Source organism: Blastomonas sp., assembly GCF_030373265.1.
Taxonomy (GTDB): Bacteria; Pseudomonadota; Alphaproteobacteria; order Sphingomonadales; family Sphingomonadaceae; genus Blastomonas.
This window is the reverse complement of record NZ_JAUCZC010000020.1, coordinates 1-55777: the sequence shown is the minus strand read 5'-3', so window position 1 is coordinate 55777 and position 55777 is coordinate 1. Positions and strand designations below refer to the sequence as shown.

At 63.2% G+C, this 55777-nt stretch carries 57 protein-coding genes and 1 tRNA gene; 34 read left to right on the top strand and 24 right to left on the bottom strand.

The genetic code is table 11. From position 1 onward, the window contains the following. Positions 1-316: 316 nt before the first annotated feature. The 5 genes from QUV11_RS12625 to QUV11_RS12605 all read left to right on the top strand — a co-directional run bounded on the left by QUV11_RS12625 (position 317) and on the right by QUV11_RS12605 (position 5703). Positions 317-1498, top strand: a complete 1182-nt coding sequence (locus tag QUV11_RS12625) for an acyl-CoA dehydrogenase family protein (protein ID WP_289619563.1) — start codon at positions 317-319, stop codon at positions 1496-1498. Between the two features lie 137 nt (positions 1499-1635). Continuing rightward, complete coding sequence (locus tag QUV11_RS12620; protein ID WP_300883231.1) at positions 1636-2772, top strand: acyl-CoA dehydrogenase; 1137 nt, start codon at positions 1636-1638, stop codon at positions 2770-2772. A 154-nt stretch (positions 2773-2926) separates the two neighbouring features. Further along, complete coding sequence (locus QUV11_RS12615) at positions 2927-4069, top strand: acyl-CoA dehydrogenase family protein (RefSeq protein WP_300883229.1); 1143 nt, start codon at positions 2927-2929, stop codon at positions 4067-4069. A gap of 4 nt (positions 4070-4073) precedes the next feature. Then, positions 4074-4874, top strand: a complete 801-nt coding sequence (locus QUV11_RS12610; RefSeq protein ID WP_300883227.1) for an SDR family NAD(P)-dependent oxidoreductase — start codon at positions 4074-4076, stop codon at positions 4872-4874. 106 nt (positions 4875-4980) lie between these two features. Beyond that, positions 4981-5703 carry a DUF4197 domain-containing protein gene (locus QUV11_RS12605; RefSeq protein ID WP_300883225.1) on the top strand — a complete coding sequence of 241 codons (723 nt, stop codon included), beginning with the start codon at positions 4981-4983 and terminating at the stop codon, positions 5701-5703. Positions 5704-5716: 13 nt separating this feature from the next. Here the strand turns inward: QUV11_RS12605 and gmk are convergent, their stop codons facing one another. The 4 genes from gmk to QUV11_RS12585 all read right to left on the bottom strand — a co-directional run bounded on the left by gmk (position 5717) and on the right by QUV11_RS12585 (position 8812). After that, positions 5717-6376 carry a guanylate kinase gene (gmk, locus tag QUV11_RS12600; protein WP_300883222.1) on the bottom strand — a complete coding sequence of 220 codons (660 nt, stop codon included), beginning with the start codon at positions 6374-6376 and terminating at the stop codon, positions 5717-5719. Between the two features lie 71 nt (positions 6377-6447). Then, the gene (locus QUV11_RS12595; RefSeq protein WP_300883220.1) at positions 6448-6837 is read right to left on the bottom strand and encodes a hypothetical protein; all 390 of its coding nucleotides are present in this window, start codon (positions 6835-6837) and stop codon (positions 6448-6450) included. Positions 6838-6906: 69 nt separating this feature from the next. Then, positions 6907-8304 (bottom strand): class II fumarate hydratase, encoded by a 1398-nt coding sequence (gene fumC, locus QUV11_RS12590; RefSeq protein ID WP_300883218.1) that lies wholly within the window; start codon positions 8302-8304, stop codon positions 6907-6909. A gap of 34 nt (positions 8305-8338) precedes the next feature. After that, the gene (locus QUV11_RS12585; RefSeq protein WP_300883216.1) at positions 8339-8812 is read right to left on the bottom strand and encodes an SspB family protein; all 474 of its coding nucleotides are present in this window, start codon (positions 8810-8812) and stop codon (positions 8339-8341) included. 120 nt (positions 8813-8932) lie between these two features. Here QUV11_RS12585 and hisB point away from each other — a divergent pair, with 120 nt between their 5' ends. The 8 genes from hisB (at position 8933) to QUV11_RS12545 (ending at position 14519) form a co-directional block, all read left to right on the top strand. Beyond that, positions 8933-9526 carry an imidazoleglycerol-phosphate dehydratase HisB gene (gene hisB / locus QUV11_RS12580; protein ID WP_300883214.1) on the top strand — a complete coding sequence of 198 codons (594 nt, stop codon included), beginning with the start codon at positions 8933-8935 and terminating at the stop codon, positions 9524-9526. Continuing rightward, entirely contained in the window at positions 9519-10139 is a 621-nt protein-coding gene (gene hisH / locus QUV11_RS12575) for an imidazole glycerol phosphate synthase subunit HisH (RefSeq protein WP_300883212.1), read from the top strand. Before hisB ends, hisH begins: the two co-directional genes overlap by 8 nt. A gap of 2 nt (positions 10140-10141) precedes the next feature. Then, positions 10142-10870: a 1-(5-phosphoribosyl)-5-[(5-phosphoribosylamino)methylideneamino]imidazole-4-carboxamide isomerase gene (gene hisA / locus QUV11_RS12570; RefSeq protein WP_300883272.1), complete on the top strand. Its 729-nt coding sequence runs from the start codon at positions 10142-10144 to the stop codon at positions 10868-10870. Then, entirely contained in the window at positions 10867-11655 is a 789-nt protein-coding gene (gene hisF / locus QUV11_RS12565) for an imidazole glycerol phosphate synthase subunit HisF (protein ID WP_300883210.1), read from the top strand. The genes hisA and hisF overlap by 4 nt, the downstream gene beginning before the upstream one ends. Positions 11656-11796: 141 nt before the next feature. Beyond that, positions 11797-12057 carry a hypothetical protein gene (locus tag QUV11_RS12560; RefSeq protein ID WP_300883208.1) on the top strand — a complete coding sequence of 87 codons (261 nt, stop codon included), beginning with the start codon at positions 11797-11799 and terminating at the stop codon, positions 12055-12057. Positions 12058-12111: 54 nt separating this feature from the next. Beyond that, the gene (locus QUV11_RS12555) at positions 12112-12435 is read left to right on the top strand and encodes a phosphoribosyl-ATP diphosphatase (RefSeq protein ID WP_300883206.1); all 324 of its coding nucleotides are present in this window, start codon (positions 12112-12114) and stop codon (positions 12433-12435) included. A 5-nt stretch (positions 12436-12440) separates the two neighbouring features. Then, entirely contained in the window at positions 12441-12821 is a 381-nt protein-coding gene (locus tag QUV11_RS12550) for a histidine triad nucleotide-binding protein (protein ID WP_300883204.1), read from the top strand. A 150-nt stretch (positions 12822-12971) separates the two neighbouring features. Beyond that, on the top strand, positions 12972-14519 hold the full coding sequence (locus QUV11_RS12545; protein ID WP_300883202.1) for an amino acid permease: 1548 nt from the start codon (positions 12972-12974) through the stop codon (positions 14517-14519). Positions 14520-14590: 71 nt separating this feature from the next. Here QUV11_RS12545 and QUV11_RS12540 read toward each other — a convergent pair whose 3' ends face one another. Then, entirely contained in the window at positions 14591-15868 is a 1278-nt protein-coding gene (locus QUV11_RS12540) for a multidrug effflux MFS transporter (protein ID WP_300883200.1), read from the bottom strand. A 65-nt stretch (positions 15869-15933) separates the two neighbouring features. Between QUV11_RS12540 and dinB the strand changes: the two genes are divergently transcribed. Continuing rightward, positions 15934-17034 carry a DNA polymerase IV gene (gene dinB / locus QUV11_RS12535; RefSeq protein WP_300883198.1) on the top strand — a complete coding sequence of 367 codons (1101 nt, stop codon included), beginning with the start codon at positions 15934-15936 and terminating at the stop codon, positions 17032-17034. Here the strand turns inward: dinB and QUV11_RS12530 are convergent, their stop codons facing one another. Together QUV11_RS12530 and gyrB are read right to left on the bottom strand one after the other, a co-directional pair. Continuing rightward, entirely contained in the window at positions 17035-17502 is a 468-nt protein-coding gene (locus QUV11_RS12530) for an NUDIX domain-containing protein (RefSeq protein ID WP_300883196.1), read from the bottom strand. A gap of 13 nt (positions 17503-17515) precedes the next feature. Then, a complete protein-coding gene (gene gyrB / locus QUV11_RS12525; protein ID WP_300883194.1) occupies positions 17516-20038 on the bottom strand; it encodes a DNA topoisomerase (ATP-hydrolyzing) subunit B in 2523 nt (840 codons plus the stop codon). Positions 20039-20191: 153 nt separating this feature from the next. Between gyrB and QUV11_RS12520 the strand changes: the two genes are divergently transcribed. The 3 genes from QUV11_RS12520 (at position 20192) to guaA (ending at position 23981) form a co-directional block, all read left to right on the top strand. Beyond that, positions 20192-20719 carry a hypothetical protein gene (locus QUV11_RS12520; RefSeq protein WP_300883192.1) on the top strand — a complete coding sequence of 176 codons (528 nt, stop codon included), beginning with the start codon at positions 20192-20194 and terminating at the stop codon, positions 20717-20719. A 103-nt stretch (positions 20720-20822) separates the two neighbouring features. Further along, entirely contained in the window at positions 20823-22382 is a 1560-nt protein-coding gene (locus QUV11_RS12515) for a class I adenylate-forming enzyme family protein (RefSeq protein ID WP_300883190.1), read from the top strand. Positions 22383-22415: 33 nt separating this feature from the next. Further along, a complete protein-coding gene (gene guaA / locus QUV11_RS12510) occupies positions 22416-23981 on the top strand; it encodes a glutamine-hydrolyzing GMP synthase (protein ID WP_300883188.1) in 1566 nt (521 codons plus the stop codon). Between the two features lie 19 nt (positions 23982-24000). Here the strand turns inward: guaA and QUV11_RS12505 are convergent, their stop codons facing one another. Next, positions 24001-24900, bottom strand: coding sequence for a LysR family transcriptional regulator (locus QUV11_RS12505; RefSeq protein ID WP_300883185.1), 900 nt, complete (start codon positions 24898-24900; stop codon positions 24001-24003). A 122-nt stretch (positions 24901-25022) separates the two neighbouring features. Here QUV11_RS12505 and QUV11_RS12500 point away from each other — a divergent pair, with 122 nt between their 5' ends. Continuing rightward, positions 25023-25352, top strand: a complete 330-nt coding sequence (locus QUV11_RS12500; RefSeq protein WP_300883183.1) for a nuclear transport factor 2 family protein — start codon at positions 25023-25025, stop codon at positions 25350-25352. Then, positions 25349-26152: an SDR family oxidoreductase gene (locus tag QUV11_RS12495; RefSeq protein WP_300883181.1), complete on the top strand. Its 804-nt coding sequence runs from the start codon at positions 25349-25351 to the stop codon at positions 26150-26152. Before QUV11_RS12500 ends, QUV11_RS12495 begins: the two co-directional genes overlap by 4 nt. A 6-nt stretch (positions 26153-26158) precedes the next feature. Here the strand turns inward: QUV11_RS12495 and QUV11_RS12490 are convergent, their stop codons facing one another. Together QUV11_RS12490 and QUV11_RS12485 are read right to left on the bottom strand one after the other, a co-directional pair. Next, positions 26159-26917 (bottom strand): NYN domain-containing protein, encoded by a 759-nt coding sequence (locus QUV11_RS12490; RefSeq protein ID WP_300883180.1) that lies wholly within the window; start codon positions 26915-26917, stop codon positions 26159-26161. Positions 26918-26954: 37 nt separating this feature from the next. Then, complete coding sequence (locus QUV11_RS12485) at positions 26955-27581, bottom strand: pyridoxamine 5'-phosphate oxidase family protein (protein WP_300883178.1); 627 nt, start codon at positions 27579-27581, stop codon at positions 26955-26957. Between the two features lie 114 nt (positions 27582-27695). On the opposite strand from QUV11_RS12485, the gene lipA reads away from it, so the two are divergent. Both lipA and QUV11_RS12475 read left to right on the top strand, forming a co-directional pair. After that, positions 27696-28637 carry a lipoyl synthase gene (gene lipA / locus QUV11_RS12480; RefSeq protein WP_300883176.1) on the top strand — a complete coding sequence of 314 codons (942 nt, stop codon included), beginning with the start codon at positions 27696-27698 and terminating at the stop codon, positions 28635-28637. An 11-nt stretch (positions 28638-28648) separates the two neighbouring features. Further along, on the top strand, positions 28649-29113 hold the full coding sequence (locus QUV11_RS12475) for a type II toxin-antitoxin system RatA family toxin (RefSeq protein ID WP_300883174.1): 465 nt from the start codon (positions 28649-28651) through the stop codon (positions 29111-29113). Here the strand turns inward: QUV11_RS12475 and QUV11_RS12470 are convergent. From QUV11_RS12470 to QUV11_RS12460, 3 genes are read right to left on the bottom strand one after another with little or no spacing between them, the layout of a single operon-like run. Next, on the bottom strand, positions 29071-29574 hold the full coding sequence (locus QUV11_RS12470; RefSeq protein WP_300883172.1) for a CinA family protein: 504 nt from the start codon (positions 29572-29574) through the stop codon (positions 29071-29073). The genes QUV11_RS12475 and QUV11_RS12470 overlap by 43 nt on opposite strands. Further along, complete coding sequence (locus QUV11_RS12465) at positions 29571-30119, bottom strand: hypothetical protein (protein WP_300883170.1); 549 nt, start codon at positions 30117-30119, stop codon at positions 29571-29573. Before QUV11_RS12465 ends, QUV11_RS12470 begins: the two co-directional genes overlap by 4 nt. A gap of 12 nt (positions 30120-30131) precedes the next feature. After that, the gene (locus tag QUV11_RS12460) at positions 30132-31334 is read right to left on the bottom strand and encodes a bifunctional 2-C-methyl-D-erythritol 4-phosphate cytidylyltransferase/2-C-methyl-D-erythritol 2,4-cyclodiphosphate synthase (RefSeq protein WP_300883168.1); all 1203 of its coding nucleotides are present in this window, start codon (positions 31332-31334) and stop codon (positions 30132-30134) included. Positions 31335-31420: 86 nt separating this feature from the next. On the opposite strand from QUV11_RS12460, the gene dusB reads away from it, so the two are divergent. From dusB to hflX, 7 genes are all read left to right on the top strand, one after another. Then, positions 31421-32428, top strand: a complete 1008-nt coding sequence (dusB, locus tag QUV11_RS12455) for a tRNA dihydrouridine synthase DusB (RefSeq protein WP_300883166.1) — start codon at positions 31421-31423, stop codon at positions 32426-32428. Continuing rightward, positions 32428-33507: an ATP-binding protein gene (locus QUV11_RS12450; RefSeq protein ID WP_300883164.1), complete on the top strand. Its 1080-nt coding sequence runs from the start codon at positions 32428-32430 to the stop codon at positions 33505-33507. Before dusB ends, QUV11_RS12450 begins: the two co-directional genes overlap by 1 nt. 5 nt (positions 33508-33512) lie before the next feature. Then, positions 33513-34916, top strand: coding sequence for a sigma-54 dependent transcriptional regulator (locus tag QUV11_RS12445; RefSeq protein WP_300883162.1), 1404 nt, complete (start codon positions 33513-33515; stop codon positions 34914-34916). Positions 34917-35094: 178 nt separating this feature from the next. Next, positions 35095-37365 carry an ATP-binding protein gene (locus QUV11_RS12440; RefSeq protein ID WP_300883160.1) on the top strand — a complete coding sequence of 757 codons (2271 nt, stop codon included), beginning with the start codon at positions 35095-35097 and terminating at the stop codon, positions 37363-37365. Positions 37366-37368: 3 nt separating this feature from the next. Beyond that, the gene (locus tag QUV11_RS12435) at positions 37369-38733 is read left to right on the top strand and encodes a sigma-54 dependent transcriptional regulator (RefSeq protein WP_300883158.1); all 1365 of its coding nucleotides are present in this window, start codon (positions 37369-37371) and stop codon (positions 38731-38733) included. A gap of 153 nt (positions 38734-38886) precedes the next feature. Then, positions 38887-39390 carry an RNA chaperone Hfq gene (hfq, locus tag QUV11_RS12430; RefSeq protein WP_300883156.1) on the top strand — a complete coding sequence of 168 codons (504 nt, stop codon included), beginning with the start codon at positions 38887-38889 and terminating at the stop codon, positions 39388-39390. A gap of 88 nt (positions 39391-39478) precedes the next feature. Continuing rightward, positions 39479-40738 (top strand): GTPase HflX, encoded by a 1260-nt coding sequence (gene hflX / locus QUV11_RS12425; protein ID WP_300883271.1) that lies wholly within the window; start codon positions 39479-39481, stop codon positions 40736-40738. Here hflX and mazG read toward each other — a convergent pair. Genes mazG through QUV11_RS12375 form a run of 10 tightly spaced genes read right to left on the bottom strand, consistent with a single transcriptional unit; the run spans position 40733 to position 50503 of the window. After that, positions 40733-41545: a nucleoside triphosphate pyrophosphohydrolase gene (mazG, locus tag QUV11_RS12420; RefSeq protein ID WP_300883154.1), complete on the bottom strand. Its 813-nt coding sequence runs from the start codon at positions 41543-41545 to the stop codon at positions 40733-40735. The genes hflX and mazG overlap by 6 nt on opposite strands. A gap of 49 nt (positions 41546-41594) precedes the next feature. Beyond that, entirely contained in the window at positions 41595-42206 is a 612-nt protein-coding gene (locus QUV11_RS12415; RefSeq protein ID WP_300883152.1) for a TIGR02281 family clan AA aspartic protease, read from the bottom strand. After that, on the bottom strand, positions 42203-42979 hold the full coding sequence (locus tag QUV11_RS12410) for an MBL fold metallo-hydrolase (RefSeq protein WP_300883150.1): 777 nt from the start codon (positions 42977-42979) through the stop codon (positions 42203-42205). The genes QUV11_RS12415 and QUV11_RS12410 overlap by 4 nt, the downstream gene beginning before the upstream one ends. Next, complete coding sequence (locus QUV11_RS12405) at positions 42976-43755, bottom strand: TatD family hydrolase (RefSeq protein WP_300883148.1); 780 nt, start codon at positions 43753-43755, stop codon at positions 42976-42978. Before QUV11_RS12405 ends, QUV11_RS12410 begins: the two co-directional genes overlap by 4 nt. Continuing rightward, positions 43755-45317 carry a methionine--tRNA ligase gene (gene metG / locus QUV11_RS12400; RefSeq protein WP_300883146.1) on the bottom strand — a complete coding sequence of 521 codons (1563 nt, stop codon included), beginning with the start codon at positions 45315-45317 and terminating at the stop codon, positions 43755-43757. The genes QUV11_RS12405 and metG overlap by 1 nt, the downstream gene beginning before the upstream one ends. 53 nt (positions 45318-45370) lie before the next feature. After that, positions 45371-46327 carry a DNA polymerase III subunit delta' gene (locus tag QUV11_RS12395; RefSeq protein ID WP_300883144.1) on the bottom strand — a complete coding sequence of 319 codons (957 nt, stop codon included), beginning with the start codon at positions 46325-46327 and terminating at the stop codon, positions 45371-45373. Between the two features lie 58 nt (positions 46328-46385). Next, on the bottom strand, positions 46386-47012 hold the full coding sequence (gene tmk, locus QUV11_RS12390) for a dTMP kinase (protein ID WP_300883142.1): 627 nt from the start codon (positions 47010-47012) through the stop codon (positions 46386-46388). A 10-nt stretch (positions 47013-47022) separates the two neighbouring features. Beyond that, positions 47023-48198, bottom strand: a complete 1176-nt coding sequence (locus QUV11_RS12385; RefSeq protein ID WP_300883140.1) for a D-alanyl-D-alanine carboxypeptidase family protein — start codon at positions 48196-48198, stop codon at positions 47023-47025. A gap of 54 nt (positions 48199-48252) precedes the next feature. Continuing rightward, entirely contained in the window at positions 48253-49386 is a 1134-nt protein-coding gene (locus QUV11_RS12380) for a septal ring lytic transglycosylase RlpA family protein (protein ID WP_300883138.1), read from the bottom strand. A gap of 25 nt (positions 49387-49411) precedes the next feature. Further along, positions 49412-50503, bottom strand: a complete 1092-nt coding sequence (locus tag QUV11_RS12375) for a lytic transglycosylase domain-containing protein (RefSeq protein ID WP_300883136.1) — start codon at positions 50501-50503, stop codon at positions 49412-49414. Positions 50504-50735: 232 nt separating this feature from the next. On the opposite strand from QUV11_RS12375, the gene QUV11_RS12370 reads away from it, so the two are divergent. The 4 genes from QUV11_RS12370 to QUV11_RS12355 all read left to right on the top strand — a co-directional run bounded on the left by QUV11_RS12370 (position 50736) and on the right by QUV11_RS12355 (position 53352). After that, a tRNA-Ser gene (locus tag QUV11_RS12370) sits at positions 50736-50825 on the top strand. Between the two features lie 143 nt (positions 50826-50968). Beyond that, positions 50969-52120: a site-specific integrase gene (locus QUV11_RS12365; RefSeq protein ID WP_300883134.1), complete on the top strand. Its 1152-nt coding sequence runs from the start codon at positions 50969-50971 to the stop codon at positions 52118-52120. 1 nt (position 52121) lies between these two features. Continuing rightward, positions 52122-52370 (top strand): sigma-70 region 4 domain-containing protein, encoded by a 249-nt coding sequence (locus tag QUV11_RS12360; RefSeq protein ID WP_300883132.1) that lies wholly within the window; start codon positions 52122-52124, stop codon positions 52368-52370. A 52-nt stretch (positions 52371-52422) separates the two neighbouring features. After that, on the top strand, positions 52423-53352 hold the full coding sequence (locus tag QUV11_RS12355; RefSeq protein ID WP_300883130.1) for a HEPN domain-containing protein: 930 nt from the start codon (positions 52423-52425) through the stop codon (positions 53350-53352). A 65-nt stretch (positions 53353-53417) separates the two neighbouring features. On the opposite strand, the gene QUV11_RS12350 is transcribed toward QUV11_RS12355, so the two are convergent. Further along, a complete protein-coding gene (locus tag QUV11_RS12350; RefSeq protein WP_300883128.1) occupies positions 53418-54782 on the bottom strand; it encodes a PIN domain-containing protein in 1365 nt (454 codons plus the stop codon). Between the two features lie 209 nt (positions 54783-54991). Between QUV11_RS12350 and QUV11_RS12345 the strand changes: the two genes are divergently transcribed. Together QUV11_RS12345 and tnpB are read left to right on the top strand one after the other, a co-directional pair. Continuing rightward, positions 54992-55435 (top strand): transposase, encoded by a 444-nt coding sequence (locus QUV11_RS12345; protein WP_367279859.1) that lies wholly within the window; start codon positions 54992-54994, stop codon positions 55433-55435. A gap of 44 nt (positions 55436-55479) precedes the next feature. After that, positions 55480-55777 (top strand): IS66 family insertion sequence element accessory protein TnpB (gene tnpB / locus QUV11_RS12340; protein ID WP_300883126.1); only part of this gene is annotated, 298 nt, incomplete at its 3' end.

The window sequence follows — 55777 nt, the reverse complement described above, 5'->3', positions numbered from 1 at the left end:
GATCGCCTTGTCCGACGGCGGGTTGCCAACGGTCGGGCCGGGGCACCGCCGCACCTTGTGGCGCTGGCGATGCGATGGACCAGGTGGCCCGCTGCATTGATTCTCTCCCGCTTGCTTTGCTTGGCCGCACCATATGATGCCTGCCGTAAACGTCAACTCCGCTGGCGATGACGTTACGGCATTCGGCGTAGGATTCAACAGGCTTGCAGCCCGGTTCGCTCCACCATAGACTGAGTCGCGAAGCGCAGTTTTGACCGCAGAAAAATCTTTCCGGCCAGAGCGCGCACAGGATTTAACCATGCGGGAGAGGATGACGATGAGCGATCTCGATCAGTTCAGGCTGGACGTGCGCGAGTGGCTGGAGGCGAACTGCCCGGCCGAGATGCGCGAACCGGTACGCGGCGAGGATGACGTCTGCTGGGGCGGGCGCAACTGGACCTTCAAGAACGAAGCGCAGAAGCTGTGGCTCGAGCGTTGCGTGGCCAAGGGCTACACCGTTCCCGACTGGCCCAAGGCCTATGGCGGCGCCGGGCTTTCGGCTGGCGAGGCCAAAATTTTGCGGCAGGAAATGGCGCGGATCAATGCCCGGCCGCCGCTGTCGAGCTTCGGCATCTGGATGCTCGGCCCTGCGTTGCTGCACTTCGGAACCGAAGAACAGAAAGTGCATTATCTTGGCCAGATCGCCCGCGGCGAAATCCGCTGGTGCCAGGGCTATTCGGAGCCGGGTTCGGGTTCGGACCTCGTCAGCCTGCAGACGTTCGGCGAAGACAAAGGCGATCACTGGAACGTCAATGGCAGCAAGATCTGGACCAGCTATGCCGACAAGTGCGACTGGATTTTCTGTCTGGTCCGCACCGACAAGACCAACAAATATCAGGGCATCTCTTTCCTGCTGTTCGATATGGAAACGCCGGGCGTCTCGACCAAGCCGATCAAGCTGATCAGTGGCAACTCGCCGTTTTGCGAGACCTTCTTCGACGATGTCGTGGTGCCCAAGGAGCAGATGGTCGGTCCGCTGAACCGCGGTTGGGATGTCGCCAAATACCTGCTCGGCCATGAGCGCGAGATGATCTCGGGCGGCGGTCTGGGCGATGGCGCGCCGTCGCTGGGCGCACAGATGCTCGCCTCGATTGGTGCCAATGGACTCGGCCAGCTCGACGATGGTCTGCTGCGTGCAGAGCTGGCGCAGTTCGATGTCGATGCATTGGCGTTCAAGGCGATGGCCGAGCGCTTCACCGACGAAATGAAGTCGGGCAAGGGCCATCCCGCGCAGCCGAACATGATGAAGTACGCCGGGACCGAGCTCAACAAGCGCCGCCACGAACTGGTGATGGCGGGCAATGGCTCGGACGCGCTCGAATGGGAGAGCGAAGCTTCGAAGGGCGGCGCCAAGGCGCGCAACTGGCTGCGCACCAAGGCGAACAGCATCGAGGGCGGCACCAGCGAGGTGATGCTCAACGTGATCGCAAAGCGCATCCTGGATCTGCCGGGGGCTTGAGCGCCTGACGCCCTTTTTGCTCGATCCCCTGCGCAGGCAGGGGGCCATCTCCCGAAGGTAGCGCTTGGTGCACCCTTAGGAGATGGGTCCCCGCCTTCGCGGGGAAACGAAAATCTGAACGATTGCGAGACATTCCCATGCCAATGTACCTCAACGAAGACCAGGCGATGCTGCGCGACAGCGCACGCGAATTCCTCAAATCCGAAGCGCCGGTCAGCCATCTGCGGAAGCTGCGCGACGACAACTGCAAGGACGGTTTCCGTCACGCCTTATGGAAGCAGTTCGGCGAAATGGGCTTTACCGGCATCCTGATCGGCGAAGACGATGGCGGGCTTGGCCTCGGCCATGTCGAAGCCGGCGTGGTGCTCGAGGAGATCGGCCGCAACCTGTCGCCGTCGCCGTTCCTGACCACCGCGATTGCAGGTGTGTCCGCGCTCAACCATGGCGGCCAGCATCTCAAGGACAAGTTCTTTCCCGGCATTCTGGCGGGTAACACTGTGCTGGCGCTGGCGATCGACGAAGGCGCCAAGCACCGGCCTGCTCACATCGCGACCAAGGCCGAGCGTTCGGGCAACGGCTTCAAGCTGACCGGACAAAAGCAGTTCGTGATCCAGGGCGCCAGCGCCGACGCGTTGATCGTCGCGGCGCGCACCGCCGGGTCGCCGGGCGAAACCGATGGCATCACGCTGTTTGCGGTCGACAAGGATGCGGCCAACATGTCGATGGACAGCGCGCGGCTGGTCGACAGCGCGATGGCAGCGCACGTCACGCTCGACGGCGTCGAGGTCGATGGCGATGCGGTGATCGGAGAGGTCGACAACGGCTGGCAGGTGCTGTCGGCCCTGCTTCGCGCAGGCCGCGCAGGGTCGTCGGCCGAGCTGGTCGGCGTCGGTGCTGGCGCGATGGACATGACCGTCGATTATCTCAAGCAGCGCAAGCAGTTCGGGCGTCTGATCGGCGAGTTCCAGGCGCTGCAGCATCGCTCGGCGCATCTCTACAGCGAGATGGAGATCGCGCGCGCTGCGGTGCTCAAGGCGCAGCAATTGCTCGACGAAGGCAAGGACAGCGCGGAGGTCTATGTCTCGGTCGCCAAGGCCAAGGCAGGGCGCACCACCAATCTGGTCGTGCGCGAAGGCGTGCAGATGCACGGCGGCATCGGCATGACCGACGAATACGACATCGGCTTCTACATGAAGCGCGACCGGGCGTTGAACGAGTTCATGGGCGACGCGAACTTCCACGCAGGCCGGGTTGCCGAGATTTTCGGGTATTGATGAGCCTCTCCCCTCCCGCAAGCGGGAGGGGCAGGTCCAGCTTGCTGGACCGGGGTGGGCCTGAAATTGGCAACAGCTCAGGCCCGCCCCGGCTTCGGCTGCGCCTCAGCCACCCCTCCCGCAGGCGGGAGGGGAGAGACACAAGGAGAGCGGTATGGCACTCGATCCCGATATTTTCGACGCATTGCTCGAAGGCGTCCGCCGGTTCGTGGCCGAACGGCTGCGTCCGCTGGAGGCGCAGGTGTCCGAGACCGACGAGATCCCCGACGACCTCGTGCAGGAGATGCGCGAGCTTGGGCTGTTCGGGCTGTCGATCAGCGAGGAGTTCGGCGGGCTCGGCCTCAACATGGAGGAAGAGGTCCGTATAGCGTTCGAACTGGGGCGCACGTCGCCTGCGATGCGATCGACCTTCGGCACCAATGTCGGCATCGGCAGCCAGGGGTTGGTGGTGGATGGCAACGACGCGCAGAAAGCGAAGTACTTGCCGCTGATCGCCAGCGGGCAGATCATCACCTCGTTCGCGCTGACCGAGCCCGATGTCGGATCGGACAGCGGCGCGGTGAAGACCCGTGCAGAGCTTGATGGCGACGTTTATGTGCTCAACGGCTCGAAGCGCTACATCACCAACGCCGACAAGGCCGACCTGTTCACGGTGATGGCCCGCACCGGCGGTCCCGGCCCCAAAGGGGTCAGCGCGTTTCTCGTCTCGCGCGATCTGCCGGGGCTTTCGGTCGGCAAGCCCGAACGCAAGATGGGCCAGCAGGGCGCGCATGTCTGCGATGTCACCTTCGACAATGTCCGCGTGCCTGCCGAAAACCGGCTGGGCGCGGAAGGCGATGGCTTCAAGGTCGCGATGCGCGTTCTCGACCGCGGCCGCCTGCATATCTCGGCGGTGTGTGTTGGCGCTGCCGAGCGGCTGATCGCGGACAGCGTTGCTTATGCCAAGGAGCGCAAGCAGTTCGGCAAGCCGATCGCCGAGTTTCAGATGATCCAGGCGATGATCGCCGACAGCGTCGCCGAGGCCAAGGCCGCCAAGGCTTTGGTGCTGCAGACCGCACGCGCCAAGGACCGCGGTGAACGCATCACCGAGGATTGCGCCTGCGCCAAGCTGATTGCGTCGGAAATGGTCGGCCGCGTCTCCGACCGCGCGGTGCAGATCTTCGGCGGCGCGGGCTATATCGCCGATTACGGGATCGAACGTTTCTACCGCGATGTCCGCCTGTTCCGCATCTATGAGGGGACAAGCGAGATCCAGCGCACCATCATCGCAAGGGAAGCCTTGCGCAACGAAGGATAATAGGATGAATTTCGAACAGCTGTTTTCAGTCAAAGGCAAGGTTGCGCTGGTCACCGGCGGCTCGCGCGGCATCGGCAAGATGATCGCGCAGGGCCTGATCGCAGGCGGCGCCAAGGTCTATATCTCGGCGCGCAAGGCCGATGCCTGCAACGCCACAGCGGAAGAACTCGGCCCCAACTGCATCTCGCTGCCCGCCGATGTCTCGAGTGTCGAGGGAACACGCCAGCTCGCAGCGCAGTTGGCCGAGCATGAGCAACGGCTCGATATCCTGGTCAACAATGCCGGCGCTGCCTGGGGCGCAGAGTTCGAGGATTTCCCCGAAATCGGCTGGGACAAGGTGATGGACCTCAACGTCAAATCGCCGTTCTTCCTCACACAGTCGCTGCACGGTCTGCTCAAGGCGGGTGCGAGCGCGGAGACCCCGGCCAAGGTCATCAACATCTCGTCGGTCGACGGCATGCGGATCAATCCGTGGGAAACCTACAGCTATCAGGCGAGCAAGGCGGCGCTGATCCAGCTGACCAAGCGGATGGCCGTCAGGCTGCTGCGCGATCACATCTATGTCACGGGCATCGGCCCGGGCGCGTTCCCGTCGGACATGAACAAGGCCGCGCGCGATCATGGCGACATGGTGTCCAAGGGCATTCCGAACAAGCGCGTCGGCGACTGGATGGACATCTCGGGCGCGGTGATCTTCCTCGCCAGCCGGGCAGGGGACTATGTCATTGGCACGACCATTCCCGTGGATGGCGGCATCGTCAATGCGCAGGTCCCGCTGGGCGGCTATGACCCCGAGGGCAATTGATCCCAGCCGATCTTCGATGTGACCGGACGTAAAATCGCAGCGCCTGCACTGGCGCTGCGGTTCGGCTTGCTGCATCCTGCCGAAAACAGCGACAGGAGAGAGCAAGATGGCGTTCCGGATATCCTCTATGGCGCTTGCGCTGGCGGCATCGACCGCGACGATGGCGGCCTTGGCCGTTCCGACGGCGGCTTTTGCCCAGAAGGCCAAGGCGTCCAAATCGGCCGGCGGTTCGATGAAGGGCCTGCTGGGCAATGCGTCCGACAGCGCGCTCGATCAGCTTTCTCGCCCGGGCGCGTTCTACGCCGACGAGGCGGTCCGCATCCTGCTTCCGGGGCCGCTGCAAAAGGCGAGCAAGCTGATGAAGCTGACCGACCAAGCCGGACTCACCAACAACCTGACCAAATCGATCAACGATGCAGCAGGGCTCGCAGCCCAGGAGGCCAAGCCGGTGTTTCGGTCCGCGATTGATTCGATGACGCTGACCGATGGCGTGGGCATTGTCACCAGCGGCGAAACCGGCGGGACACAATATCTGCGACGCACGTCAGGCGAGGTGCTGCGGCAGAAGATGCGGCCGCTGGTCAGCGATGCGCTCGGCAGGACCGGTGCGTTGAAACAGCTTGATTCGCTCGGGGCGGGGGGCAGTGGCGCCGGCGGCATGCTGGGCTCGCTTGCCGGGGTCGGGATCAACCGCGACGGGTTGATCGATAGCGTGACCGATCAGGCGATGTCGGGGATATTCACCTATATCGGCCGCGAAGAAGCGACATTCCGCAAGAACCCGCTCAAGGCGGGGCAGAAGCTGCTCGACAGCATCCGGCAGAAATAGCGACGGCGAGACGTCAGGGGCGGTCGGTCGGGTTCATCAGATCGCGGACATAGTCGATCAGCCCGGTCTGGCGCGCACGCCGCATCCGCTCGGACTGCAAAATCTGGCAGACCTTGGTGAAGCAACTATCGACATCGTCGTTGATGACAACGAAATCATAGCCGTCCCAGTGGCTGATCTCGTCCTGCGCGCGCGCCATGCGGCTGGCGATCACCTCTTCGCTATCGGTGTTGCGCCCACGCAGACGCCGGTGCAGTTCCTCGAGCGAGGGGGGCAGGATGAACACGCGCACGACATCGCCCTCGGCGCGCTGGTAAAGCTGCTGCGTGCCCTGCCAGTCGATGTCGAACAGAAAATCCTGGCCGTCGCGCAGACCCTGCTTCACCGCCGCCTTAGGGGTGCCGTAATAATGACCGAACACCTTGGCCCATTCGAGTAGCGCATTGTCTTCCACCAATTGATGGAACGTCGCCTCGTCGATGAAGTGATAATGCGTGCCGTCGATCTCGCCCGGGCGCGGCGGGCGGGTGGTCACCGACACCGACATGCACAGCCGCCGATCCGCTTCGAGCATCATCCGCGCGATGGTCGATTTGCCCGCGCCCGACGGCGATGACAGGATGAAGAGCAAGCCGCGCCGGGCCAGAGCATTCTTGGAAGCGGAAATGACCATCGCCGCTCTAGGCCAAAGCAGCGGCTATACGTCAACCGGTTTGTGCGAATGCCGACGCCAGAGCAAGGCGATCAGGGCTTGGGAGGGGGAGAGGTCTCGCTCTGGGTCTTGCGATGATCGTAGATCGCCTTGGCCAGCAAAACCCCACCCACCAGCAGGGCACCAGGCACGGACCGGGTAGCAACCCGCGCCGCGATCGCGCCCATGATCGTTCCACCAAACAATCCCGCAGCCAGATTGCTGCGCGCGTGCGAGCCGATCATGTTGCGGACCATTTCGTCATTGGCGGCGGTGGAGATCAGCTTTCCGGCGCCGTTGATCGCTCCTCGCGACCAGTGCTTGGGCTTGTCGGATGCAGGGGCCGCGTCCGCACTGCCTGTGGGTACAGGCGGGGTGCTGACGGGCGCGGCGGTTTGTGGCGCGGGGGCGGGGGCAGGCGTGTCGTTTGCGGGGCTGGTCATGTCGGATTCCATAGCTTATCTGGCTTTCGATCTCAACGCGCCGCTCCCACCAAGCGTTCCACCGCTATTCTATCGGCCTGTCATGTCGCCCGCGCGGACATGCTCATCGAACGTCGCCTCGTCGACCAGGCCGAGTGCCAGGCCTGATTCCTTGAGCGTCATGCCGTTCTCGTGCGCGTGCTTGGCGATCTTCGCGGCATTGTCATAGCCGATCACCGGCGCAAGCGCGGTAACCAGCATGAGGGATCGCTCGACCAGTTCGGCGATCCGGCCCTCGTTGGCGGCGAGCCCCGCGACGCAGCGCGTTGTGAAACTGTCCATCCCGATCGCCAGAAGGTCGATGCTGCGCAGGACATTGGCTCCGATCAGCGGTTTGAAGACGTTGAGTTCAAGATGCCCCTGCATCCCGCCGACGGTCACCGCCTGATGATTGCCGATCACCTGCGCCGCCACCATCGTCAGCATCTCGCACTGGGTTGGATTGACCTTTCCGGGCATGATCGAACTGCCCGGCTCGTTGGCGGGAAGCTCCAGCTCGCCCAGCCCCGAGCGGGGTCCCGAGCCCAGCAGCCGGATGTCGTTGGCGATCTTGGTCAGCGCCACGGCCAGCGTGCTTAAGGTGCCGGAAAGATGCACGAGCGGATCATTCGATGCGAGCGCTTCGAAGCTGTTTTCCGCAGGATGAAACGGTTGACCGGTAATTCCGGCGATGGCGTCGCACATGTCGGCCGCAAAGCCCTTGGGCGCGTTGAGCCCGGTGCCCACGGCGGTTCCGCCGATGGCAAGGCGATAGGTTCCTGCAACGATCCCGGGCTCTATCCGGCGCCCGCAGCGATAGAGCTGGTTGGCATAGCCGGAAAACTCCTGGCCCAGCGTCAGCGGCGTTGCGTCCTGCAAATGGGTGCGTCCGATCTTGACGATATCCATCCAGTCGGCAGCCTTCGCCCCGAGCGCACCGGTGAGCCGTGAGAGCGCGGGCAGCAACCGGGTTTTGGCTTCAAGGCTGACGGCGACGTGCAACGCGGTGGGGAAGGCGTCGTTCGACGACTGCCCCTGATTGACATGATCGTTGGGATGGACAGGCGACTTGTCGCCGCGTTTGCCGGTCAGCAGTTCGTTGGCGCGGCCCGCAATCACCTCGTTGACGTTCATGTTGGTCTGGGTGCCGCTGCCGGTCTGCCAGATGGTAAGCGGAAACTGATCGTCGTGCGCTCCGGAAATGACCTCCTGCGCCGCTGCATCTATGGCGTCTGCGACCTCCCCGGGGAGACCGTGGCGACGATTGACCCTCGCTGCGGCTTGTTTGACGATGGCGAGGCCATGCACGATGGCGATCGGCATCCGCTCGTGCGGGGCAAACGGGAAGTTCACGATGCTGCGCTGGGTCTGCGCGCCCCAATAGCAATCGGCAGGAACCGCTATGGAGCCAAGCGAATCGCTCTCCATCCGGGTGGTATCGCTGGTCATGGGTGCTGGTCCGTCCGTTGAGGCGGCCATGCCGCTATTTGCGCTTGCCGAAATCCACGCTGACGACGTTGGAACCATCGCCGTCGCCGCCGGGATGGTCGTTTTCCGCTGCCTCGTGCGGCTCAGGCGGGGGTGTATCGCCCGTCACCTGGAACTGGAGCCCGAAATCAACAGCGGGATCGACAAACGCGGTGATTGCACTGAACGGGATGAACAGGTGCGCAGGCACGCGGTTGAAGCTGAGCCCAACCGCAAAGCCGGTCTTCTCGACCTTGAGGTCCCAGAACTTCTGCTGGAGCACGATGGTCATCTCGTCGGGGAAGCGCTCGACTAGATGCCGCGGGATATCGACACCGGGCGACTTGGTCTTGAAGGTGATGTAGAAATGGTGGTTGCCAGGAAGGCCGTTGGCTTCGACCTCGCCCAGCACCCGGCCGACAACCGCGCGCAGAGCCTCCTGCACGATCTCGTCATAGGGAATCAGGCTGTCGGCTGCATCGTCACTCATAGCCTTTTTGTTGGACTGCCTGCCGCGCAGGGTCAAGGCGCTATTGGCACGAAAGGCCAATCAACCTCTTCGGGCGGCAAAGATGTTGCGCGTGCCCGCAAGGTGATTATAGGGCGCAGCATGCGCACCGCCCGGATAGAACGCAAGACCCATGAAACCGACATATTCGTCGAGGTCAACCTCGACGGGACGGGACAGTTCGACGTGTCCACCGGTATCGGGTTTCTCGATCACATGGTCGAGCAGTTCTCGCGCCATTCGCTGATCGACCTGACCTGCCGGATCAAGGGCGACCTGCATGTCGACCAGCACCACACCACCGAGGATTGCGCGCTGGCCATCGGCCAGGCGATTGTCCAGGCGCTGGGCGACAAGGGCGGAATCGTGCGCTACGGCCATGCCTATTCCCCGATGGACGAGACCTTGAGCCGCGTTGCGGTCGATATCTCGGGACGTCCGTTCTTTGTCTGGAAGGCCGCATTTACGCAGCCGCGGCTGGGCGAGATGGATACCGAGCTGTTCGAACACTGGTTCCACTCTATTGCCCAGACCGCGGGGCTGACCTTGCACATCGAACTGCTCTACGGCGCAAACAACCACCATATATGCGAAAGCATCTACAAGGGCTTTGCCCGCGCAATGCGCTCTGCGGTCGAGATCGACCCGCGCAAGCAGGGAGCCATTCCTTCTACCAAGGGTGTGCTGGGTGGCTGAGCGCGTCGCGCTGATCGACTACGGCGCCGGGAATCTGCACAGTGTCCACAATGCGCTGAAGGCGGCAGGCGCGCCCGACACCATCGTGACCGCCGACCCTGCTATCGTCCGTCGTGCCGAGCGGATCGTTCTCCCAGGTGTGGGCGCGTTCGCCGCGTGCATGGGCGGTCTTGCCGCGATCCCGGGCATGATCGACGCGCTGGAACAGCGGGTGCGCGGCGACAAGGTGCCGTTCCTCGGCATCTGCGTCGGCATGCAGCTGCTTGCAACCCGCGGCGTAGAGCATGGCGTGCACCAGGGCCTTGGCTGGATACCGGGCGAAGTCGGCATGATCGAGGCCGCGTCTTCGATCAAGGTGCCGCATATGGGGTGGAACGACGTCGTCCCATCGCTGGGCGCGCCGCTGATCGAGCATGGCGAAGCGTACTTTCTGCACAGCTATCATTTCGTCGCTGCCGATGACGCCGATGTCGCTGCACGCACCGATCATGGCGGGCCGGTTACTGCCGCCGTAGCTCGGGACAATATCATCGGCGTGCAATTTCACCCGGAAAAGAGCCAGGCCTACGGGCTTGGCCTGCTCCGGCGCTTTCTCGACTGGAGCTGGCCATGAGCATCATCGTTTTTCCGGCCATCGACCTCAAGGGCGGACAGGTCGTCCGCCTGGCCGAGGGCGATATGGACCGCGCCACCGTCTATGGCGACGATCCAGCCGCCCAGGCGATGCTGTTCTCGCAAGCCGGCGCGCAGCATCTGCACGTGGTCGATCTCGACGGCGCGTTTGCGGGCGAGGCGGTCAACCGCAGTGCGGTCGAATCGATCATCGCAAGCTTTCCTGGTTATCTCCAGCTTGGCGGCGGCATCCGAACGCGAGCTGCGGTCGAGGGCTGGTTCGGCCTTGGCGTCGCGCGCGTCGTCATCGGCACCGCTGCGCTGACCGATCCTGAATTTGTCCGCGACATGGCGCGCGCCTATGAAGGCGGCATTGTCGTTGCGGTCGATGCGCGCGACGGCATGGTCGCGACGCATGGCTGGGCCGATGTCTCCGATGTTCCCGTCGCCGATATGGCGCGCCGCTTCGAGGATGCGGGCGTCACCAGCCTGCTGTTCACCGATGTCGGCCGCGACGGCATGCTCAAGGGCTGCAACATCGAGGCGACGGTGGCACTTGCGCGCACCACCGACATTCCGGTGATCGCCAGCGGCGGTGTCAAGGGCATCGACGATATCCATATGCTCAGCCTGCACGCCACAGACGGCATCGAGGGCGTGATCACCGGTCGCGCGCTGTATGACGGGCGGCTCGACCTTGCCACCGCGATTGCCATGGCCGCGCGCGGATGAACGTCCGGGTCCGCGTCATCCCCTGCCTCGACGTTGCCAATGGCCGGGTGGTCAAGGGCGTGAACTTCGTGGACTTGAAGGATGCGGGCGATCCGGTCGAGCAGGCACGTGCCTATGACGCCGCCGGTGCCGACGAACTGTGCTTTCTGGACATATCCGCCAGCCACGAGGCGCGCGGAACGATTATCGACGTCGTGCGCCGGACGGCGGAAGTGTGCTTCATGCCGGTCACCGTCGGGGGCGGCGTGCGCAGCCCCGAGGATGCCCGCGCGTTGCTGCTGGCGGGCGCGGACAAGGTCGCGATCAACAGCGCGGCAGTCGCGCGACCTGAGCTCGTTGGGGACATAGCGGAGCGCTTCGGCAGTCAGTGCGTCGTCGCCTCGATCGATGCCCGTCGTCGTCCCGACGGAGCAGGCTGGGAAATCTTCACCCATGGCGGACGCAAGGCGACCGGCATCGACGCGATCGAGCACGCGCTCAACCTGACCCGGCTTGGGGCGGGGGAACTGCTGGTAACATCGATGGACCGCGATGGCACCCGCGACGGCTATGATCTCGACCTGATCCGCACGATCGCCGACCAGGTTGACATCCCGGTGGTCGCCAGCGGCGGCGTGGGGAATATCGCTCATCTGGTGGAGGGGGTCGTCCAGGGCCATGCCAGCGCGGTGCTGGCAGCCTCGATCTTCCACTTCGGCGAAGCCAGCATTGCCGACGCGCACAGCGCACTGCGCGCCGCCGGATTGCCCGCGCGGGCTGCCGGACCGAGCGGGCAGTCCGCGTAAAATCGGATCACGCAAACGTCGGTCCGCTTGACAAAGCATGGCAATGCGCGTCGGGCTTTAACTATTATGTGCAAGCAATTTCGCCGCTATTGCCATTTTGGCCAGCAGCTTGCTTAACCTTTCAATATGAAGTGTCTCGGCATGAAACCCGGCATAACCCAGCGTCTTGCGGCGCGCAGCATCGCTGTGATCACCGGGGTGGCTCTGTCCGCCATGCAGCACGCTCAGGCCAATCCGCTGGCGGGCGTAACCCTGGATGGCATCAGCCGTGCAGGCGGCATCCGGGAGTGGATTGAGATCGCGGAGCCCGGCAATCTGGGGCTTTTGCTGATGGGCGTCGCCGGCGTTGTCATCGGTCGGTGGGCGGCGGGAAAGAAGCGCAAGGACCCGCCCGAGCGGTGATCCAAGGCGCTGGCCGCTCTTGACCTTCGCCAAAGCGGCGCGCAGAGGGCTGGCATGGCAGACCCCATTATCCAGCGGCTTGAGGCCGTCATCGCCGAGCGGCGCAGCGCCTTGCCCGACAGCAGCTATGTCGCCAGGCTGAGCAGCAAGGGTCGTGCCCGCATCGCCCAGAAGATTGGCGAGGAAGGCGTCGAAACCGTCATCGCCGCGATGAAGAATGATGGACCCGGCGTGATCAGCGAAAGCGCCGATCTGGTGTTCCACCTGCTGGTCCTGTTTGCCGATATGGGCCTTTCGTGGGATCAACTCCTCGCCGAGCTCGATGCCCGCGAAGGCGTTTCGGGAATCGCCGAGAAGGCGTCCCGCCCCAAGGAGTGACCATCATGCCGATTGATCCCACGCTTCCGTATGACGACCAGAACATCTTTGCCAAGATCTTGCGTGGCGAGGTCCCTTGCAAGAAGGTGCACGAGGACGACCATGTCCTGGCCTTCCACGACATCAACCCGCAGGCCCCGACGCATGTGCTTGTGATCCCCAAGGCAGCGTTCGTCAGCTGGGACGATTTTTCCGCCCGCGGGACCGACGAGCAGATTGCGGCGTTCGTGCGCGGCGTTGGCGAGATCGCGCGGATGCTCGGGTTGGTCGAACCGGGCTATCGCCTGCTCGCCAATGTCGGGCTTGATGCGCATCAGGAAGTGCCGCATCTGCATGTCCACCTTTTTGCCGGGCGCAAGCTTGGCCCCATGCTGATGACCGCCTGAGCCGAAGGCAAAGCGAGCGCTTCCAGCGCAACTTTATGACAAGCCGGTTGCCACCGCGAGAAAAGCCGCTAATCCTTCTGGCACAGGGGGTAAACCCCGGGACGCAACCGGCAGGTTCGAACCTGCCTAGGGTGGGAAATCGACAACATCATGAAATTTGCCCGTGTCAAACCGCTGGACGCCATCTTGGCGACCGCGAAGAAAAAATCATTGCACCCGACGCTAGGGGCCTTCCAGCTGACCCTGTTCGGGATCGGCTGTGTCATCGGTACCGGGATCTTCGTGCTGACGTCGGCTGGTGCGCAAAAGGCCGGACCCGGCCTGATGCTGGCCTTTGCCATCGCCGGCCTGATCTGCATCGTGGCGGCATTGTGCTATGCCGAGATTGCCGCGATGATCCCCGTGGCAGGCTCTGCCTACACCTATACCTATTCGGTGATGGGCGAAATGCTCGCCTGGACCGTGGGCTGGGCTCTGGTCCTCGAATACGCCGTGGCCGCAAGCGCGGTCTCGGTGGGCTGGTCCGGCTATTTTACCGGCACGATATTGAACGAGTTTTTCGGGATTGTGCTGCCTCCCTATCTGACCGCGGGGCCTGTGGCTCTCGGCGGTGCACCCGGCGGGATGATCAACCTGCCTGCCGTGGTGATCGCGCTGCTGGTCACGTGGCTGCTGATGATCGGCACCAATGAATCGGCCAAGGTCAACGCCGTGCTGGTGCTGATCAAGGTCACCGCGTTGACCGCCTTCATCGTGCTGACGCTGCCTGCGACCGAAATGGACAACTTCAATCCCTTCCTGCCCGCCGGCATCTTCGGCGGATTTGGATCGGGCGTCGGCGCCGTGGGTGCTGCTGCGACGATCTTCTTTGCCTATGTCGGCTTCGACGCGGTCTCCACTGCGGCCGAAGAAACCAAGAACCCGCAGCGCAACGTTCCGATCGGCCTGATCGGCAGCTTGGGCATCTGCACCATCTTCTACATCCTCGTGGCCGCAGGCGCCGTCGGATCGATCGGTGGTCAGCCGATCATGGGGCCCAATGGCGTGCCTTTCCCGGCAGGGTCTGAAGAGCTTGCCCGCCAGTGTGCTCTGCCCGAATATGCCGAAATGCTGGTCTGCTCAAACGAGGCGCTCGCGCACGTGCTGCGCATGATCGGCTTCAGTGGCGTCGGCAACATGCTGGGTATCGCCGCCTTTATCGCGCTGCCCTCGGTGATCCTGATCCTGCTGTTCGGTCAGACCCGCATCTTCTTCGTGATGGCGCGCGACGGGCTGCTGCCTGAAGGTCTGTCGAAGATCCACCCCAAGTGGAAAACGCCTTATGTGGTCACCGCGATCACCGGCGCGATCGTTGCGTTTGCCGCAGCGTTCCTTCCCGTGGGACAGCTGGCCGATATCGCCAATGCCGGGACGCTCTATGCGTTCATGATGGTGGCGATCGCGGTGATGATGCTGCGCAAGACCGATCCCGATCGCAAACGCGTGTTCCGTACCCCTGCCTTGTGGCTGGTCGGGCCGGCGACGATCGCGGGCTGTATCTTCCTGTTCCTCAATCTGCCGTTCGAGGCGATGATCGTGCTGCCGGCTTGGGCCGCCATCGGGCTGGTGATCTATTTCCTGTATGGCTACAAATCGAGCCATCTGGGCAAGGGGATCATCGAGGTTCCCGACGAAGACATCCTCAACCCGCACGGTTGACCAGAAAAAAACCCCGGCCTCACCAGCCGGGGTTTTTTGTTGGCCGTCATTGGCGCTTCGGCAAACAGCCGTTACATCGGCGATTTGGGGCAGGTGCCGGGGCGGCGGAACAGCTTGCCGCTTTCGGCCCAGAAGATGACCGCCAGCGAGGCCAGCCCGCACAGCAGGAAGCCCATCGCCATTGGCAACGTCGATCCGTCGAAGGCCTGACCGATCAGCGCGCCGATACCGGCTCCCAGTACCGTGCGCAGCGCCATCTGGAACGACGACGCCGCGCCTGCCATCGCGCCGAACGGTTCCATCGCGATCGATCCGAAATTGGCGCCGATAAAGCCGACCATCGCCATGTTGAGCGCCACAAGGACCAGAAACACATACATCGGTTCGTGTGGCAGCAGAGCCGCGGCGATCTGGAGCAATGACAGGCCGAGGAAGGCAAACAATGCCCATTGCGAAACACGGCGCGCGCCGAAGCGCTCGACGATGCGGCTGTTGAACCAGTTCGAGACGGCCATCGATCCTGCGACCGCGGCAAACGCGTAAGGGAAGATGTCCTGCGCATCGAATACATCGGCGAATATCTGCTGCGAGCTGTTGAGGAACCCGAACATCGCCCCCATCACCAGCCCGCCGGCGGTGACATGGCCAAAACCGGTGCGGTTGAAGATGACCTTCGACCAGGTGCTGACGATGACATCGAAACGGATCGGAATGACGTGCTCGGGTCGCAGCGTTTCGGGCAGGCGGAGCCATACCCAAACGCCCACTGCCGTCCCCATCACCGCGAGCAGCACGAAGATGAAGCGCCACTCGGCGAAATACAAAATGAGCTGGCCGAGCGTCGGCGCGATCACCGGAACCGCCATGAAGACGATGAAGATGATCGACATGAAGCTCGCCATGCGGTCGCCCGAAAAGATGTCCCGGATCACCGACACCACCAGCACGCCCATTGCGGCCGCAGCAAAGCCCTGCGCGAACCTGAGCGCGAGAAAGGTTTCGAAATCCGGGGCAAACGCACAGGCCAGCGCGAGGATCACATAGACCACCGTCGACAGCATTAGCACCGGTTTGCGGCCAACGCGGTCGCCGATCGGTCCATAGAACAGCGATCCGATGCCCATGCCGAGCAGATAGCTGCTGATCACATATTGGCGGCGATTGGGGTCGACGATGCCGAACGCTTCGCCCAATGCCGGGAAGGCTGGCAGGATCGCATCGATCGCTAGCGCATTCAGTGCCATCAGTGCCGCCATCATCGCGACGAGCTCGCGCGTTCCCAGCGGGAAATCCCCCGTCTGCGCAGGGGCCTGGCCACGCGCCGCGTCTCGAGTCTGTTGTTTCTGCATCGGACTTCAATGGGGCTTGGTAAGCCGATTGCCAACCGCCAACGCCGCTTCTATTTCAATCCGGGATGACCGATCCGGCCGAACCTGCGCAGCGCAAGATCATCCATATCGATATGGATGCCTTCTTCGCCAGCGTGGAACAGCGCGACAACCCGGCGCTGCGAGGGCTACCCGTTGCGGTTGGCGGGTCCTCGCGACGCGGCGTGGTGGCGGCGGCGAGCTATGAGGCCCGCACATTCGGCGTCCGTTCGGCGATGCCATCGGTCACCGCGTTGCGCCGATGCCCGGACCTGGTGTTCGTCAAGCCGCGGTTCGATGTCTACCAGCAGGTCTCGCGGCAGATCCGCGAAATCTTTGCGCGGCATACCGACCAGATCGAACCCCTGTCGCTCGACGAGGCCTATCTCGACGTCAGCACCAACCACCAGGCCATCGCGTCGGCAACGCAGATCGCGCAGATGATCCGCGCCGACATCGCGCGCGAAACCGGGCTGACCGCCAGCGCCGGGGTGTCGTACAACAAGTTCATCGCCAAGCTGGCGAGCGACCAGAACAAGCCCGATGGGATGTGCGTCATCCGTCCGGAGCAGGGGCCCGGTTTCGTTGCGGGGCTGCCGATCAAGCGGTTTCACGGCGTCGGCCCACGAACCGCCGAAAAAATGGCCGCGCTGGGTATCGCCACCGGGGCGGATCTCGCCGCGAAGCCGGAAGCCTGGCTGCTGGCGCATTTCGGAAGCTGGGGCAGCTATCTGTTCGGCGCGGCGCACGGGATAGATCATCGCCCGGTGCGCCCCGATCGCATCCGCAAGTCGATCGGCGGAGAGCGGACCTATGGCGAGGATATCTGGACCGAGGACGGACTGCGCGGCGCGCTGGAAACCATCGCCGATATCGTCTGGGAACGGGTGGAGCGATCAGAGGCGCAAGGCCGCACCATCACGCTCAAGGCGCGCTATTCCGATTTTCAGACCATCACCCGCGCCCGCTCGCTCAGCCATGCGGTCGTGGATCGTGCCATGTTCGGGCAGATCGGCCAATCGCTGGTCGATCAGATTCTTCCGCTGCAAAATGGTATCAGGCTGTTGGGTTTGACCCTGTCGGGGCTGGCGCATTCGGATGATGAAGAGCTTGCCGATGTGCGTCAGCAAGAGCTGCCCTTCGGCTGATCACCAGGCATCTGCCGGCGGCAGTCCGTCCCGCACCTCTTTCACCCCGCGCAGCGAGGCAGGGGACAGATTTGCGGGGAGGGCATTCAGCGGGAAGAAGCGCGCCTCGAGCAGTTCCTTGCCATCAGCGACAGGCGCGCTGGTGGTCTGGCCGACCACTACCGTGATGTGATCTGGCCAGCCTTCGCTGGTAGCGACAAACTGGCCGTGCTCACGCATGTCGGTCAGGATGCAGCCCGTTTCTTCGCGTACCTCGCGCGCCCCAGCCTCCATCGCGCGCTCACGCCGGTCGATACCGCCGCCGGGCAGCATGTAGGTATCCGGCGACTGATAGCTGTGCCGGATCAGCAGCACCGAATCCCCGCGCAGCACCACCGCCTTGACGCCGCGGGTCCGGATTTGGAACGTACGGCGCCACCACACCCGCACCCGTTGCGCGACGATATAGGCCAGATGGATAGGCTTCACGCCGCCCCCGGGATCACACGTCGAGATTGGCGACGTTGAGCGCGTTTTCCTGAATGAACTCGCGGCGCGGCTCGACGATGTCGCCCATCAGCTGGGTGAACACCTCGTCGGTGATGTCCGCATCGTCGACCTTGACTTGCAACAGCGAGCGATGGTTGGGATCGAGCGTGGTCTCCCACAGTTGCTCGGCGTTCATCTCGCCCAGGCCCTTGTAGCGGGCAATCGCCAGTCCCTTGCGCCCGGCCGCGAGGATCGTCTCGAGCAGAACCGATGGCCGGTTGATCGTCACGCCGGTGGGAGCGGCGACCGCTTCCTCCATCTCGTCATTATCGCTGTCGGAGTCACTCTCGATCGGCGCGGCTGTCCCGCTTTTGACCAGCCTGCTCGGATTCAGATACATCGCGGCAAATTCGCCCGCGACCCGGTGCAGCTTGCGCGCTTCCGCGCTGTTGAGGAACGGCAGATCGACGACATGATGGTCGGTCACCCCGCGCCACCAACGTTCGAGATGATAGCCACCCTCGACCGACAGCTCGCCGCTCCAGCGCGCTTCCGGATCGGCGGCGCCCATCCAGGCGGTCGCGGTGTTGACCGCAGCCAACCGGTCGCTGTCCGGCATGTCGGGCGAGAGGGCTCCGGCGAGCGCCAGACCCTCGATGATCAGCGGATCGTAGCGGCGCGGGATATAGGTCATCAGGCTCTTCATGCGCCGAGCGTGTTCGACCAGTTCGCGAAGATCATCGCCGCCGCGCGCACCCTCGATCGTCTCGAGGATCCGGCCCTGCAGCCCGGCATCGACCAGATACTGATCGAGCGCGTCGTTGTCCTTGAGATAGACCTCGCTCTTGCCCTTGGCCACTTTGTACAGCGGCGGCTGGGCGATGTAGAGATATCCGCCGCGGATGATCTCGGGCATCTGGCGGTGGAAGAACGTCAGCAGCAGCGTGCGGATGTGCGCGCCGTCGACGTCAGCGTCGGTCATGATCACGATCTTGTGATAGCGCAGCTTCTCGATGTTGAAATCGTCGCGGATGCCGGTGCCCATCGCCTGGATCAGCGTGCCGACTTCCTTGGACGAAATGATCCGGTCAAAGCGCGCGCGCTCGACGTTGAGGATCTTGCCCTTGAGCGGCAGGATCGCCTGATAGTGCCGGTCGCGGCCCTGCTTGGCCGATCCGCCTGCCGAGTCACCCTCGACCAGGAACAGTTCTGACTTGGCAGGATCGCGCTCCTGGCAGTCGGCGAGCTTGCCAGGAAGCGAGGCGATGTCCATCGCGCCCTTGCGCCGGGTGAGTTCGCGCGCCTTCTTGGCGGCCTCGCGGGCAGCGGCGGCATCGATGATCTTGGCGACGATCGACTTGGCGTGCGCGGGGTTTTCCTCGAGCCACTCGGCCATCTTGTCGGCCATCAGGCTTTCGAGCGGCTGACGCACTTCGGAGCTGACCAATTTGTCCTTGGTCTGCGAGCTGAACTTGGGATCGGGCAGCTTGACCGAGACGATTGCGGTCAGGCCTTCGCGCATGTCATCGCCGGTGAGCGAGACCTTTTCCTTTTTCAGCAGCCCCGATTTTTCCGCATAGTTGTTGAGCGTGCGGGTCAGTGCGGCGCGGAACGCGGCGAGGTGCGTGCCGCCATCGCGCTGCGGGATGTTGTTGGTGAAGCAGAGGACATTTTCATAATAGCTGTCGTTCCATTCGAGCGAGACGTCGATGGTGACATCGTCGCGCGAACCCGAGATCGAGATCGGCTCGGGCATCAGCGATTGCTTGTTGCGGTCGAGGAACTTGACGAAAGCCGCGATGCCGCCCTCGTAATACAGATCGTGCTCCTTGGCTTCGGCATGGCGCTCATCGCGCAGGATGACCCGGACGCCCGAGTTGAGGAAGGCGAGCTCGCGGTAGCGATGCTCGAGCTTCTCGAAGTCGTACTCGGTGACGTTCTTGAACGTGTCCTGCGAAAACAGGAACCGGACCTGCGTACCCTTCTTGCCTTCGGGCGCGGGGCCGAGCACCTTCAACGGCGCTTCGGAATCGCCATGACGGAAGCGCATCCAGTGCTCCTGCCCATCACGCCAGATGCGCAGCTCGAGCCATTCGGACAGGGCGTTGACGACGCTGACGCCGACGCCGTGTAGACCGCCAGAGACCTTGTAGGCGTTGTCGTCGCTGGTGTTCTCGAACTTTCCGCCTGCGTGCAGCTGGGTCATGATGACCTCGGCCGCCGAAATGCCCTCCTCGGTGTGGATGCCGGTGGGGATGCCGCGACCGTTGTCCTCGACGGTCACCGAATTGTCGGGGTTGAGCGTGATCAGCACGCGGTCGCAATGCCCGGCCAGCGCCTCGTCGATGGCGTTGTCCGACACCTCGAAGACCATATGGTGCAGGCCCGATCCGTCGTCGGTATCGCCGATGTACATCCCTGGCCGCTTGCGGACAGCATCGAGGCCCTTGAGGACCTTGATCGAATCTGCGCCATATGCGCTGGTGTTGGCCGGGTTCTGGTTGTTCTCGGTGGAAGTGCTGGGAGTGTCTGTCATCTTTGTGTCATAGCCGCGCGGGCGGCGAAACCCAAGCAGAACTGGCCGGTTTTGCACATATTTTCGTGCGCCGCTCGGGCCACGAAAACCAGGTTTCGGGGAGCCTGGCGCAGCTTGCTTGAATGATGGTCCCGATCACCTATAACCGCCAGCATGAAAGCCATTTTTCTCCCCGTTTTTGCAATGCTGATCGTTGCTGGTTGCGCCGATCCTGAGCCGACTCGCCAGCGCGAGCCGGGTGGTCAGGCCGCCGGAGAGCGGCTGGGTGCTTCTGACGCAAGCCCGACGGCACGTCCGGTCACCATCGGCGAGGGGGGTGCGCGTTTCGCTGCGTGCCAGGGTCGCGGACGCGTCGGCGGGCTGCGCGGAGCGGAGCTTCCTGTACGCGACGCGCCCTTCGACGGTGCCAAGCAGATCGGCGCGCTGACCGACGACACGCAGGTTTTCGTCTGCACCCGCAGCCTGGACCAGCAGTGGCTGGGCGTCGTTGTCGGGCAGTTCCCCGCAAGTGCATCCGCACCGCAGGGTGCCGCAGCGCCACCTGTGGATGATGCGCCAGCGGCTGCAGCACCCGCAGTCGATTGCGGCGTCACCAGGCCGGTTCGCACCAAGCAGCCGTATACGGGTCCCTGCCTGAGCGGTTGGGTGGAAAACACGTTTGTGGCATCCGTCGCCAATTGAGCGGTTGCGGAGCGCCGACCACAATACCCTCTTTCCTCACCTGACCGCTCTGGCATAACCCATGGCGAGCGAACGGCACACAAGCCGGCGGGAGAGGATGCACATGGATATCAGCGCAGAGCTTGAGCGGGACTTCGGCAATTGGCCGGGCATCATCGCCGAATGGGGTGCGGCACAGCCGGACGCCACCGCGCTCGATGACGGCTCGGCGCAGATCAGCTGGGGGGATCTGTCCGCGACGGTCGACCGGATGGCCGCCCAATTGCTCGCCGACGGGCTTCAGCGCGGCCAGGCGGTGGCGATCCTGGGGACTACCGGGATACCCTATGCGCTGGCCTATCTGGCCGCGATCCGGGCAGGGGGCTGCGCGGCACCGTTAACGACAAGTGCCACGCCGCGCCAGCTCGCCAACATGCTGGCCGATTCCGGTGCTATCCACCTGTTCATCGATGGCGACAAGCGCGCAGAGCTGCTGGCAAGCGATACCACGCTAGCGGACGTGCGCCACGTCATGCTCGATCAGGCTGCTGACGGTGCGCCAGTTTACACCGAGTGGATGGCTGCGGCGGGCGCGACTCCCGATGTCGCACCGCCGCGCCCCGGCGATGCGTTCAACATCATCTATTCCAGCGGCACCACCGGGACGCCCAAGGGCATCGTGCATTCGCATGGCATGCGCTGGCGGCAGTCGGTGGCGGGCTTCCAGGCGATCTACAGCGAACAGGCGCGCTCGATTCTCTCGACGCCGCTCTACTCCAACACCACGCTCGCGGTGTTCCTGCCGACGATGGTGCATGGCGGCATGGCGCGCTTGATGGGCAAGTTCGACGCTGGCCATTGGCTCAAGGCGGCAGAGGCGATGCGCGCGACGCACACGATGCTGGTGCCCGTGCAGTATCAGCGCCTGATGAGCGATCCGGCCTTCGATACGCATGATCTGTCGTCGATGCAGCTCAAGTTTTGCACCAGCGCGCCGTTCAGCGCCGAGCTCAAGGCCGAGGCGCTCGAACGCTTTCCCGGAGGCCTGGTCGAGATCTACGGCATGACCGAAGGCGGCGTGGTGTGCATGCTCCAGGCGCACAATTTCCCCGACAAGTTGCACACCGTCGGCCAGCCAGTGAAGGGGCACGACCTCAAGGTCATCGACGAGGAGGGCAACGCGCTGCCCCCCGGATCGAAGGGCGAGATGGTGGGCCGGTCGCCGACGATGATGAGCGGCTACAAGAACCAGCCCGACAAGACCCGCGACATGGAATGGCGCGATGCGGACGGCAATCTCTGGTTCAAGATGGGAGATATCGGCATCGTCGACGAGGACGGCTTCGTCCAGATCGTCGGCCGCGCCAAGGATATGATCATCTCGGGCGGCTTCAACATATACCCCAAGGACCTCGAAGAGGCGCTGATGCAGCACCCGTCCGTGGCCGATGCTGCGGTGGTCGGCATGCCGTCCGAGCGTTGGGGCGAAACCCCGGTCGGCTTTATCGTCGCGGCACCGGGCGCGGCGCTGGATGCCGACGAGGTCCTCGCTACCGTCAACGCCGAGCTGGGCAAGACCCAGCGGTTGTCCGTGCTCCACCCGATCAACGAGCTCCCACGCAGCCACATCGGTAAAATCCTGAAGACAGAGCTGAGGGCGATGCTGGTGGAGACTGCAGGCTAGACTTGCCGCGCTGCTCAAACTATCGGCTGAGGTATGACCATAGCCCATGACGAATCCGTTCTGATTGTCGATTTCGGCAGCCAGGTGACGCAGCTTATCGCACGCCGGGTGCGTGAGGCGGGGGTGTATAGCGAGATCGCCCCGTTCACCACCGCCGAGGCGGCGTTCGAGCGGTTGAAGCCCAAGGGGATCATCCTGTCGGGCAGCCCGGCTTCGGTGCTCGACGAAGCCAGCCCGCGGGTTCCCGATATCATCCTGCAGTCAGGCCTGCCGATCCTGGGGATCTGCTATGGCCAGCAGACGATGACCCAGCAATTGGGCGGCACGGTCGAGGGCGGCGGTGAACAAGGCGGCGAATTTGGCCGAGCCTTTATCGAGATTACCGATCGCTGCCGGTTGTTCGACGGGCTGTGGAAGGAAGGCGAAGCGCATCAGGTCTGGATGAGCCATGGCGACAAGGTCACCGAGCTGGCGCCCGGCTTCCGTACGGTGGCATCCTCGCCCGGCGCGCCGTTTGCGGTGATCGCCGATGACGAACGCTGTTTTTATGCGATGCAGTTTCACCCCGAGGTGGTGCACACCCCCGATGGCGGGAAATTGATCGCCAACTTTGTGCGGCATGTCTGTGGCTGCCGCGGGGATTGGTCGATGGCGGAGTTCAAGGCCGCCAAGATCGCCGAAATCCGCGAACAGGTGGGCAGCTCGCGCGTGATCTGCGGGCTGTCGGGCGGAGTCGACAGCGCGGTCGCGGCGGTGCTGATCCACGAGGCGATCGGCGACCAGCTGACCTGCGTGTTCGTCGACCATGGCCTGATGCGGCTGGGCGAGGCCGATCAGGTGGTCAGCCTGTTCAAGGGCCATTACAACATCCCGCTGGTGCATGTGCAGGCCGAAGCTCTGTTCATGGGCGGGCTCGCCGGGGTCACCGATCCCGAGCTCAAGCGCAAGTTCATCGGCAAGACCTTTATCGATGTGTTCGAGAGCGAGGCCCGCAAGATCGGCGGCGCGGAGTTTCTGGCGCAGGGGACACTTTATCCCGATGTCATCGAAAGCGTGTCGTTCACCGGCGGGCCTTCGGTAACAATCAAGAGCCACCACAATGTCGGCGGCCTGCCCGAACGCATGAACATGAAGCTGGTCGAGCCCTTGCGCGAGCTGTTCAAGGACGAGGTCCGCGCACTGGGCCGCGAACTTGGCCTGCCCGACGTGTTTGTCGGCCGCCATCCATTCCCCGGACCCGGGCTTGCGATCCGTATTCCTGGCGAGGTGACCCGCGAGCGCTGCGACGTGCTGCGCAAGGCCGATGCGGTGTATCTCGACGAGATCCGCAACGCCGGGCTTTACGACGCTATCTGGCAGGCGTTCGCGGTGTTGCTGCCAGTCAAGACCGTCGGCGTGATGGGCGATGGCCGCACCTACGACAATGTCTGCGCACTGCGCGCGGTGACCAGCACCGATGGCATGACCGCAGATATCTATCCGTTCGACTCGAGCTTCCTCCAGCGCACCGCGACCCGGATCATCAACGAGGTCAAGGGCATCAACCGCGTGGTCTACGACTACACGTCGAAGCCCCCAGGCACGATCGAGTGGGAGTAAGCGGGCGCGCTGACAGGCGCTAACGCTGACGTCCGAATGCGCGGGCGAGGTCGACAAATGCCCTGAAGGCGGCCGAAGGGTTGCGCCGGCTTGGATAATACAGGCTCAAGGGCGCAAGCGGTGGCGTCCAGTCTTCCAGCACCCGGACAAGACGGCCCGCGGCGATATCGTCGCGGACATCGGACTCCATGAAGAACCCCAAGCCGAAATCCTCCAGCACGGCAATCCGCGCCAGACTGGCCTCGTCGAGGGTGATCCGCCCGCCGACATCGATATGGACGGCTTCCCCGTCCTTCTCGAAGCGCCACCGATAGGCCGCCCCATTGGGTAGCCGCACCCTTATGCAGGCATGGGCGAGCAAATCGGGCGGAACACGCGGGGTGCCGTAATCGCGCAGATAGGCGGGCGTCGCGACCACGGCGTGGCTGCGCGCCGATCCCAGCGGGATCGCGATCATATCGCTGGGTACGAGATCGTCGGTGCGGATGCCGATATCGAAGCCGTCCGCCACGATATCGACCAGCCGCCCTTCGGTGACCAGATCGATATGCACCTGCGGGTAGCGCTGAAGAAACTGTAGCAGCAGCGGCGCAAGGATTTCCCGAGCTGCGGTGGCGAAGGCATTGATGCGCAATGTTCCAGACGGCGTCTCCTGCTGCGCCCGCGCGCTGTCCATCGCGTCCCTGATATCCTGCAGTGCGGGGGTGACTTGATCGACGAACGCACGACCGGCGTCGGTGAGGGAAACGCTGCGGGTGGTCCGGTTGAACATCCTGACCCCGAGTTCACGCTCGAGCTTGGCCACGGTGTTGCTGACCGCCGTCGTCGATAGGCCCAAATCCAGCGCGGCCGCGCGAAACGTGCCTCGGCGCGCGATGGCGAGAATGCAATCAAGCTCGATGAGACTGTGTCGGGTCATTGTCCTGCTTTCCGTGACGCTGCATCCTGATTTATCCCGATTATCGGATCAAAGGTCCATCGCTATCTTGCTGTGACAGATACAGGCGCCAACGGGGCGCTTCCAAACGATGGAGACGCAACATGGATATCGAGCTGCCAGAGATCATTTCACGGTATTTTGCCGCCGATGCGGAGCAGGGGTCCGACGCTGTTATGCGGTGTTTCGCACAGGATGCGGTCGTCCGCGATGAGGGCAAGACCTACACCGGCATCGACGAAATCCGGGAATGGAAAGAGGGTGCCGCCAGCACCTACAGCTACACGGTCGAGCCGTTTGCGATTGTCGGCGAGGGCGACCGGATCATCGTCACCAGCCACCTTGTCGGCACCTTCCCCGGTAGTCCGGTCGATCTGCGCTATCGATTTGTGCTGAGCGAGGACATGATCGCAGCGCTGGAGATCGTGCCATGACCGCCGAACCACACGCTCCAGCCGCCAATCGGTTTCTCGATCTCACCGGCAAGCGGGCGCTGATAACCTCGGGCACGCGCGGCGCGGGAGCGGCAACCGTCTCGCTGTTCCAAGACCTTGGTGCCGAGATCCTGACGACCGCGCGCACGCGTCCGGCAGGTTTCGACGCACCCTTTGTCGCTGCCGATCTGACCACCGCCGAAGGCTGCGCCGCGCTTGCGTCCGAAGTGCACGAGCGGCTGGGCGGCGTCGATATCATCGTCCACATGCTGGGCGGCTCGTCCGCGCCCGCCGGTGGTTTTGAAGCGTTAAGCGATGTCCTCTGGGCGAGCGAACTTGACCTCAATCTCATGCCAGCGGTGCGGCTCGATCGCGAACTGGTTCCGGGCATGGTGGAGCGCGGCAAAGGCGTGGTCATCCACGTGACCTCGATCCAGTCGCGGTTGCCGCTGCCCGAAGCGACCACGGCTTATGCTGCGGCCAAGGCGGCGCTGTCGACCTACAGCAAGAGCCTGTCGAAACAGGTTTCGCCGCACGGGGTTCGCGTGGTGCGGGTATCGCCGGGCTGGATAGACACCGAGGCCTCGATAGATCTCGCTCAGCGGCTAGCGGCAGAGAGCGGCGGCGATATCGCGCAGGGCAGGAAAATGATCATGGATTCTCTCGGCGGTATCCCGATCGGGCGTCCCTCGTCGCCGATGGAGGTTGCCAGCCTGATTGCGTTTCTCGCGTCAGATCGCGCGGGCACGATCACCGGCACCGAATATGTCATCGATGGCGGGACCGTGCCGACGGTTTGAGCGGCTTCAGCGCAAGCGTTTCACGAACAGCCCGCCGTTGTCCCGGCGCTCGGTGGCGAACTGGGGCGAGGCTTCGAACATGTCGAGCAGCCGCGGGAAGCCGTGGTTGCGCACATCGAAGCTCGAGCGGTTGCCCGCGATCTTGCCGACTTCGCTCAACGACGCGAAGCCGCGTTCGTCGCGCTTGCTGGCCTGATAGGCATCGATCAGTAACTGGATGACGTCCTCGTCGATGCTCGCACCCCCCGCGGCCGGCTTGGGGTCGGGCTTGGCATTGGCCTTTGCTGCCGCGGCATTGTCCGCTTTCTTCTCTGCCCCCTGCACCTTGATCAGCGCGTTCACGTCGATGAAGCGGGTACAGGCCTGCTTGAAAGCCTCAGGCGTCTTGTCGCCTCCAAAGCCGTAGACCGGCAGGCCGTCCTGGCGGATGCGCTGGGCTAGCGGCATGAAATCGCTGTCCGAACTCATGATCCCAAAGCCGTTGACCCGGCCCCGATACAGCAGATCCATCGCATCGATGGTCATCTTCATATCGGTGGCGTTCTTGCCTTTGGTGAGGTCGAACTGCTGCTGAGGCTCGATCCCGAACTTGTGGACGATATCGGCCCACCCCTTGAGCGCGGGCTTGCGCCAGTTCGCGTAAGCGCGACGGATGTTCACCGTGCCCAGTTCTGCGAGCACGGTCAGCACCGGGTCGATTCCGGCGGGACTGGCATTGTCTGCGTCGATCAGCAGGGCGATGTTGGGAGGCGTTTCCTTGGTCATTCCCGAAAATGGAGCTTCGTCGGATCAAAAGCAATCGTCATGGCACAAGCCACGCGCCTTGCCATATCTGGCTTTCCGTCTGGTGGAACCGTGCGCGGCGGTGACCAGTGTGCGCCAGGTGCAGGAATTCGATGGTGTCGATCTGCACCATCAGCAGAGCGAAATTGTCGCGGCCGGCAGCGACCTCGTCCTCATCATCGGGTTTGCGCCCTTCGATATCGGCGGGAAGGCCCGATACCGGGGACTGCGAAACGGTGCCGGGTGCGGGATCGGCAAGATAGCAGCGCTTGGCAAACAAGGTCGCTTCCGCCCATGCGGCGTCGGCGGCCGGTGTCGCGGTTTCGATCCGCGCCACGCCGGTCAACCTGAACTGGCGTTTGGCCCCCGGGTCATATGCAAGCACCGAGACAGCGCCCGTGTAACCCACCTGGTCGACCTTGGCCGCGCGGGCATCGGTGTGAAACCGCAAGGTCGCCGTGGCACGATCAAAGGCGCGCAGCACCATCACCCGCTGGGTGGGTATTCCGTCCGCGGTGATCGTGGCGATGACAGGCGTATGCATCGCCGCGCGACGGTCCTTTGCGGCGCGGCCCAGCCTCTGCCAGATGTCCGCCAGCACAGCGTCGAGATCGTCGGAAAGGTCGGTAGAATTCGCGGCGTCCATCGTGTCCCCATCCATCAGGCGCGCTGCCTTTCGGGCAGCGGTGCGGTCTAAGTGTGGCCGAGACGATGCTTTTACCAGTGGAAGTGCGCTTGGCGCTGCGCTAAAGCGCGGAGCATGAATGAAGTTACCCCCATCGAGAGCCCCGAAGGCCGCCCCGCCCGTGTCCGCAAGCCCGACTGGATCCGGGTTCGTGCCCCAACCAGTGCAGGTTTCAACGAAACCCGCAAGCTGATGCGCGATCTCAACCTCAACACCGTGTGTGAAGAGGCGGCGTGCCCGAACATCGGCGAGTGCTGGACCAAGAAGCACGCCACGGTGATGATCCTGGGCGATGTGTGCACCCGTGCCTGCGCCTTCTGCAACGTCAAGACCGGCATGCCGCGCGTTGTGGATCTGAAGGAACCCCAACACGTTGCCGATGCGGCCGCACAAATGGGGCTGCAGCATATCGTGATAACCTCGGTCGACCGCGACGATCTGGCCGATGGCGGCGCGAGCCAGTTCGTCAAGGTGATCGAAGCGCTGCGGCGGACCACGCCAACCACCACGATCGAGATTTTGACGCCGGATTTCCGCAACAAGCATGAGGCCGCCGTCGAGGCGATCGTCACCGCGCGCCCGGATGTCTACAACCATAATCTGGAGACCGTCCCGCGGCTGTATCCGACGATCCGCCCGGGTGCGCGCTATTACGCCTCGCTGCGGCTGCTGGAATCGGTCAAGCGGCTCGATCCGTCGATCTTCACCAAGTCCGGCATCATGCTGGGGCTGGGCGAGGAGCGTCTCGAGGTGCACCAGGTGATGGACGACATGCGGTCGGCCGATGTCGATTTTCTCACCATGGGCCAGTATCTGCAGCCCACTCCGCGCCACACCAAGGTCATCGATTTCGTGACCCCCAAGGCCTTCGATGCCTATGCGGCAATCGCGCGCGCCAAGGGCTTTCTGCAGGTCGCGTCGAGCCCTTTGACCAGGTCCAGCTACCATGCCGGAGAAGACTTCGCTCAGATGCGCGCTGCGCGCGAGGCGAAGCTGGCCCGGCAGGCTGCCCGATAAGGCGAGCACGCGTGCCATCCCACCGCGAAACCCGGCATCTGCCCTGGCGTCCCGAACAGATGTACAATCTGGTCGCCGATGTTGCGCGTTATCCCGAGTTTCTGCCTTGGGTGATCGCGACCCGGATCAAGTCGGATAGCGACACCGAAATGGTCGCCGACATGGTCGTCGGCTTCAAGCAGTTGCGCGAGAAGTTCACCTCGTTGGTGCGCAAGGTTCCGGGCGAACGGATCGAAGTCGAGTATCTCGACGGGCCGCTCAAGAATCTGGAAAACATCTGGCAATTCGCCAGCGACGGCGAGGGTGGGTGCACCGTCGATTTCTACGTGTCGTTCACCTTCAAGAACCGGCTGTTCGAAACTTTGGCCGGCCAGTATTTCGACCGCGCCTTTCGCAAGATGGTGGGTGCGTTCGAAACCCGCGCCGAAGCGCTTTACGGCAACAGCAACTCCAGCGCGGCCAACGTCGCTTCCTGACGGATCTCGGCGCGGCTGAGGCCGGGATCGAAGTTCTTCTGCTCGGCGGTGATGTCGTTTTCGTTCTGGCCGCGCAGCGCGCAGGCAAACACCACCGTCCCGACCGGCTTGCTGTCGGTGCCGCCACCCGGTCCGGCAACGCCGGTGATCGCAACCGCCACGTTTGCATCCGAATGCTTGAGCGCGCCACGCGCCATCGCCCAAGCGACAGCGGGCGACACCGCACCGAAGGTATCGATCAGCTCCGCGCTGACCCCCAGCGATTCGATCTTGGCATCGTTGGAATAGGTCACGAAACCGCGATCGAGGACGTCGGAGCTGCCCGCAATCTCGGTCAGCGCCGCGCACACCAGCCCGCCGGTGCAGCTTTCGGCCAGCACGACCCTCCGCCCGGCAGCGGCGTTTTCCGCCACCACCCGTGCGGCAAGGTCCATCAGCACCGAAGGCAGCAGGCTGTTCACTTCACAGCGTCCTTGCACAAGGTAAACGGGTTCTTACTTTCCTCGCCGGGCTTCTTGGACGAATCGTCCAGCTTCATCAGCGCGATCAGCAGCTTGCCCATGTTCTCAGGCGGCAGTGGTTCAAGAGCACTGTAGAAATCATCCACCGCGGTGCAGTCCTTCGGCTTGATCTCCTGCTCTATCAGCGCGCTAATCGCCGCTGTCAGCAAGGGCCGGATCAACTGCGGGTCAGTGCCCGGCGGCAGCGGCAGATCGACCGCCGACATGAACGCCCGCCCGGCTGTCGGCCAGGCGCGGTCGGCCGCCGGCTGATAGACCTGGGTGATCTTGGCCGATGAGCGGGTTAGCGCCGATGCTGCCGGCAGGTGCGGCAGGCAGGCCCGGCGAGCACTGGTCAGCGCATCGGGCAGAGCGGCAACGGCAACCGACTGCGCCTGATCGGTGGACAGGCATGCGGCTGTCTGCGCTGCCGCTGTATTTGCGGCCAGCGCGCTGATCATCGCGAACGTGGCAGCGGAACGGGAAAAGAGCGTCATTGGTGTCATATCGTTGTGTCCTCAAAATGTATCGGCGACCATGATACTGGCCGCCGCCTGTGCCGCTATGCCTTCGCCACGCCCTGTGAAGCCGAGCCGCTCAGTCGTCGTCGCCTTCACGCCGACCTGATCGGGGCGCAGGTCCAGCAGAGTGGCAATGCGTTGCTGAATGGAAGCTTTGTGCGGGCCGATTTTCGGTTCCTCGCAGATGATCGTCAGATCGATATTGGCGATGACGCCGCCCTTGGCCCTAACCAATGATGCCGCGTGCGCCAGAAACCGCGCCGAATCCGCGCCGCGCCACTGCGGGTCGCTGGGCGGGAAATGCTCGCCGATATCGCCCAGTGCCATCGCGCCGAGCAGGGCGTCGGTGATTGCATGCAGCGCGACATCGGCATCGCTGTGCCCGGCGAGCCCCTTGTCATGCGCGATTTTGATACCGCCCAGCCACAACTCTTCGCCAACGACCAACCGGTGGACGTCATAGCCCATTCCGGTGCGGGCGATCATGGGGGCGGGCATCGGGACAGGGGAATGGGGCACGGCAAGGTCCTTGGCAAAGGTGATCTTGGTCAGCGCCTCATCGCCCTCGACCAGCGCGACGCCAAGGCCATGAGCACGGGCGATCTGGCTGTCATCGGTCGCGGCCTGGTCCGACGGCCAGCCGAGATGCGCGGTAAGAATGGCGTCGAAGCGGAATGCCTGCGGGGTCTGGATGCGCCAAAGTTGGGCGCGATCGACGGCCTGCTCCATGACGCCATCTGCGCCGCGGGCGATGCTGTCGACCACCGGCAATACTGGAACCGCACCTTGGTGATGGTCCAGTGCTGCGTTCAGCCGGTCGAGCACGTCGGACGACAGGGCAGGGCGGGCAGCGTCATGAATGAAGACCCGGTCGATCCCGCCAAGCGCTGCAATTGCCAGCAAACCAAGCCGGACCGAGTCGCTGCGCTCGGCGCCACCGGTCACGAGTGCGATGCCGTCAAGCTCGCCGAGCGCCGCTCGCGCCATCGCATCCTGGCCTTCACCGATGACGACAACGATCAGCGGCGCGCTCTGCCATCGCGCAAACGCTTCGACGCTGTGGCGCAACAAGGGCTTGCCGTCATAGTCTGCGAACTGCTTTGGCACGTCGCCGCCAGCGCGCAGACCCTTGCCCGCAGCCACGATCAGCGCGGCTGTGCGGGGGGTATCGCTGGCAAGGCTGGGCGTTGCATCGTGCATCGGGCGCGGGGCATAGACCAAGAGCCGCTTGCCCGCCAGCCGCTTTGCGATTATGGGCCTGCCTAAATATTAGGCACATACCGACCATGACCCACACCCCTACGCTCAAGCCGATCCAGATCGGCTCCCTTCAGATCGACGAGCCTGTGCTGCTCGCACCGATGACCGGCGTCACCGACATGCCGTTCCGCACATTGGTGCGGCGCTATGGATCGGGGCTCAACGTCACCGAAATGATCGCCAGCGAGGCGATGATCCGCGAGACGCGCCAGTCGCTGCAGAAGGCCGCATGGCACGCGGTCGAGGAACCGGTGTCGATGCAGCTTGCCGGCTGCGGCCCCAGGCAGATGGCCGAGGCGGCCAAGCTCAACGAGGATCGCGGCGCTGCGATCATCGACATCAACATGGGCTGCCCGGTCAAGAAGGTCGTCAACGGCGATGCGGGATCGGCGCTGATGCGCGATCTGCCGCTCGCCGCCGCGTTGATCGAAGCCACGGTGAAGGCCGTGAAGGTGCCGGTGACGGTCAAGATGCGGATGGGCTGGTGTCATGACAGCCTCAATGCGCCCGAACTCGCGCGGATTGCCGAGGACCTTGGCGCGCAGATGATCACGGTGCACGGCCGCACCCGCAACCAGATGTACAAGGGCAGCGCCGACTGGGCGTTCGTCGCGAAGGTCAAGCAGGCGGTCAAGCTGCCGGTGATCGTCAACGGCGATATCTGCAGCGTCGAAGATGCCCGCACCGCGCTCGACCAGAGCGGCGCGGATGGCGTCATGATCGGCCGCGGCGCCTATGGCAAGCCCTGGCTGCTGGGCCAGGTGATGCACGCGCTGCGCACCGGCGAGATTCTGCCCGATCCCGATCTGGACGAGCAGTTCCACCTGATCATCGAGCATTATCACGCGATGCTGGAGCATTATGGCAGCGATGTCGGCGTCAAGATCGCACGCAAGCATCTGGGTTGGTACACCAAGGGCCTGTCCGGCTCGGCAGAGCTGCGCAACAAGATGAACCAGATCGACAATCCCGATGTGGTCATGAATATGCTGGGCGAATTCTACCGCCCCTGGCTGCGCCGCGCCGCCGCCTGATGGAGGCGATCACCGGACTGGCCCCCGACGCCGCCGCGCAGCTGCAAAGCCTGCCGATGGCCGTGGTCATGCTGCATGCCGACCGGACTATCGCCGCTGCCAACGCTGCGGCGGAGAACATGCTCGAGCAAAGCGCGCGGCGTCTGATCGGCAGGCCCTTGTCGGAGTTCCTGCGGTTCGACGACGCCCGGATCGTCCTCGCGCTCGATCAGCCCGACACCAACCTTGCTGCGCATGGCATGCAGGTGCACATCGGGCGCAGCAGCCAGCGCAAAGTCGATATCTCGCTCAGTCCGGTGGGCGAGGGGTGGCAGCTGCTGGTGCTGAACGAATCCGGCGCGGGTTCGCCGCTGTTCGACAGCGAGCCGGCCACCGAGGGATTCGCGGTGCGCGGCCCTGATATTCTGGCGCATGAAATCAAGAACCCGCTTGCCGCCATCAAGGGAGCGGCTCAGCTTATCGAGCGACAACTCGACGGACCAGGCCGCCGGCTGTCCGGGCTGATCACGGCCGAGGTTGATCGGATCGCGTTGCTGATCGATCAGATGCAGTCGCTTACCCGGCGCACGGCCGCTCCTGTCGGCCCCTGCAACATCTATGAACCGCTTAGCCGAGTACGCGAGATCGTCGAGACCGCGCATCCCGATACCGTGCGCTTCGTCGAGCAGTTCGATCCCTCGATCCCGCCGGTGCTGGCCGATGCAGACAATCTGGTGCAAGTCCTGCTCAACCTGATCACTAACGCCCGAGAGGCGATGGAGGGCCAGGACGATGCCTGCATCACGCTGACCACAAAGTTCGTCAGCGGCGTGAGGCTGCGGCTGTCGCGGGCTGGCGGCTATGTCCGCCTCCCGGTCGAGATCCGGGTGAGCGATAACGGCCCCGGGCTGGATGCCAAGATCGCCGAGGACATTTTCTCACCGTTCGTCACCACCAAAAAGACCGGGCAGGGGCTCGGGCTCGCTTTGGTCCAGAAGCTTGTGCGCGACATGAACGGCCGCATCGTGCACGAGCGCGACGATCATCAGGGGTTGACCAGTTTCCGGCTGTTTCTGCCGCTGGCAGCACAGGGGAACTGAACGTCATGGGAAAATCGGTCCTGCTGGTGGAGGATGATCGCTCGATCAGCCAGGTCATCATGGCGGCGCTGGAGGCAGAAGGCTGCGCGGTGGACCATTGCACCTCGATCGCCCGGCGCAACGCGCTGATCGCGAATAAGCGCTATGCCGCGATCCTCACCGATGTCATGCTGGAAGATGGCGATGGCATTGCGACGCTGGACGCTGTGCTCGATCGGCATCCCGATACGCCGGTCATCGTGCTGTCGGCGCAGAACACGCTCGACACGGCGGTCCGCGCGAGTGAGGCCGGTGCGTACGAGTACTTTCCGAAGCCTTTCGATCTCGACGAGCTGATCCGCGCCGTGCTGCAGGCGGTTGCGCGCAGCGGCGATACGTCGGGCAGTCTTGACGCCGATCCTGCCGACAGCGGCCTGCCGCTGGTCGGGCGCAGTGCACCAATGCAGACGGTCTATCGCATGATCACCCGGGTGCTGCGCAACGATCTGTCGGTGCTCATTCTCGGAGAATCGGGCACCGGCAAGGAACTGGTGGCTGAGGCGATCCACCAGTTGGGGCACCGCAAGCAGGGCCCCTTCGTCGCCGTCAACATGGCAGCGATCCCGGCCGAGCTGATCGAGTCCGAGCTGTTCGGGCATGAAAAGGGCGCGTTCACCGGCGCGGTCACCCAGTCGATCGGGAAGTTCGAACAGGCCCATGGCGGTACATTGTTCCTCGACGAGATCGGTGACATGCCGATGCAGGCGCAGACGCGCCTCCTGCGCACGCTCCAGACCGGGCGCATTACCCGGGTCGGGGGCCATCGCGAGATCGAACTCGACGTGCGCTTCCTTGCTGCGACCAACAAGCCGTTCGGCCCGCTGATCGAAGCCGGTCTGTTCCGCGAGGATCTGTATTACCGCATCAACGTCGTACCCATCGAGCTGCCGCCGCTGCGCGAACGGCTCAGCGACATACCGGCTCTGGTAGACCACTTCCTGGCGCTTGCCGTGCAGGAAGGCCTGCCGCGCCGGTCCTTCGACGACAGCGCCATCGCTGCTATGCAACGGCGCAACTGGCGCGGCAATGTTCGCGAACTGCGCAATCTGGTGTTCCGCTCGGTGATCATGAGCCGTGACGATCTGATCACCTCGGAGGCTCTCGGCGGCATTTTCGATGAGCCCGCTCTGGGAGGCGAGACCCGCCGCGAGGAGAGCGATTTCGGCCAGGCGGTCAACCGCTTCCTGCTCACCGAGCGACCAGAGCCGGGCGCAGTCTATGAGTGCGCGCTGGCAGCGTTCGAAATCCCGTTACTTCAGTCGATCATGCGGCAATGCGACGGTAATCAGGTCAAGGCCGCCGCCATGCTGGGGATCAACCGCAACACGCTTCGCAAGAAGCTGGTCGAGCATGGGCTGGGCGCGCTCTAGTCGTTCATGCCGGACGTGAGACTGCGCCAAAGCGGGTGCGATATACGCCGACATTCGGGCCCCTGACGCGAAATGCCTTGTATTCTGGCAACGCACCTGTTGTAAACTGACAACTATGCTGGCGTCATCCGCACTGCCCCAACCTCGCAAAGGCCGCCTCGCGCGACGCCTCGCCGTCATGATGCGCAAAGGCAACCTGTTTCCCCTGCTGGAAATTGGCTGTGTGCTGCTGCTGGTGGTCATCATCGGCCTCTCCTTCTGGCTGGTCAGCAGCTATCAGGGCCGTGGGGTCATGGTGCCGGCATCGCTCACCGCGACGCTGCTTGTCGGCAATCTGGTGCCTGCAATGGCGTTGCTGGCGCTTATCGGCAGGCGGGTTGCGATCAACCGAGCCGGGATCAGCGGTGAGCAGGGAACCGGGCGCCTGCATGTCCGGTTCGTCGCGCTGTTTTCGCTGATCTCATCGATTCCGATGCTGCTGGTGGTCGTGATCACATCGCTCCTGTTTCAGTATGGCGTGGAGTTCTGGTTCTCGGATCGTGCACGCGGCATGCTGGAAAACGCGAATGATTTGGCTCGCGGCTATTACGAAGAGGGCCGACGCGACGTTTCGGCGGAAACCGTGGCGATGGCGAGCGATCTGCGCGAGTATCTGCAGCAGACCCGCATCGACAGCCCGGAATTCGCCGAGGCCTATATTTTCCAGGTGGTTGGCCGCAAGATGAACGAGTCGGCGATCGTCGAGATGGGCGACGACGGCGTCATTCGCACCGCAGCGATCGTCGACCCGGACAACCGCACATCGGCCGACCGGGTAACACCCGACATCGTGCGCCAGCTTGAGGCAGGCGAAACTGCGGTGGTCTCGGCCGAAGCCGACCGGATCGAGGTTGTCACGCCGCTCGACAAGGAAGCCAAGGTCTATCTCTATGTCGCGCGCGCCTCGAACCAGCTCGCGCTGAGCCAGTGGGAGCGCGCGCAGACGGTGCTTTCCGATTACAAGGCGCTGTTTTCCCGATCGCAAACGCTGCAGGTACGCTTCAACATCGCGCTGTTCGTGGTGTCGCTGCTGCTGGTCGCGGTGGCGCTTTGGGCGGCGCTCAAGTTCGCTGACCGTATGGTGCGACCGTTGACCGACATGGCCAGCGCCGCGAGAGACATCAGCACGGGCAATTTCGCAACCCGCGTCGATACAGCCAACCGAACCGACGAAGTCGGCGTTCTCGGACGCGCTTTCAACCGGATGGCGAGCCGGTTGTCCGAACAAACGTCCGCGCTGATCCGCGCCAACAGCCAGCTCGATGACCGCCGCGCGTTTACCGAAGCGGTGCTGGAATCGGTTAGCGCCGGCGTGATTTCGGTCGACCCCATGGGGACGGTGCGGTTGATGAACAGCACCGCCCAGCGGCTGCTGCTGATCGATGTCGAGCAGTGCCTTGGCTGTACGCTCTCCAGCATTGCGCCACCATTTGCCCGGCTGGTCGCCGACGGCACCGAAAAGGCGGTGATCCAGTATTCGCGGGGCAGCGACCTGCTCACGCTGGCCGTCCGGGCGGTGCGCGAGCCTTATGGGCTGGTCATCACCTTCGAGGATATCACCCAGCAGCTGGTTGATCAGCGCCAGGCGGCGTGGTCCGACGTGGCGCGGCGTATCGCGCACGAGATCAAGAACCCGCTCACGCCGATCCAGCTGGCGGCCGAACGGCTCAAGCGGCGCTATGCCAAGAAGGTCAGCGAAGACGACCCGACCTTCGGCCAATTGACCGACACAATCGTTCGCCAGGTTGGTGACCTGCGCAACATGGTCGACGAGTTCTCGTCCTTTGCGCGGATGCCCAAGCCAGTGTTTCGCGAAGAGAATTTCTTCGATCTGATCCGTCAGGCGATCTTCCTGCAGGAAGTGGCGCATCCCGCGATCCAGTTCGAGACCGAGGGCAGCCACGACGGCAGCGACCTGCGCTGTGACCGCCGCCAGATCGGCCAGGCGGTAACGAATATCCTGAAGAATGCCGTGGAGGCCATTGAAGCCAGAGTTCAGAGCGATGAAACGCATCAGGGCCGCGTGTCCGCGTGCATCACCCGGCAGGAGCAGTATCTGGTTCTGGCGCTGGACGATAACGGCATCGGGCTGCCTGCAGACCGAGACCGCATCGTCGAGCCCTATATGACCACGCGCGAAAAGGGGACGGGCCTCGGGCTCGCGATCGTCAAGAAGATCGTCGAGGAGCATTTCGGCGACCTATCGTTCGAGTCCAACGCTTCGGGCGGAACCCGGGTCGTTATCCGTCTCGATACCGATCTGCTGCTTGCCAGCGCAGTCCAGGATGCCGCAGGCGCGGCGTCCGCGATCAGGCGCGGCGACTCCGAACAGACGGCCGCGCCCGGATATCAGACGGGACGCCAGCACAGCGAACTGAGCCGCACGGCACAGGATGAGGGAAGCAACTGATCTATGACTTTGGAAATCCTAATCGTAGATGACGAACGCGACATCCGGGACCTTGTTGCCGGTGTGCTGGAGGACGAGGGCTACAGCTGCCGGTCAGCGGGAGGAAGCGACGCTGCGCTCGCCGCGATCGACGAACGCCGGCCCTCGCTTGTGCTGCTCGATGTCTGGTTGAAAGGCAGCAAGCTCGACGGGCTGGAACTGCTCGACGAGATCAAGGCGCGCGATGCCGATCTGCCGGTGATCATCTTCTCGGGCCACGGCAACATCGACACCGCCGTCTCTGCCATTTCGCGCGGGGCCATGGATTTTATCGAAAAGCCGTTTGAGGCCGAGCGGCTGATCCATATGGTCGCGCGCGGAACAGAAACGGCGCGGTTGCGCCGCGAGAATGCGCAGCTCCGTGAAAAGCTGGGTATTTCCGACGAGCTGACCGGCAGTTCGAGCGCAATCAATGCGGTCCGCGCTACGCTCAAGCGGGTGGCCAACAGCGGCAGTCGGTTGCTGATTACAGGGCCTGCGGGGGTCGGCAAGGAGGTCGCGGCGCGGTTGCTTCACAGCTGGAGCGGACGATCGGGCGGCCCGTTCATCACGGTCAATTCGGCGCGGATGACCCCGGACCGGTTCGAACAGGAGCTGTTCGGCGAAGAGGATCAGGGCAGGGTGGCGACATCCGGCCTGCTCGAACGCGCCCACGGCGGCACGCTCTTCCTCGACGAGGTCGCCGACATGCCGGAATCGACCCAGGCCAAGATCTTGCGCGTGCTCACCGACCAAAGCTTCTCGCGCGTCGGCGCCACCCGACCGATCAAGGTCGACGTCCGGTTTGTCTCGGCCACCTCTCGCAATCTGGAGCACGAGATCGCCGAGGGGCGTTTCCGCGAAGATCTGTTCTATCGCCTGAATGTGGTGCCGGTCGAGATCCCCGCGCTCAGTGAACGGCGCGACGACATCCCGCCTCTGGTCGAGCACTATGTCGCGCGGTTCGCCAGCGAGCACGGCATTACCCCACCCGAGACCAGCAGCGAAGCCATGGCGGCGCTGCAGAGCTACAACTGGCCGGGCAACGTCCGGCAATTGCGCAATGTCATCGAGCGGACGATCATCCTGGCGCCGCGCGGCAGGCTTTCGCGCATCGATGTCGACATGCTTCCGCCCGAACTGGTGCAAGGCGACGGTGGGCGCGCGGCAGGGGTTTCCAGCCTGATGGGCGTCCCATTGCGCGAGGCGCGGGAGAGCTTCGAACGCGAATATCTCAAGATCCAGATCCGCAGGTTCTCGGGCAATATCTCCAAGACTGCCGAGTTCATCGGAATGGAGCGTTCTGCGCTGCATCGCAAACTCAAGCTGCTTGGGTTGCACGACCGTTGATGGCGCAGGAAAACCCGTAAACTGGCCATTGGCGACGGGGGGGTTCGCCACTATGTATAGTGCTGCAGCTATCGGCTGCAGTCGGGTCCGGACGTGAAGGACGGACTTTTCATGAACTGTGGTGCAACGTCATCACCAAGACCGGGGGTCAGAATGACCGAAAAGGCTCAAAACATTCAGGACGTGTTCCTGAACTCGTTAAGAAAATCGAAGATTCCGGTAACCATGTTTCTGGTGAAGGGGGTCAAGCTGCAGGGCATCGTGACCTGGTTTGACAATTTTTCGGTGATGCTTCGCCGCGATGGCCAGTCGCAGCTGGTGTACAAACACGCGATCTCGACTGTCATGCCGGCCCAACCGATCGATCTTGGCATTTTTTCCGGCCTGATGGGCGCGAAGAACGCCAAGAACCGCAACTTGCAGGAAGTTTTCCTGCGAACGGTACAGGAAACCGGCGTCCCGGTGACAATGTTCCTGATCAACGGCGTCATGCTGCAGGGCAAGGTTGCGGCCTATGACCTGTTCTGCATGCTGCTTGAGCGTGAAGGCATGGCCCAGCTTGCCTATAAGCACGCCGTTTCCACGGTACAGCCCAATGCACCTGTCGACCTGACCGGTGACTGGGGCGACGCCGATAGCGACAGCGAAGCGGAATAAACCACTCTGCCGGGGGCCGGACAAAAGGATAAAGCAAAGTTTGAACGACCCTCACGCTCTTGATTTCGTTCGCGGTACCCGCGCAGTCATTGCCTATCCTGATCTCGGTCGACGCGGCGCGGTGGATTCCGATGCACGTCTGGAAGAGGCGCGCGGCCTTGCGCTGGCGATCGGCATTTCCGTGTGCGCAGCGCATGGGTTTCGCATTCGCACCGCGCGACCCGCAACGCTGTTTGGCGGGGGGCAGGTCGATATCATCGCCGGCAGCCTGGAAGACGAGAAGGCCGAGCTCCTTATCGTCGACGGCAGCCTGTCCGCGATCCAGCAGCGCAATCTGGAAGAGCGGCTCAAGGTCAAGGTGATCGACCGTACCGGGCTGATCCTCGAGATTTTCGGCGAGCGCGCGGCGACCGCCGAAGGTCGACTGCAGGTCGAACTGGCGCACCTCGATTATCAGGCCGGGCGCCTCGTGCGCAGCTGGACCCACCTTGAGCGGCAGCGCGGCGGCTTCGGCTTCCTGGGTGGTCCGGGCGAAACGCAGATCGAAGCCGACAGGCGGTTGATCCGCGATCGCATGGCCAAATTGCGGCGCGAGCTCGAACAGGTCAAGCGCACCCGCGGGTTGCACCGGGAACGCCGGCAAAAGGCGCCTTGGCCGGTGGTCGCGCTGGTCGGCTATACCAACGCCGGCAAATCGACGCTGTTCAACCGGCTGACCCATGCGGACGTCATGGCCGAGGATCTTTTGTTCGCCACGCTCGATCCCACCATGCGCGCGATCCGGCTCGACGGAGTGGAAAAGGTCATCCTGTCTGACACAGTTGGTTTCGTATCGGATCTTCCCACCGAACTGGTGGCCGCCTTCCGCGCGACACTCGAGGAAGTGCTGTCCGCTGATCTGGTGATCCATGTTCGCGACATGTCGCACCCCGATGCGCAAATGCAGGCGGAATCGGTTGAGGCCATCCTCACCGATTTGGGGCTCGAGTTCGATCCGGTTCTGGCCGGGCAGGGGCTCGCCGTGCCGATGATCGAGGCGTGGAACAAATGGGATAGCCTGGACGAAGACGCGCGGGCGTTTCTGCTCGAGACCATGCCCGACGACCGCACGGTGTGTCCGATATCAGCATTGACCGGAGAGGGGGTCGACAACCTTCTCAGGCTCGCTTCGGCCGCTCTGGTCGTTGGCCATCGCATTTACGCGGTGAACATTGCGCGCCACGATGGACAAAAACTCGCTTGGCTCCATGCGCATGGCGAAGTGCTCGAAACGCAGGAGCAGGGGGATCAGCTGGCTATTTCCGTGCGGCTTTCCGACAAGGATTGGGGCCGGTTCCAGGCGCTATAGCGGGCGCGTCGACTGCTTTGCTCGCTGCCATAGTTCTTCCTTTTCGGTGAGCGAAAGGCCGACAAAAGCGTCGCCCGCGTCGGTCTCCATCGCGCGAAACCGCCGTTCGAACTTGGCGTTGGCGGCGCGCAGCGCGTCTTCGGCGCTGACGCCCATGTGACGGACCATGTTCACCGCCGCGAACAGCACGTCGCCGGCCTCGTCGATGCGTTCAGCCCCGGTCTCCGCCTCGAGCAGTTCCTCGATTTCCTCACCGATCTTTTCGACCGCGCCCATGACATCGGGCCAGTCGAACCCGGTCCGCGCGGCGCGCTTCTGCAGCTTCTGCGCGCGCATCAGCGCAGGAAGCGCCACGGCAACACCATCCATCGCGCTGGTCGATCCGCCATCGCTGCGTTCCTCGGCCTTGATCGCCTCCCAGTCCCATTGCTCGACCGACTGGTCTGCGAAGATGTGAGGATGGCGCCGAACCATCTTGTCGCTGATCGACTCCACGACATCACCGACCGAAAAATGGCCCGCTTCTTCGGCCATGCGGCTGTGGAACACGACCTGCAGCAGCAGATCGCCAAGCTCATCCTTGAGCGCCGCCATGTCATTGCGCTCTATCGCGTCCGCGACCTCATAGGCTTCCTCGATCGTGTACGGTGCGATACTGGCGAAATCCTGCGCGACATCCCACGGACAACCATTCTCCGGATCGCGCAACCGCGCCATGATGGCCACCAGCCGGTCGAGCGGAGCCGATGGCGCATGTGCGCTGGGGGAAGTGTCAGACTGATCGGTCGGGTTGTGCTCGGATGTCATATCTTTAAGTCCGATAATATATATTATGTTAAATTGCTCTCCAGTCAACTCACGGAAGAGCCGGTTCAAGGATCATGTTGCCGCCCTCGACGCGCCAGCTTTCCAGTGCCGACAGAAAGTTCATGCCCAGGACATTGGTGTCGCCAAACGCATCCGCGACCACCACGGCATGCTCCTGCATCGAAAGCGATCCCACGCGCAGTTCGCGAACTGTGGCCCGGTCGGCCTCGACAATGCCATTGGCGGTGTTCAGCACCACCTTCATGCTGAACCGGTCCGGTTCGACACCCGCGGTGCGCGCAGCTTCGGCAGACAAAGCGGTATAGCTCGCGCCGCTGTCGACCATGAACCGCACCGGTGTCCCGTTGACCTCGGCCGTGACCCAGAAATGCCCATCCGACTCCTTGCGCAGCGTCATCGGCGCACCGCTGATCGCCGACGTATTGCCGAAGCCCAGTTCGCCCGTGACCCGCTGCCAGATCGTCTTCAGTTCGGGCCGGAAGCTCACCAGCAGAAAGATCACCGCAAAAATGCCGATCCAGCCCAGCGCCGTCTTGAGCGTCTGACCAATCGGCAGCCCGCGCGATATCAAGGCGCTGCCGACCAGCACCAGCAGCAACAGGCTGTAGACGAGGCTGGCGGTGTCGCTGCCTCCCGTCATGACGTCCGCCCCAGATCAATGGTCAGCCCGTCATAGCCAGGTTCGATCGCATCGGGGAGTTCGGCGCACAGGGTCGCATAGTCCAGGCTCTTGTCCATGTGGGTCAAAACCGTGTGCCGTGCGCCGCAGCGCTCCGCCAGATCCAAGGCCATCGCCAGATTGGCGTGGGTCGGATGCTTGTCATAGCGCAGGCAATCGGTCACCAGGAGATCGCAACCCCGATAGAGCGCCACCATGGCGTCGGTAACCTCGGCAAAATCGGTCGCGTACACCGCGGACTTGCCATCCACGTCGAACCGCAACCCCGTCGAGAAGACGGGCCCGTGCGGCTGATCGACGCAGCGCACGCGCATGCCGCAAATGCTTTGGTCGTCGGCGAGGTCGAACGCCTCGACCGTCGCCGGATAGCCGTCACCGCCTGCGAACACATAGTCGAAACGCCTGACAAGGCTCTGCAATGTATAACTGCGGCCATAGCCCCCAAGCTGCTTGCGGCTGCGGTGATACAGCGCGCGCAGATCGTCGATGCCATGGCTGTGATCGGCATGGTCGTGCGTCCAGATGACGCCATCGAGCGCGCCGATGTCTTGCGCGAGCAACTGGTTGCGCAAGTCCGGCGAGGTGTCGATCAGGATCCGTTGCCCGCCATGCTCGACGATCATGGATACCCGCGAGCGGCGGTTGCGCGGGTTGGCGGGATCGCACGCGCCCCAGTCGTTGCCGATCCGCGGGACGCCGCCAGAGGTGCCCGATCCCAGCAGGATCGCCTTCATGGACGCGCCCGGTTGAACAGACGGTAGAAGTTCTGCGAGGTCGTTGCGCACAACTGCTCGTAAGGCTCGTCGCGCAACGCTGCGACGCAACGCGCGGTGTCCGCCACGAACGCAGGTTCGCCCTGCTTGCCACGGTGCGGAACCGGCGCGAGAAACGGGGCATCGGTTTCGACCAGCAGTCGATCCGCCGGGATATCGCGCGCCACCGCCTGCAGATCCTTGGCGTTCTTGAAGGTCACGATCCCGGAAATCGAAATATAAAGGCCCATATCCAGCACCTTGCCGGCGAAATCTGCGCTCGCGGTGAAGCAGTGGATCAAAGCGGGGAAGGCCCCCTTCCCCATTTCGTCCGCGAGGATCGCGGCGGTATCATCCTCGGCATCGCGGGTGTGGATGATCAACGGCAGGCCGGTGGCCCGCGACGCGGCAATGTGCGCGATGAAGCTGCGGCGCTGCTGATCACGGTCGGAATGGTCGTAGAAGTAGTCGAGCCCGGTTTCGCCGATACCGATCACCCGGTCGTCGGTTTCCGCCCGGGCGATCAGGCGCGCGGTATCGATATCGGCATGGCCATCGGCTTCGTGCGGGTGAATGCCGATGCTTGCCCAGACGTCCGGTTCGCGTTGGGCGGTGGCGGTCACCGCGTCCCACTCGCTGGCGCGGGTCGAGATGTTGAGCATCGCGGTGACCCCGGATGCGCGCGCCCTTGCGAGCAGTTCATCCTGCTGCTCGGCCATCCCCTTGTAGTTGAGGTGGCAATGCGAATCGACCAGCATTACTCGGCGTCTTCGGCAGGCAGATCGATGCGCGGGAACAGCGGCTTGGGAACGCCGACCTGGTAATCGCTTTCGGCGAGCGGCGAATACCAGTGGCTTCCCATCGCGCCCAGCGAGCGCACCTCGTCCGGCACACCCATATGGTCGAGCAGCGCCTTCGCGCTGCTCGGGATGACCGGCGAGATGGCGATCGAAAGTTGGGCGATGGCAATGTATAACGTCGCCAGCACCGTTTCCATCCGCTCGGGATCGGTCTTCTTGAGCGCCCAGGGCGCCTGCTCGTCGACATAGGCATTGCAGGCGAACACCGCACGCATCCAGGCTTCAATCCCCTGCGACAGCGACAGCTCCTCGAACGCCTTGGGCATTTCGGTCTGCAACGCATCGGTGAGGACTTCGAACAGCGCGGCATCGGCAGGCTGGTGCCCGCGGATTGCCGGCAGATAGCCGTCGAGGTTTTTGGCGATGAAGCTCAGGATCCGCTGCGCCAGATTGCCGAAGCTGTTCGACAGATCGGCATTCGACCGCATTGCAATGGCTTGCGGCGAATAGCTGCCATCCTGTCCGAAACTGACTTCGCGCAGCAGGAAATAGCGCAGTTGATCCACGCCAAAGGCATCGGCGAGTGCGAACGGATCGACGACGTTGCCGACCGATTTCGACATCTTCTCGCCCTTGTTGAGCAGGAAACCGTGGCCAAACACCTGCTTGGGTACGGGGAGGTTCGCGCTCATCAGGAAGGCGGGCCAATACACCGCGTGGAAACGGACGATGTCCTTGCCGATCAGGTGCAGATCGGCGGGCCAGTGCTTGGCCATCAGTTCGGTATCGTCGGGATAGCCCAGACCGGTGAGATAGTTGGTCAGCGCGTCGACCCACACATACATCACATGCCCATCACTGCCCGGAACCTTGACCCCCCAGTCGAAGCTGGTGCGCGAGATCGAAAGCGGCCGCAGTCCGGATTTGACGAAGCTGACGATCTCGTTGCGGCGGGTGTCGGGCTGCAGGAACTCGGGATGCTCGTCGTAGAGCGCGAGCAATTTGTCCTGGTAGGCATCGAGCTTGAAGAACCAGCTCTCCTCGACCGTCCATTCGACCGGGGTGCCTTGCGGCGATTGCTTGCCCCCCTGCCCGTCATCGACCAGTTCGTCCTCGGCGTAATAGGCTTCGTCGCGGACCGAGTACCAGCCTTCATAGCGATCGAGATACAGGTCGCCATTGGCCTCCATCGCCTTCCAGATCGCCTGGCTGGCACGGTGGTGATCGTCCTCGGATGTCTGGATGAAGCGATCATAGCTGACATCAAGTCTGTCGCACATATCCTTGAAATACTGCGACATCTCATCGGCCAGTGCCCGCGGCGTGGTGTCGAGTTCACGTGCCTTCTGCAGCATCTTGAGGCCATGGACATCGGTCCCGGTCTGGAAGCGGACGTCGCGGCCGTTGAGCCGCTGGAAGCGCGCGATGACGTCGGCAGCAATCGCCTCATAGGCATGGCCGATATGCGGCCTGCCATTGGGATAGCTGATCGCGGTGGTGATGTAATAGGGTTCGCCCATGGCGTTCTGGTCTGCCGTTCGTTCGGGTGGTGGCTGGATTGGCCGGTTGCCGCCTATCTAGGCGGGGCCAGCCGCGCCAGCAAGCCGCCAATTTGAAACGCGACCGCAGCCGCGTCGAGATTGAGCAGCATAGCGCGCGAGGCCAACCCTCCGATTTCCTGCCAAGCCTGGATCGCGCCGGGGAGGCGGTCATCGCGCAGGTGGCGGATCCGTTGCGCGGCAAACCGCGGCGCATAATGAAGCAGTGCCTGAAAGCGCTCCCGGTTGGCCTTGTTGGCCACCATCGCACCCAGCGCAATGCGCACGCGATGATCGCGGTCGCCGTGATCTGCAATTTCCGCGAGCAACGCGTCGATCTTCGCCATGTCGAGCCCGGCAAAGTTGAGCGCCTGGCCGGGCGCCCCCTGCCCTAGCCGCACCAATGCGGCGATCTCGGCATCGGGCAGCTCGGGCCGCGCCGCGCGCAGAGCATCGGCCATGTCGAGATCACTCAACGCCGGAAAGTCGAGGACCAGGCAGCGCGATCGGATCGTGGGGAGCAACCGGCCCGGATTGTGCGCGATCAGCAGGAAGACGGTGTCCGCGGGTGGCTCTTCGAGGCTCTTGAGCAACGCATTGGCGGCGCCGCGCTCGAGCTGATCGGCCGCATCGAAAATGATCACACGGCGGTCGGCGAGGCTCGGCCGCACAGTCAGGCGCTTCTGCAATGCGCGGATCTGGTCGACCTTGATGTTGCGTGCCAGATCATAGGGCTTGCCCTCCTCGGCCTTGCGCGCCTCCTTGTCGTTCTGCGGCCCCAGCGTGATGTAATGGCAATCAGGGTGCTTGCCGTCCTGCAACAAACGCCCTTCGGGGCCGGTGACGTCGCCGCTGAAATGGTCTGCCGCAAAGTCGGGCGATCGGGTCAGCAAATGCGCGGCAGCCGCCAAGGCGAAGCTGCGCTTGCCGATGCCCTCGGGGCCCGCCAGCAGCCAGCCGTGATGCAGACGGCGCGACTGAAATGCCCGCAAAAGCGTGCTTTCCGGCTCGGAGTGACCCAGCCATCGGGCTTCGGACACCATCATGACGTCATGCCGCCATGTGCGCGATGGCCTGCACGATACGATCGTGCACGCTGGCCGCGTCGCCGCTCGCATCGACGAGCCTGAACCGCGCAGGCTCGGCGGCTGCAAAGCTGCGAAACGCCTGCGCCACGGCCTCATGGTACGCCGCATCGCGTCCGCCGATCCGATCGCTGGCGACACCATCGCGCCTGGTCGCGCGACGCGCCGCCTCATCTGCGGGAAGTTCCAGCAGCAATGTGCAGTCGGGCAAAAATCCCCCCGACCCGAAACGATGCAGGTCGAGGATCGCCGCGTCCCCCAGTCCGCCTGCTATCCCCTGATAGGCGCGGCTGCTGTCGATGAACCGGTCGGAGATCACCCATCCCCCCGCATCGATGGCGGGGCGGATTCGCCGCGCGACATGATCGGCACGTGCGGCCGCGAACAGCAAGGCTTCGCTGCGCGCGTTCCAGCGATCCGCGCCGCCTTCCAGTAGCAGCGACCGGATCGCCTCGGCGCTGTCGGTGCCGCCTGGCTCGCGGGTGACCTCGACACTGTGGCCCTGGCCCCTCAGCCAATCGGCCAGCAACTGGATCTGCGTCGACTTTCCGACCGCCTCGCCACCTTCGATCGAGATGAAGCGCCCGCGCATAGGGAGGACCTCAGGCGCCGAAGAGCGAGAGAATGCCCGCCCATAAACGCCCGAAAAAGCCTGCTTCCTCGACCGCTTCGCCTGCGACCAGCGGCATCACCTGTCGCTGCATATCCGGCGCGGAGACAACCAGGGTCGCGACCTGCTGGCCCTTGGCGATCGGAGCCTTGAGCGGCCCCTGATAGACGACCTTCAGCGTCACGGCATCGGTATCGGCGGTCCGCGGCAGGGTCAGCGCCAGATCGCGCGGGGCCACCAGTGACAACTGCCGCACGCTGCCGAGCTGCACCGCCACGGTATCGACGGTCTTGCCCTTGGCAAACAACGGTACCGCCTTCCACGAGCGGAAGCCCCAGTTCATGAACCGCACCGATTCATTGATGCGGCCATTGTAGCTGTCGAGACCGGCCACGACCATCACCAGCCTGCGCCCGTTCTGCTCGGCCGACCCGGTAAAGCCGTAGCCTGCCTCTTCGGTGTGTCCGGTCTTGAGCCCATCGGCGCCGTCGACCTTGCCCAGCAGCGGATCGCGGTTGGGCTGGGTGATGCCGTTCCAGGTGAAGCTGCCTTTGGAATAGAAGCGCTTGTACAATGTGGGGTGATTGCGGATCGTCGCGGTCGCAAGCTGCGCAAGGTCGCGCGCGGTAACCTGAGTCACCCCCTCATCGGGCCAGCCATTGCTGTTGCCGAAGCGGCTGTTGGCCAGGCCGATTTCGCGGGCCTTCTTGTTCATCATATCGACGAACGCCTCTTCGGACCCGGCAATGCCCTCCGCCAGCACGACGCATGCATCATTGCCCGACAGCGTCACGATGCCATCGAGCAGATCGGCGACGGACACCTGGCTACCGACGGCGAGAAACATGCTCGAGCCCTGGTTGTTCCACTTGCGCCACGTGTCGGGTGACACCGTGATTTTCTGGTCAAGCTTGAGTTCGCCCTTCTTCAGCAGGTCGAACGCGACGTAGACCGTCATCATCTTCGCCATCGAAGCCGGCGGAATCTGCCGGTTTGCATCGCGCGCAAACAGCACCGCGCCCGAATTAAGGTCGGTCATATAAGCGATCGGAGCTTCCGACACATAGCTGGGAGGAGCCGCTGCCAGTGGGGTGGCGAGCAGCGAGAACAGGCCAAGGCCGGCAAACGCGCGGCCGACAAGCGGAGTGCCGATAATCGGGGTTTTCATCAGTTTTCCATGGTTTTGATCAAAGGGGGCGGGCCGTTGCAGGACCCGTTTGTGTCAGCGACCGGAGTCCTGCAGGATTCGAGCCCCCTGATAGCCATTCCGCTTGGCCAGCGTAAGACCCTGTTCTGCGGCCTTGGCATCGACATAGGGGCCATAGCGCACGCGAAATAGCTTGCCATCGCTGCTTTCCTGCGTCTTCGCGCCAATCCTCTTGGCGAGATCGTCTGCCCGCGCTTTGGTCGAAAATGCGGCGACCTGAACGAAATAGGTAGCAGACGCGGTGGCCTGGGATGATGCTGCCGGGGTCTGGGAGGTCGAGGCGGTGGGTGCGCGCGGGGTATCCAGGGTCGCCCGGTTGTCGCCCGTGCTGTTCTGGGCCATCGTGGGGCGGCCACCCGCGCCTTCCACGATGAAGCGGCCGTCACCCTGGGACGTCGGACTTGATGCTGTTGGCGCTGGCTGAGCCGTCGAGCCTGCAGGCTTGGCGGCAACCGGCTTCGGTGCCTTCGTGCCGTCTGCACCCTTGGCGGGCTTTTGAGCGGCCGGCGCCGCCGTCGCTACGCTTGCATTGGGAGCGACGGCCGCATTGGCTGGCCTGGGTTGGCCATCGAGCTTGCGGCGCAGCGGAACCAGCAGCGATTCCGGCGTATCCATCCGCATCGCCACGGATTGGCCCGCGCGCAGCATGGCGCGCTCGGCCTCGGGGGGATTGACCCGTCGCACCCGCACCGGGAAGGATCCCTTTTCGAGCATGCCAAGCTGCTTTGCCGCGCCATAGGACAGGTCGATCAGCCGATTGGCCGAGGACGGCCCCCGGTCATTCAGGCGTACGAGGATGGTCTTGCCGGTGTCGAGCGCGGTCACCTCGACATAGCTCGGCAGCGGCAATGTGCGATGGGCCCCGGAGATCGCGTCGGGCAGGAACATCTCGCCATTGGCGGTATCGCGACCGTTCAGTTCCTTGCCATACCAGCTCGCATAGCCGGCCTCATCGTAATTGAAGACATCCACAGGGGTATAGGTGATCCCTTCGAGCACATAGGGCTCGCCCAGCTTGGCCGGGTAATCAGAGACCGACCCCGCCAGTGTCGGCGGCGCCGTTTCAAGACTGCGGCTGGTGCTGCCACCGCCGCCACAGCCCGACAGCAACAGAGCCGCTCCCAGGCTGCCCATCATCACACTCTTCATCGCAATCCCCCTTCGCGTGCCTCGATCAGTCGCGAACGCCATCTGCCAGCAGGCCAACCGACATCGCATAATAATTGGAACAGTTGTAATCCAATATGGCGCGATAGTTCCGCGTCAGCAGATAGCCCTGTGCATCGAGGCCCGGCGTGATCAGCAAGGAGGCTTCCACCTTGTCATTTGCCGGCCACACACCTCCTGCAGGATAGACGCCAAGCGCCTTCCACTCGCGCATCGTCTTCCATTCGCTGTGCCGCTCGACCGCTCGTTCGCATTTGGCCACGCGTTCGCGGTTGGCGATGGCGTTGACGTTCAGCGTTGCGGGCACCGACACGGCAAAGCCCCACGGCTCGCCGCGCCGCCACCCGGCTGCGACCATGTAGTTGGCGATCGAGGCGAAGGCGTCGGCCCGGCTGGACCAGATTTCCGCCTTGCCGTCGCCATCACCATCCTTGGCAAGCTTGAGATACACCGAAGGCAGGAACTGCGGATAGCCGAACGCGCCGGCATAGCTGCCGCGCAGCACCGAACGCGGAACGCCCATATCGACCATCTTGAGGACCGCGATCAGTTCGCCCTCGAAAAGGTCGCGGCGGCGCCCCTCATAGGCCAGGGTTGCCAGCGCGCGCGGCAGATCGGTGTTGCCCATGATCGTGCCGTAACTGGTCTCGTGGCCAAAGATGGACACCATGATCGAGGCAGGCACGCCGGTCTCCCGTTCGATAGCCACCAGACGGGCGGCCTCGTTGGCATAGACCTGCCGTCCCTGGCGGATCTTGGCGGCGTTGATGCGCTTGGCCATTTCGGGGCCGAAGGACGGGAACGCCTGCCCAGCGGGCGTCGGCGCGAACCGCCGGTCCAGCGCCGCGACGCTTTCGTCATAGCCGAGCGATGGCAAGACCGTGTCCAGCGTGCGCTGCGATACGCCCTCGCGCCGGGCACGTGCCGCGACCGTATCAAGATAGGCGGCAAACCCCTGCGCCTGCTGTGCATTCACTCCGGGAAGGGGTTGCACGATCTCCCGCTGGGCGGTGCTGGGGGATCCACAGGCGAGCAGCCCCGCCGTCGCCCCCATCACGGCCAGACGCGATCCAAGCCTTTGTACGATATTGAAAACCATGCGATACTCCCAATCAGGCGTTGTGCCACACTTTGCCGCCGGGGGGAAATAGCCAACAACGTTCCCCAACTCGGCTGAGCCACGGTTGATCGGTCACCGCGCCTTAATCGCGCCTGTCTGCCAACCGCAGCAGCCCCGGAACTTTCGCTTTTCAGACGCACGCGCCTTCGCTAGGAACCGCGCCGCACGCTATCGGCCACGATCGTCCAGATCGGGTGCGCCAGTTGCCGTGGGAAGAGTGTCCGAGTGGTTTAAGGAACCGGTCTTGAAAACCGGCGAGGGTGCAAGCTCTCCGTGGGTTCGAATCCCACCTCTTCCGCCAGGTACTAATCCCACTCCATCCCTGATCAGCTCCGAAAGTCCAGCTTCCCTGCGGGTTACGCTGGTGATTCGGATCCCTGTGTGTCCCACGTCGTCCAGACCGACATTTTTGCAAATGTGGGAACAAATTTTATGATCAGCTCCATGGAAACGACTTCGAACACCGGCCCGAAGGCCAAGCCTCAGTCCAGCCGCCGTGTCAGTTTTGGCGACGGCCTTTTTCGTTATGAGAGGCCGGGAGGGACCAGCAGTTGGGTCTGCCGGGTACAGCACAAAGGAAACCGGAGAGATTTCGGCCTGGGCAGTTGCAAGACAGTGGGCCTGGAGGAGGCTCGCGAGCGGGCGCTGGTGGTGCGCCGTCAGGTTGAGCAAGGCTACGATCCGCAGTTCGAGCGGCGCAAGATCGAGGCGGTGCCAAACTTCCGTGACGCGGCACAGAAGGTCTTCGACATTCATTCGAAGACATGGCGCAACGGCAAGCACCATGGGCAGTGGATGCGCACTATGGAAATGTATGCCTTCCCGCAGTTGGGCAAGATGAGGGTTGATCGGATCACCGGACCGATGATCCGCGATGTGCTGATGGAAATCTGGCTGGCCAAGCCCGAGACTGCGCGGCGGGTACGGCAGCGGATCGGTATGGTGCTCGATTGGGCCTATGCGTCAGGCTACCGCGAGAACGAAGCCCCGATGCGGGCGATCACCAAGGGGTTGCCCCGCCAGCCGCGCCGTGACGGTCACTTTCCGGCTATGCCCTACGAGAAGGTGCCCAAGTTCATTCAGAAGCTGCGCGCTCGAGAATCCTTCAGTCGTCTGGCCCTTGAGTTTGCCATTTTCACCGCCGCCAGATCGGGCGAGGTGCGCGGCATGACCTGGGATGAGGTCGATCTTGAGAGCGGCCTCTGGACGCTTCCCAAGGCGCGTATGAAGGCCTTTCGCGAACATGTGGTCCCGCTCAGCCCGCGACCGCTGCGGATCATCCGTCGCTGTGCGCAGCTGCGCCTTCGGGAATCGCCCTATGTGTTTCCCGGCTTCAAGAACAATCGCCCCCTGTCCGACATGACGCTGTCCAAGCTCATGAAGGAGATGCTCCAGCCTTACACGCCTCACGGGTTCAGATCTTCGTTTCGGGACTGGGTCAGCGAAGAGACCAACCACCCCAGCGATGTTGCGGAGGCTGCCCTCGCCCATATGGTCGCCAACAAGACCGAAGCCGCTTACCGGCGCGGCAATCTGCTGGAGAAGCGTCGGGTCATGATGGCCGAATGGGCCGCGTACTGCGACAAGGAGAGCTGAGGTGCCCCGCCTGTCGCGCGCGGAGCGCAGGCGCTTGCGCAAGTTCGAGAAAGCAGTCGAGCGGATGGAGCCGCTCGACCGGGAAATCTTCCTTGGCATACGCGTCGATGAGATGAGCTACCGCCAGCTTGCCAACAAGCACGGCATGACCCTGCAACAGGTCGAGCAGCATTTTGCCAATGCCCTGTTCGTGCTGATGCAGATGCCGACAGAGAAGCCACCAGACTGGTGGCAGTTCTGGCGCCGGTGATGCGGCTTCCAGCTTGCCAATCGTAACCCATGCCTACAGGGTGGCCCTACCCATGCGAACCGATCTCGATCATCTCCCGGCCAACAAGCAGCGCGAGCTAGAGCGCGTGAAGCAGATCATCTTTGAGGAATTCGAGGATGCACTGGCGCTCGCCACCCACCAGTGGAAGAAAAAGGGCCGGATCGAGAAGCTGATCCTCTACGGCAGCTATGCGCGTGGCGGCTGGGTCGATGAACCGCACACCGCCAAAGGCTATCGATCCGACTTCGATCTGCTGATCATCGTCAACGACAAGCGGCTCACCGAGCGTGTCGATTACTGGCTGAAGCTTGAGGACCGGCTGATCCGCGAACTGGCGATTGACCGCACGCTGCATACGCCGGTCAACTTCATCGTCCACACCCTGCAGGAGGTGAACGACGGGCTGGCGCATGGCCGGTATTTCTTCATGGACGTGGCGAAGGACGGCATCGCGCTACACGAAGCCGATGAGAGAGTTCTGCATACGCCCAAGCCCAAGACGCCTGAGCAGGCGCTGGCCATGGCGCGGGAGTATTTTGACGAGTGGTACCCTAGTTCTGCCCGCTTCAAGAGCGCTGCCGACTTCCTGATGCGCGAAGGCGGGATGCGAGAAGCTGCCTTCAACATGCATCAGGCCACGGAACGGCTTTACCATTGCGTTCTGCTCGTCTGCACTTTCTATTCGCCTCACGTGCACAACCTTGGCTTCCTTCGCACCCAGGCCGAGCGGATCGATATGCGGCTGGTCGATGCCTGGCCTCGTGACACCCGGATTGATCGTGCCCGCTTTGAGAAGCTGAAAGAGGCATATGTGAAAGCCCGCTACTCCAAGCACTATCGGATCACCGAAGAAGAGCTTTTGTGGCTTGGCGGGTGCGTGGAGGAACTCGGACGGGCAGTTCACGCTATCTGTTCGGAACGGATCACCAACCTTTCGGCAAAGGCTCTCGCAGCGGGTTGAGTGTCTCCTTGGTTTTCAGCAACGGAAAGGACCGCAGTCCAGTATACCCTTAATGCTGCCAGCACTCACCACACAGGGAGATCCTCGCGGGGCAGGCCGTCGAAAGCATCCTGCACAATCTCCGGCAAAAGCCCCTGCACTAGCGGATCAAGCCAAAGAGCAAACGTGCTTTCAAAAATGATCGCGCGGTCTTCCGACACTGTTTCGTGATGCTCCGCGCTCGCGCTCACGATGATGCGGCCTGCGGACGGCAACTCACCGACCGCGTGGGCGAGGACGCCGAGATCCTCCTCGCGACCAGGACGGAAATCAGCGCACTCGAACCCGGCGGACTGCGCCCCAACTATCGCCGGGCGCTTCAGCCAATAGAAGCTTGTTGGAGTTCGGGATAGATGCGGTCTGCTCATAAGCGGGCCGTGATCAAATGTTGGACCAGCGCGAGGAGGTTTGGGTGGTTTGGGCAATGATATCCTGCCCAACACTGATTCCGCATCGTCACGGTCCGCCAGAAGTTCGATGTTCCCATCAGCTTCAATCGTCAAGGTCAGGTTCTTAGCCGAAACGTTCCCAGTGTTGGCAACGATGCCGGGGGGCATTTGCGCCAAGCAATGCCGTGCTACTCGTTCGTGAAGCGATACGAAATATGCCTCTACAGCTAAAACGAATGAGTCATATTTATCCTCATATGCATCTATCTGAGACTGTCCGAGACCATACGGATCGGTAAAAATCGAGATTCGGTCATTGTGTTGTGCGACGAGATGTTGCTTCGGAAACTGTTCAAGGATCAATTCTTTCAGCCGGTTGCTGATCCTCGTACCGAGAGCTGGGACCGATGCGACCGAGAGTACCATCGGGTCACTTTGCGGTAATTGGACCCGAAGCCTCGGTCGCGCATTCTGCGCTTCCTGCAGCTCGCGGGTAAGCTGGCCGATCTTGCGCTGGTCGTCAGTTTGTTCGGCAGGAAGCAACCAATCTTCCGGCGGACACTCGGCCTGAACACCTGCAATACGCGCACGAATGCGGGGTCCGGTATCATGCGATAAGACAACGCTACCTGGCAAAGTTGCAGCAGCAGCCACCAAATAATCATCTGGGTTGGTCGAGTCCAAGTCGGGGAGATCGGTCCAAACCGGCCTCCCGCGCCAAATCACAATATCAACTTTTGGCGCTTTCTCCCTTACCGTCAATCTCATCTCGGTTGTCGCCGCAGCTTCTTCAATAAGGCGAAGCGCCTTCCTTGCACGGTCACGTCGTCGCTTGTTTGTGGACACCTTGTGCTTGTCGAGTTCGGCAATGACAGCATTGCAGACGAAGACTGTGATTGTCTCCACACCGGGAAAGACTGTCAGCCATCCGATCTGCTTGAAATCCTTCATTTGAAGGAAGCTGTTCGTGTCAGCGAAAACCGCCACGTCTCTATCGGGCATCACCAAAATTCCTAAAGCCAGTTCAACCCAATCAACACGCTGCAGCCTAATTGAACACGCTTAGGTCACCCATGCCGGTTGCTACAACGCTAACTCAAGAAAGTGCTTAGGTGAAGGCATTGGCGTAAGCGGCGCCTTGACCCCACCTTGCCCTGATCGTTGACAGGACCGATTGTCCGCGCCTTTGGTTGGTGGAGGGCGCTGGTGCTATGACGATGTCATGTGATGATACTGGTACTAGCGGCGTGCGGCGCTTCGAGGTTTTCACGGGCGCGGGTCGCAGGCGGGACTGGCCTGATGATGTTAAGCTGGCGATCGTGGCTGAGAGCTATTCCGGCCTTGAGAGTGCCAGCGCCGTTGCCAGGCGATATGCTCTTTGCTCTTCGCAGTTGTTCACCTGGCGTCGCCTGCTTCGCGAGCACCTGCCGAGCCAAGGTATAGCACTGCCGCAGACTCCGGCGTTCGTGCCAGCTGTGATTTCAGACGACGAGCCGGATCAGCACCTTCCCACGACCCGACCAGCACGCAAGCCGCGACGTACGGATGGGTTTGCGATTGAAGTGGAGATCGATGGGGTCGTGGTGAGGGTTAGTCGTGATGCTGATGTGAGCCTGATCGCTGCAGTTATAGAAGCGGTCAGAGCAACCCCATGATCGGTCCCGGTCCTGGCACGCGGGTAATGGTGGCAACGCGGCCCGTGGATTTCCGCAAAGGTCCTGACGCACTGGCCGCATTGGTCAGCGCTGAGTATGGCGGCGATCCGTATTCCGGGGTGATCTATGTCTTCCGGGCAAAGCGCGCTGACCGGATCAAGCTGGTCTGGTGGGACGGCACCGGCCTGTGCCTGATGGCCAAGAGGCTGGAGTCCGGAGGCTTCAAGTGGCCTGGTATCCAGGACGGTGTGATGCGCGTTACGGCGGCCCAACTCGGCGCATTGCTGGAGGGTCTGGACTGGCGCCGGGTGCATGGCGGACGCCGCCCGATAGCGCCGCAGA

Excerpts from the sequence above, each read along its gene's own strand:
- QUV11_RS12625 (WP_289619563.1), top strand. The coding sequence starts at position 317 with ATGAGCGATCTCGATCAGTTCAGGCTGGACGTGCGCGAGTGGCTGGAG.
- QUV11_RS12620 (WP_300883231.1), top strand. The coding sequence starts at position 1,636 with ATGCCAATGTACCTCAACGAAGACCAGGCGATGCTGCGCGACAGCGCA.
- QUV11_RS12615 (WP_300883229.1), top strand. The coding sequence starts at position 2,927 with ATGGCACTCGATCCCGATATTTTCGACGCATTGCTCGAAGGCGTCCGC.
- QUV11_RS12610 (WP_300883227.1), top strand. The coding sequence starts at position 4,074 with ATGAATTTCGAACAGCTGTTTTCAGTCAAAGGCAAGGTTGCGCTGGTC.
- QUV11_RS12605 (WP_300883225.1), top strand. The coding sequence starts at position 4,981 with ATGGCGTTCCGGATATCCTCTATGGCGCTTGCGCTGGCGGCATCGACC.
- gmk (WP_300883222.1), bottom strand. The coding sequence starts at position 6,376 with ATGGTCATTTCCGCTTCCAAGAATGCTCTGGCCCGGCGCGGCTTGCTC.
- QUV11_RS12595 (WP_300883220.1), bottom strand. The coding sequence starts at position 6,837 with ATGACCAGCCCCGCAAACGACACGCCTGCCCCCGCCCCCGCGCCACAA.
- fumC (WP_300883218.1), bottom strand. The coding sequence starts at position 8,304 with ATGACCAGCGATACCACCCGGATGGAGAGCGATTCGCTTGGCTCCATA.
- QUV11_RS12585 (WP_300883216.1), bottom strand. The coding sequence starts at position 8,812 with ATGAGTGACGATGCAGCCGACAGCCTGATTCCCTATGACGAGATCGTG.
- hisB (WP_300883214.1), top strand. The coding sequence starts at position 8,933 with ATGCGCACCGCCCGGATAGAACGCAAGACCCATGAAACCGACATATTC.
- hisF (WP_300883210.1), top strand. The coding sequence starts at position 10,867 with ATGAACGTCCGGGTCCGCGTCATCCCCTGCCTCGACGTTGCCAATGGC.
- QUV11_RS12560 (WP_300883208.1), top strand. The coding sequence starts at position 11,797 with ATGAAACCCGGCATAACCCAGCGTCTTGCGGCGCGCAGCATCGCTGTG.
- QUV11_RS12555 (WP_300883206.1), top strand. The coding sequence starts at position 12,112 with ATGGCAGACCCCATTATCCAGCGGCTTGAGGCCGTCATCGCCGAGCGG.
- QUV11_RS12550 (WP_300883204.1), top strand. The coding sequence starts at position 12,441 with ATGCCGATTGATCCCACGCTTCCGTATGACGACCAGAACATCTTTGCC.
- QUV11_RS12545 (WP_300883202.1), top strand. The coding sequence starts at position 12,972 with ATGAAATTTGCCCGTGTCAAACCGCTGGACGCCATCTTGGCGACCGCG.
- QUV11_RS12540 (WP_300883200.1), bottom strand. The coding sequence starts at position 15,868 with ATGCAGAAACAACAGACTCGAGACGCGGCGCGTGGCCAGGCCCCTGCG.
- dinB (WP_300883198.1), top strand. The coding sequence starts at position 15,934 with ATGACCGATCCGGCCGAACCTGCGCAGCGCAAGATCATCCATATCGAT.
- gyrB (WP_300883194.1), bottom strand. The coding sequence starts at position 20,038 with ATGACAGACACTCCCAGCACTTCCACCGAGAACAACCAGAACCCGGCC.
- QUV11_RS12520 (WP_300883192.1), top strand. The coding sequence starts at position 20,192 with ATGAAAGCCATTTTTCTCCCCGTTTTTGCAATGCTGATCGTTGCTGGT.
- QUV11_RS12515 (WP_300883190.1), top strand. The coding sequence starts at position 20,823 with ATGGATATCAGCGCAGAGCTTGAGCGGGACTTCGGCAATTGGCCGGGC.
- guaA (WP_300883188.1), top strand. The coding sequence starts at position 22,416 with ATGACCATAGCCCATGACGAATCCGTTCTGATTGTCGATTTCGGCAGC.
- QUV11_RS12505 (WP_300883185.1), bottom strand. The coding sequence starts at position 24,900 with ATGACCCGACACAGTCTCATCGAGCTTGATTGCATTCTCGCCATCGCG.
- QUV11_RS12500 (WP_300883183.1), top strand. The coding sequence starts at position 25,023 with ATGGATATCGAGCTGCCAGAGATCATTTCACGGTATTTTGCCGCCGAT.
- QUV11_RS12495 (WP_300883181.1), top strand. The coding sequence starts at position 25,349 with ATGACCGCCGAACCACACGCTCCAGCCGCCAATCGGTTTCTCGATCTC.
- QUV11_RS12490 (WP_300883180.1), bottom strand. The coding sequence starts at position 26,917 with ATGACCAAGGAAACGCCTCCCAACATCGCCCTGCTGATCGACGCAGAC.
- QUV11_RS12485 (WP_300883178.1), bottom strand. The coding sequence starts at position 27,581 with ATGGACGCCGCGAATTCTACCGACCTTTCCGACGATCTCGACGCTGTG.
- lipA (WP_300883176.1), top strand. The coding sequence starts at position 27,696 with ATGAATGAAGTTACCCCCATCGAGAGCCCCGAAGGCCGCCCCGCCCGT.
- QUV11_RS12465 (WP_300883170.1), bottom strand. The coding sequence starts at position 30,119 with ATGACACCAATGACGCTCTTTTCCCGTTCCGCTGCCACGTTCGCGATG.
- QUV11_RS12460 (WP_300883168.1), bottom strand. The coding sequence starts at position 31,334 with ATGCACGATGCAACGCCCAGCCTTGCCAGCGATACCCCCCGCACAGCC.
- dusB (WP_300883166.1), top strand. The coding sequence starts at position 31,421 with ATGACCCACACCCCTACGCTCAAGCCGATCCAGATCGGCTCCCTTCAG.
- QUV11_RS12450 (WP_300883164.1), top strand. The coding sequence starts at position 32,428 with ATGGAGGCGATCACCGGACTGGCCCCCGACGCCGCCGCGCAGCTGCAA.
- QUV11_RS12445 (WP_300883162.1), top strand. The coding sequence starts at position 33,513 with ATGGGAAAATCGGTCCTGCTGGTGGAGGATGATCGCTCGATCAGCCAG.
- QUV11_RS12440 (WP_300883160.1), top strand. The coding sequence starts at position 35,095 with ATGATGCGCAAAGGCAACCTGTTTCCCCTGCTGGAAATTGGCTGTGTG.
- QUV11_RS12435 (WP_300883158.1), top strand. The coding sequence starts at position 37,369 with ATGACTTTGGAAATCCTAATCGTAGATGACGAACGCGACATCCGGGAC.
- hfq (WP_300883156.1), top strand. The coding sequence starts at position 38,887 with ATGACCGAAAAGGCTCAAAACATTCAGGACGTGTTCCTGAACTCGTTA.
- mazG (WP_300883154.1), bottom strand. The coding sequence starts at position 41,545 with ATGACATCCGAGCACAACCCGACCGATCAGTCTGACACTTCCCCCAGC.
- QUV11_RS12415 (WP_300883152.1), bottom strand. The coding sequence starts at position 42,206 with ATGACGGGAGGCAGCGACACCGCCAGCCTCGTCTACAGCCTGTTGCTG.
- QUV11_RS12410 (WP_300883150.1), bottom strand. The coding sequence starts at position 42,979 with ATGAAGGCGATCCTGCTGGGATCGGGCACCTCTGGCGGCGTCCCGCGG.
- QUV11_RS12405 (WP_300883148.1), bottom strand. The coding sequence starts at position 43,755 with ATGCTGGTCGATTCGCATTGCCACCTCAACTACAAGGGGATGGCCGAG.
- metG (WP_300883146.1), bottom strand. The coding sequence starts at position 45,317 with ATGGGCGAACCCTATTACATCACCACCGCGATCAGCTATCCCAATGGC.
- tmk (WP_300883142.1), bottom strand. The coding sequence starts at position 47,012 with ATGCGCGGGCGCTTCATCTCGATCGAAGGTGGCGAGGCGGTCGGAAAG.
- QUV11_RS12385 (WP_300883140.1), bottom strand. The coding sequence starts at position 48,198 with ATGAAAACCCCGATTATCGGCACTCCGCTTGTCGGCCGCGCGTTTGCC.
- QUV11_RS12380 (WP_300883138.1), bottom strand. The coding sequence starts at position 49,386 with ATGAAGAGTGTGATGATGGGCAGCCTGGGAGCGGCTCTGTTGCTGTCG.
- QUV11_RS12375 (WP_300883136.1), bottom strand. The coding sequence starts at position 50,503 with ATGGTTTTCAATATCGTACAAAGGCTTGGATCGCGTCTGGCCGTGATG.
- QUV11_RS12365 (WP_300883134.1), top strand. The coding sequence starts at position 50,969 with ATGGAAACGACTTCGAACACCGGCCCGAAGGCCAAGCCTCAGTCCAGC.
- QUV11_RS12355 (WP_300883130.1), top strand. The coding sequence starts at position 52,423 with ATGCGAACCGATCTCGATCATCTCCCGGCCAACAAGCAGCGCGAGCTA.
- QUV11_RS12350 (WP_300883128.1), bottom strand. The coding sequence starts at position 54,782 with ATGCCCGATAGAGACGTGGCGGTTTTCGCTGACACGAACAGCTTCCTT.
- QUV11_RS12345 (WP_367279859.1), top strand. The coding sequence starts at position 54,992 with ATGACGATGTCATGTGATGATACTGGTACTAGCGGCGTGCGGCGCTTC.